A 57,671-nucleotide genomic window follows, 5' to 3' on the forward strand; every position below is an offset into this window, starting at 1 on the left:
CATTTCTCCGAGAGTTCCTTTCACTTTTTTACTTGTATATCCATTTCGGTAGTTATCTTTTTCTTCTGTTCTATCGTATTTTTCGTATCCTAGTTCTTCATCTAATTCAGCTTCTAACATTTCTTCTAATATCGTTCCTGATATCTCTTTTAGAAATCTGGTTACATCTGGTATTGTTTTTAATCCTTCTTTTTTGATCAATTCTTTGAAAAATGCTCTTTTTTCTCTTCTTTTCCTTGTTTCTTCTTTCATTTTAAAAAACACCTCCTTTGGTTTTATTTTACTACCAAATTCGGTGTTTTTTTATTTTACACAAAATTTCTTATACTCTCGAAATGCAGTGGTTTTTCCACTGCATTTTTTCTTTTTATTATTCGCTGATATCTATTTTATGTTTTTGATTCATTTCTTCGTGAAGACCTTTTAAATATTTTTCAATTCTTTCGTGTTTTTCTTCAGCTAACTCTTTTCCTTTTTTTGTATGCATTCCATCTTTCAACTTGAGTAATTTATCATAGAAATGCTGTATTTTACCCTGTATATCTCCTCTTTCATCTGCAAAGACTCTCATTATTCCAACATATCCTATGGCATCTAATCTGTCAGCATCCTGTAATATTTTTGCCTCAATAGTTTCTGGTATAACTCCTTTAGAAAAGTTATGGACAGAAATTGCATAGCTAACCTCTTTAGCTTTTGGATAATTTAAACTTTTAAGGAATTCATAAGCTATTTTAGCCCCTGTGTTGGCATGATGGCCTTTTTTAATGTTATATTTATTAAGCATTTTTTTTGATCTTCCTATATCGTGTAATAAAGCAGATATAATTACAACTTCTTTATCACATTCAACGGTATCGGCAATAAGTTTTGCATTATAAACTACTCTCAAAATATGCTCTAAATCATGATTTCCATCTAAATCAGCGTTTGTTAAAAGTTCTTCTGATTTATTAATTATATTTTCATTCATTTTACCACCTCATTTCTATTATAACATTGTAAAATTCACTAAAATCAAACATTCTTTTGTAAACAATTTTTTATGGTTTTTTTGAACTATTTGACAATAGTCCGCTCTATAAGATATAATATTTTTAATGTATATTTAAGATTAGGAGGTGTTTTTATTGGAAATATATCTTGTATTAGGCGAGATTACTGCCTTTTTACTTATACTAAATATTTGTTATTATTTGGTTAAGTTATACTATAAAAGACATAAATTTAGCTCTAAAGAAGCCAAACAAAAATTTATTCAAAGAATGAAAAAGATATCTATTTTTCATAGGTATAATGGAATTATCATTGTAATCTTGGCAATAATTCATGGAACTTTAGCTCTTGGAACTATTTTTACCCTTCATACTGGTACTATTTTGTTGTCTGCAATTATTATAAATTTACTTATTTATGTTTTGGGAAGATTAAAATTGTTAAAAAAATGGTTGTTAATTCATAGATACATGGCTTTTTTGATATTTATTTTTTTAATAATTCATTTAACAGTTCCATCGTTATTCGGATAATATAAAGGAGTTATAATTATGAAATTAAAGGAAATCTTAGTGTTGTTTTTAATGGTTATTATTTCTACATTTGTTTTTGGTGATAATCATAGCAATCAAGTGAATAGCAAAATGGTAGAAGGATTGACCTATACAAATTATATAGAAACCGAATTAGGAATGGATATTTATTGGGAATTTTCAGAAAATCAAGAATTATTCATGATGTTAAAAGCTCCCGTATCTGGTTGGATATCAATAGGATTTGAACCAAGTAAAAAGATGAAAGGTGCAAAAATAATAATTGTGGGATTTAAGGATGAAGAAGTTATTCTCGAAGAATATTATGGTAATACACAAATAAGCCATAGGAAAATAAAAGAAAAATATATAACGGAATTCTATGGAGAAAGAACAGAAGAATATTCTTTGGCTGAATTTGTAATTCCGTTAGATAATGAATCAAGATATAATAGCTTACAACCAGGTAGTATAATCAAGACTATAATTGCATACCATAATAGTTCGGATAGTTTTTCAAGAAGGCACTCTAAAAGAGATACAATAGATATTAACTTTTAAAAATAAATGCAACCATTTTAATGGCTGCATTTATTTTTATACGATGTTGTCAAAGAACTCTTGTGAAATGTATTGTGGTTCATATGATTCGTTATATTTATTGAGTTGTCTTATAAAAGCTCTCATGTGATTTTCTGATCCTTTTTTTAAATTATTTAAAACTCTATCTACTTCATCATCATAGTTTTTAGAAAGCATTTCATCCAGATCAAAAATATCCAAATCTTCTATAGTCGCCCCAACTTCAATGGCATCGATTATTGAACCAGAAGCTTTTTCGATTAAAGTATCATATAAATCCTGTAATTCAGGTAATTGATAAACTCCTCTTTCATCTGAAATATCAATATAATCAAATCCATATTCATTAAGTAGATATTCTACAGCATCCATATGATTTTGCTCACTGTTTGAAATGTTGTCAAAAGTTCTTAACCCATACATATCGTATAATTCAGCGTAGACATCTCTGGCAACTTTTTCTTCTTGATAAAGATACAAAAGATCATTCTCTAATTCTGGAGTAGCAGCAAAACTACTAATAGAAACTAACAACACCATAATAATTAATAATAAACTTATAATACTTTTCTTCATTTAACTCATCTCCTTTAAATTTAATTTCAATAATATTATAGTTTTAAACTATTAAATAAACCTATAATTTTAATGTGTAAATAACTAAAAATTGTGTGAAATTATGTGATATAAAAAATACGGATTATAAGCAAATAAATGTATTTATTTGACAATATCTTTTTATTTTGCTATAATAATAAAAAATTAAAGGGAGAGGCCTTTTATGAAAAATAATAAAATAATTCAAAAAATAAATATTAACTTATTCAATATGATGATGCCATGGTGTAACCGATTCTTTAGCCATGGTTGTTTTGTTATGTAAAATAATCAAGGATAATCAAAGGACGGTTACTTTTAAAAAGTAACCGTCCTTTTTTTATATAAAAACTATGGAGGTGTTATTTATGAGGAAGTTAGTAGGAATTTTGGTGGTTTTAGTATTAGTTGTTGGAGGCGTTTTATATTATTTTAATGCTGGTGAGGATGTTTTAAGAGTTGGTGCTACCCCAGTGCCACACGCGGAAATTTTGGAGGTTGTTAAAGAAGACTTTGAAAAAGAAACTGGAGCTACTTTAGAAATTATTGAATTTAACGATTATGTTCAACCCAATTTAGCTTTGGATGATGGTTCGATTGATGCAAACTTTTTTCAGCATGGGCCTTATTTAGAATCATTTTCGAAAAATCAAGGATTAGAAGATTTGATATCTATAGCTAAAATTCACGTTGAACCTATGGGCTTTTATTTGAAATCTGATGAAGTGCAAGAAGGTGATACAATAGTTATTCCTAACGATAGCACAAATGAAGGAAGAGCATTAATTCTTTTGGAAAATAATGGTCTAATAACTTTAGAAGAAGAAGAAAAACTAACAGCAACAGTGCAGAATATAATAGGCAATCCTTTAAATTTGAAATTTGTCGAATTAGACGCTGCTTATTTACCAAGAACGTATAAAGAAGATGACACAGTTAATGGTGCCGTGATAAACACTAATTATGCCATTCAAGCTGATTTAAATCCATTGACTGATGCTTTGTTTATAGAAGGTTCCGAATCTCCTTATGCAAATATAATAACTGTTAAGGAAGAAAACAAAGATGATGATCTAATCAAAACATTAATTGAACTTTTGCAATCTCAAAAAGTAAAAGATTTTATAAATGAAAAATACAAGGGTGCTGTAGTTCCAGTATTCTAATTGGAGGAGTTAAAGTGTTGGAAGTAAAAGATTTAAATCTAATATATAATCAGAAGTTACATGTTTTGAAAAATATAAACTTTGAAGTAAAAAAAGGAGAAGTTGCAGGTATAATAGGTCTTTCTGGAGCAGGGAAGACCTCTATACTTAGATCTTTGGTTTTGCTTGAAAAACCAACAAGTGGAGAAATTAAGCTTAACGGTAAAGATTTGTCAAAATTGAAAGAGAGAGATTTGATGATAGAAAGGAAAAAGATAAGCGTAGTTTTTCAAAATTATAACCTCTTAAGTACAAGAACTGTGTATGAGAATATAGCACTTCCTCTGGAAATTAATAAAGAAAAAAATATAAAAGATAGAGTTCTAAAATTAGCTGAAGAAGTGGGGTTAAAAGACAGGTTAGACCATTACCCTTCTTCTCTATCTGGAGGGGAAAAACAAAGAACCGCGATAGCAAGGGGTATGATAAACAATCCAGAGATATTATTGCTGGATGAACCAACTTCGGCTCTTGATCCAAATACCACTGATAGGATTTTAAAATTAGTTCTTGATCTAAATAAAAAACATGATTTATCTACAATAATTGTTACCCATGAAATGGATGTAATAAAAAGAGCTTGTGACAGAGTTGTTTATTTGAAAAATGGTGAAGTAAACTTTTTTGGGCCTGTATATAAATTTTTTATTGAAAAAGAAAAAGAGATATATGAAGAATTCTATAAAGAAATAAATATTGATTGGAAAGCCACACGGAAGAAAAGTGGCAAAGAAAATCAAAAGTTAATTAAAGTTACTTTTTATGGGGACTCTACTCATGAACCTATTTTAGATGAAATATCGAAAAAATATGATGTTAAATTGAACTATATATATGGAAAAATTGAACATCTAAAATTAAAACCATATGGAACTTTGATCATTGTTGTTGAATACGAAGATAGAGATATTGAAGGTTTTATGAAAGAATTGGAATCAAAGGTTTATAAATTGGAGGAATTGTTATGATAGATGAATTTATAAGAGCCACTTTGGAAACAATATATATGACATTTGTATCGGGCGGTATTTCTATCATTTTTGGTATTCCTTTGGGAATTTTATTGTTTTTTCTATCAAGATCAAAAAAATCTTTGAATAGAAGAATTTACTATTTTGTAGATTTCTTTGTTAACGTTTTTAGATCAATACCTTTTATTATTCTAATAATACTCTTAATACCTTTGACAAAGATAATAATAGGAACAATAATCGGGCCAAATTCGGCAATAGTAGCACTTTCTATAGCGGCAATTCCTTTTATGGGTAGATTAGCTGAAAACTCTTTTAACAACTTATCCCAAGGTCTTATAGATACTGCGACGGTATTGGGGATGAATAAAAGACAATTTGTTTTCAAAATTTTAATTCCAGAATCGCTTGCAGATATTATTTCTGGTATAACTCTTTTGCTGATCAATTTGATAACTTTTACAGCGATCGCTGGGGCAGTTGGGGCTGGAGGCCTTGGAGCTATGGCTATAAATTATGGTTATCAAAGGTTTAGATGGGATATACTGTGGTTAGATGTAATAATCTTAATATTCATAACGCAATTAATTCAGTATTATGGGAACAAATTATCAAAATCATTAAGAAAATAAATAAACATTTTATAAAAAACTTAATAAAAACATAATTATTGAAAATATTTACGGCGTCTTATGCAATAAAAAGCATTCAATAAGTTACTAAAATTTGTTAAAAATGGTAGAATATAGATAAGAAAGAAAAAAGGAAGTGAATAATTGCAAACAAAAACATTAATGCTAATTTTATTGTTTACAATTCCTTTTTTGTATAATTATGAAGATGGAGTATATTCTCATAGAGAATTAGCTTATTCTGATAGTAAATTTATGCGAATAGATGGTTTTGATGTTCATTATAAAGAATACGGTGAACAAAATGAAAAAACCATTATTTTGTTACATGGTTTTGGCTCTCATACATACACATGGGATAAAGTTATCAAACAGTTAGGAGAAAAATATCATGTCATTGCTTTTGATCGTTCATCTTTTGGGCTAACAGAGAGGGTTTTTGATATTGAAGAAAATATTTATTCTACTGATTATCAGATAGATTTAATAAAAAAAATAATGAACAAAAAAAATATTGAAAAAGCTATTTTAATAGGCAATTCAGCAGGAGGCACAATTTCTTTAAACTTTTATTTTAGATATCCAGAATTAGTGGAAAGACTAATTCTGGTGGATGCTGCTGTTTATGTCGGTGGTGGTTTTCCAGATTTTGTCAAATTATTACTATTTTTACCACAGGTTAATTATTTAGGTCCTGAAATAACTTCTATTTTGTTGAATAATAACAGTGATGAATTTATTAAGTCTGCCTTTTATGATGATTTAAAGGTAACAGATGAAGTTTTGGCTGAATATAAAAGACCAACTTTGGTTAAAGGATATAAAAAGGCTTTTTGGGAATTTATTAAAGGAACTCAAAATTACGAAATAATTGAAAAACTTGATGAAATTGAAGTTCCTACGCTTGTTATTACTGGAGATAATGATGTTATAGTACCAACTGAACAAAGTATAAAATTATCTAAAGATATTAAAAATTCAAAATTAGTTATTCTGGAAAATACGGGACATTTACCTCAAGAAGAAAATCCAGTTGAATTTATACAAGTTGTTGAAAAATTTTTAAAAACAGAACAATGAAGAAGATGTTCGTTTTTTATTAATCCTAAATTATGGGTGATTCTATATGAAAAATACTGTAATTCTAATAATTATTTTAATATTTAGTGTAACTATATTCTCAAAGGGGATAATAATTGGAGAAGATCTCTTTATCTTAAAAACCTTTAGAGATGGTAAAAATGAAGATATACTAAACATAGTCAATAACATAGATGAACACTTTGATGAAGTTATTATACATATGGGTAGGGCGAATGTTTCTGAGAGAGGAAACTTCTTCTTTTATAGAACATCAAAAGAAAATCTAAAATATTTTTCTGATCTTTTAGAAGATAGAGGAATAAAGTTGTTCTTATGGTTTTTTGATAGTTTTGGGTCAGAAGATTTTTTGTCATTATACAATGATAGATTTAGTTTGATCACATCAAACAAAAAATTTATAGATGATTTGGGTCTTAATTATGCAGGTGTAGTCGTAGATTTTGAATGGATTAACCTTGGAGAAGGTGAAAATACAGAAAAATACATGACGTTTTTAAAAGACATAAAAACTGTTTTTACAGGTAAAGAGTTATTGGCTTTCACCAATACTATAGATTCAGAAATTGAAAATACGAAAAGAGGATATGATCTTAAAAAGATGGCAGAGGTCATAGATGGAATGATCCCCATGTTATATGTAGTGGATTTTGGGTTGTACTATGAAAATGATGAAATAAAGATGAATTTTTCAGATGATAGAATAGAGAATTTGTTAAACTTTTATTCGAATTATGAAAAAATTTACCCGGCCTTTTCTGTGACATCTGGGCTACTTTTGGTTAGGAATGGAAAAGTATTTTATATAAAAGATATTTCTCATGCATCAATTCCAGATGGATTAGAAATTGTTGGGAAACAAGAATCTCAATACCACAACATATTTAAGTTAAATGTAAAAAAAGATATTGAAATTACAAGAAATGATGGTGTTTTAGAAACTATTAAAAAAGGCGAAGAACTTTTTATTTTAGAAGTGAAAGAACTAATTTATGAAATTTCAGATTACATTTGGAATTATACTTTTTATTTTTAAGGGATGATTTTATGACGAGTAACAACTCACCAAGAGAGATAGCTAATTCTGTTTATTGGTTGAGCCCCAATATTCAACCTGGAAGTTTAAGAGTGAATCAATATTTAATCGTTAATGATAACGATATTATTCTTATAGATCCGGGTCCAATTATTTTGTTTGAACAATTAAAAGATACAGTAAATGAGATAATAAATTTTGAACAGATAAATAATATTTTGGTAACGTCAGCTGACATAGAAAAAGTTTCATCTTTACAAAAGGTTATTGATTCACTTCCAAAAAAACCAAAAATAATAACTTCTTGGAATATAAAGTTGTCTCTTGAAACTTTGGGAATGGATTGTGAATATTTAATTGTAGATTACAAAGATTCAATAGACTTCGTGGATGGGAATAATCTAAAGGTTATACCAATTCCGTATTTAAAGTCTCCTGGAACTTTTATAATCTACGATGAAAAAAGAAAAGTTCTATTTTCCGGGAATTTATTTGGAGCAATAGCAAATAATTTACGAAAATATGCTGATATAGACTATTTTGATTACATAGTGGCTTACCATGAGTACAACTTTGCCAGCTCAGAGTTACTGGATCCAATTATCGATTATATTGATAATATGGAAATAGATTTAATAGCACCTTTTTATGGTTCCATGATAAACAAGAATATTGATGAAGCCATCAATAAAATAAGAAACATAAATGCTGGGGTGTATTCTAAACACATAGCTAAAAAAATGTTATCAATGGTTAATTACAAAAATTTAATAAAAGATATCACAAAAAAATTACCAGGAAAAAACGATAGAATAAAAGAACAAATGCTTTCATACACCAGACAAAACCAAAACGAGGAGCCAGAAAAAGTTCTTAACGAAATTAGCTCTTTAATTTATTATCATAAAGGGTTAGAATCATTGGTTTTAGTAAAGAATATAATAGATGATTTTTGTATAAAATACAATATAAAAACTCCATCAATAATAAAAGAGGTGTTGAATGAAACTGTTGGTGAGATAAACAACTTGAAGCAAAAATTAAACAATTTAGAAGTCGATAACAAGATATTGAAAAAAACTTTGGACGATACAAAAGTAAATTTGTATAAAAATGACCTTACAAATCTAAAAAATGGGAAATCTTTTATTGAAACACTTTCATTTGATCTTCCAAAAGCTCTCGATGAAAAGAGAGATAATAAAATTATATTTATAAATGTGAACAATTTATCTGAGATCAACTCCTCGTATGGGGATACTATGGGTGATGAAACCCTAAGAAATGTTTCCATACTCCTTCGAGAGAACAAAGAAGAAAAACACGAACTTTACAAATTAAAAGGTTCATTGTTTGCATATTATATTAAAGATGGAAATGATCCATACCCATATGCAGAAAGAATCATAAACTTAATAAAAGATAGTGACATATTTATTGAAAAACCAAAGATATCGCTATCCATAGTTAGCTTTGGTGAATACTTTAATGAAAAAAAACACTACGATAAAATAATAGATGATATTTTTGATATGGGGCAATTAAGATTGAAAATAGCAAAAGGCATTGGAGATAACATCCTATTTGAAGACCACATGTTAAAAGAATATTCTGAAGAATCAGAAGTTGTTTTAATAGTAGATGAAGATCAGTATACTACAAATATTCTAAAGAATTATTTGATTGATTTAGGTTATAGGATTTTAACTGCCAGAAATGGAGAAAAGGCTTTAAAAATCATAAATGAAAGTAAAATTGACTTGGTCATTTCATCTATCTCGTTGCCAAAGTTAGATGGTTTTTCATTAAAACAAAAAATGAATGAAAAATCAAATACGAGAAAGATAAAGTTTATATTGATTGATTTCAAAAAATCTCCTTCAAATACAAAAAGAGCGTATTCTTTGGGAATAAATTATTTTATAAAAAAACCTTTTTTGATAGAAGAAGTCGTTGGAATAGTAAACAACATAATTTTGGGTGATTACAGTGCTTAGTCTTGATCTGCTATTCAAAATCATGTGGTTTTTATTATTTGTTGATATATATTTTTTTGCTCGTTTATTGCTCAGAAAATTTAATATGAGAAAATTTAGACAAAAAGAGGCTTATTATATTGAAAAAGTTGGAAAAAACTTCAAAGATATAGATATAGATTTGATAATAGAAAACAGAGTTCACTTAAATCAGCTCATAGAGCACATTAAAATCGTTGATATGAGTGATGAAGAAAAAGAAAAATATACTCAAATATTTATCAACAACAATGTACATAAAAAATATATAAAAAGGCTATCTTCTTTATCCAAAATTAGAAGAAAAGAAGCAGCAGTAATCTTGGGTTACATAAAAACATACGATGTTCTCCGAGAATTAGAAATAGCATTAATAAGAGAGAAAAAAGAGGATGTAAAATTTTATATTTTATGGGCTATTGTAAAGCATAAAAATAAGAACTCTATTCCTGTAATTTTAAGGAGTGTTAAAAACTCTACACCTTTTTATTTTAATAAAGTATCATCTTTAATGGTTGATTATGGGAAAGATCTATATTATTATTTGAGTTATAAGATGGATACAGACGAAGAATATTTACAAAAATTGATAATCAATTTTGCTTCTTATTTTCCAAAAGAATCTTTTAGATTTTTTTTAATTGAGAAAGCTACAAAATCCAGCTCTAAAGAAATAAAAGAATTAGCTGTTAATGCTTTATCAGAAAATTATCCAGAAGTTTTAGATGATGAATTCTTTTTAAAAAATGATGACGAAGAAATAAGAAAAAAGGCTATAGAAGCAATTGCCTATAAGAACAATTTTTCAACAATTATAAAGGTTTCTGAATTTCTTGCAGATGAAAAAGTTTATCAAACTGCTATTTCAACTATATCTTCAATACTAAGATCCAGACCAGGACTTATAGAAAAAGTTGTAGAACTATTTAAAAAAGAGAAAAATAGTGAAAAAAAGAAGGCTTATGCAAGAATTCTATCCTTAAGAATTGAGTATTTTATGTACAAATTAATGTCTAGAGATAAAGAATACGCAAAAGAAATAATAAAAGAAATCATGTTTTCTCATAAAACCAGTGAAATAATAGACTTTGTGAACAAGAACAAAATAGAAGAAATTGAAATTGAGATGATTTCTGTCTTAAACTCAGTAAAATCAGATGATTATGTAAAACGGGAATTATCATATTACTTAAATGGCGATCTTTTAGAAAAGTTAAGTTTAGAAAGAGAAGAACCTGAGTCATTACCTCATTTTGTCACTAATGAAAAAGGTAAGATAAAATTTCAATGGTTTTTCTTGTTAATAACGTTTTTAATACCTATAGCAATATTTTATTTCACAAAATATGATTTTATACAAAATAATGAACAAACTGAAATTTTAAAGGAGTTTGTTGTTGATTTTAATATATATTTAGGATTTTATGTAATCTCATTAAACTTAATATATTTGATTATCTTAGTGTTTTCATATTTAGAAAAATACAGACAAGAGACTCTTTGGAATTTGAAAAATATGGAGATGCTTACAAAAGAAGGTATATTACCCTCAATTAGTGTAATAGCACCTGCATATAATGAAGAAAAAAACATCGTGGAAAGTGTTAATTCGCTTTTAAGTTTGGACTATCCCGAATATGAACTTATAGTTGTGAACGATGGTTCAAAAGATTCTACATTAGAAAAATTAAAATCTTATTTTTACCTTGAAAAAATAGACTATGTAGTAAATGAAAAACTTATGACTCGGCCTATTAGAGGTATTTATTTTAATAAAAACATTCCAAACCTTATAGTTATAGATAAGGAAAATGGAGGTAAAGCTGATTCTTTAAATGTAGGCATTAATGTCGCTTCAAAAGAATATATATGTGGAATTGACGCGGACTCTATACTTGAAAGTGATAGTTTGTATAAATTGGTTTCTGTTACTATTGATGAACCAAATGGAATATCAGCTGTTGGTGGTAATATTATTCCTGTAAATGGTAGTAAAACAGATAGAGGATTTTTTGAAGAAGTGAAAATTCCAAAGAATCCATTGGCACTTTTTCAAACAATTGAATATATTAGAGCTTTTTTGGCAGGTCGATTAGGTTGGTCCAGTATAAACAGTTTACTTATAATATCAGGAGCTTTTGGATTGTTTAACAGAGAGGACACGATTCAAGCAGGAGGATATATGACCGAATCAGAAAGATATGGTAAAAATACTCTGGGGGAGGACATGGAACTTGTAGTCAGAGTTTTATCAGGTATTAAAGAGAGAAAAAGCAAGCGTAAAATTAGCTTTGTTTACAACGCCAATGCTTGGACTGAAGTTCCAGAAAAGTTTTGGAGCCTTTTTGTTCAGAGAGATAGGTGGCAAAAAGGTTTAATTGACATACTTCATTTTCACAGAAGAAAAATTTTCAACAAAAATTATGGAACTATGGGATTAATAGGGTTACCTTATCATTTTATCTTTGAAGCACTTGGACCAATTTTTGAGTTTTCAGGCATAGTAGTTTTTTTGATAGGCCTGTATTTAGGCATAGTCAGTTTTGAAATATTTATATTTCTTTTTATTGCAGTAGTAATGCTTGGGACAGTTGTTTCAATATCATCTTTTATAATAGCTGAAGATGAGGTTAACTATTTTTCATTTAAAGAAACAATAGTTCTTTTAATATTTTCTATTTTAGAAAACTTTGGATACAGACAATTTCAAAATTTTGTAAGATTATTTTCTTATTTCAATTCAATGAGAAGCAGGCAATCATGGGGTAAAAGTAAAAGGAAAGGTTTTAATAAATAAACTCAAAACCTACTCCAATTAATAAAAGATTAGAAATAAAATCATAATCCCCAATAAATTTTATATTAAACGTATCATATATTAATTTATATGATGCGTTTAAATTATTTATATCAGTATGATTGAAAAAATAATTAAGGTCAATATTATACAAATTAAGTCTTGGATTTAAATAGTAGCTGAAGATATTTTTTGTGCTTGAATCATAAAATTCCAAAGTATCTATTAAATTAACGCTTAAATTTAAGTAACCATTATCAAAAAACATTGAATAACCTATCGTTCCATGATTTAAAAGAGAATAGTTTAAATTTATATCTTGATTACCTTTGTATAGAGAATTTCTATATCCAAAATTAAAATTATCAAGATAAATTTTTCCACCTAAAAAATAAAATTGATTATGAGATAATCCAGCGAAAATATTGTAAAAGTCTTTGGAAAAATCTAACTGCAAAGAATATTTATCATAAGAATAGTTCAATAGAGTTAAATCGCCTGAAACATCAATACTATATATCTCTCTATTGTTATATTGATAACCTCCAGACACAACACTTGTTATTTCTGTACCTATTAATTCGGTTTTATAATCAACGAAAATTCTGTTAAATTTGAAATCATAATAAGAATCAATTAAATTTTTTACTTCATCAGTAAAATTATAGTTTTCAGCTTGCAATTTTTTTATAACTTCTAAAGCTTTTTCATAATCTTTTTTCCAAAAAAGAATCTTAGCTTTATTTTCTAAAACTGCAGGTGAATCTATACCAGTATTTTCAATTATTTTAATTGCCTCATCAAACTTTCCTTGCCAGGCTAAAACGTTTGAATAGGCTATTATAAGCTCTTCTGTTTTAAAGTCTTCCATCAATTTTGAATAAAGCTCTTCTGCTTTATCATACTGCCCATCCCATGCATATTGTTGAGCATCTCTGAGCAATTCATCATATCCAAAAGAAAATGTTATAGCGGTTATTAAAAGAAAAATAATGAATAAACTTATTTGTTTCAAAATAATCACCCCTTGATATAAACTCTTTTTATCAATTATAACAAGTCAACATCATTTTTACGAATCAAAATGGCTTTTTAGTAAAAAACAAATTCCAAGGTTGGATTTGAGATATGTTATTGAGAAGTTTAAAACCATTTTTTGATTTTAAAAATGATTAGCATTATAACTACCATTGTAGCCATTATTCCAAGAGCATAAAAATAACCAAAATCCCAATTTAATTCGGGCATATAAGAAAAGTTCATCCCATATAGTCCAGCAACAAAAGATAAAGGAATAAAAATAGTCGAAATTATGGTTAAAACTTTCATTATTTCGTTCGTTTTGTTACCAATTAACGATAAGTATATTTCAGTTATATTAGTCGTTGTATCTTTCAATAAATCTAAATTATCTGATATTTGTAAAATGTGGTCGGTTAAATCTCTAAAATAGATCAAATTTTCTTTAAGCACATATTCGTTGTCTTCTTTGTTGAAAAACATGGCCAGATCTCTAAAAGATATTAAATTCTTTTTTAAAATTATTAACGACTGTTTGATTTCTTTTAGGTCTAAAAGTTGTGATTGTTCTGGATTTATTGTAACTTCTTCATCGATATCTTCTAACTCTTCAGCTGTATGATTTAAGATAATAAAATATTCATCTATTATTATGTCAAGCAAAGAATACAAAAGATAATCTACTGATTTGCTTCGTATTATCCCTTTGTTCTTTTCTAATCTTTCAATAATTTCGTGAATAAAAGAGAATTCTTTTTCTGTAAAAACTATTAGGTTATTACCAATTAAAACTATACTTATTTGATAGAAATTCAAATTATTTTCTTTTAGTTCAGGCAATTTGACTACTATATAAACATAATTTTCATAAGTTTCAAATTTTGTCCTTTGATTTATGTTGGAGATATCTTCAAGTGTGAGTTTGTGGATACCAACATGATTCCCAAAATTTTTGAGAGTTTCTGTATCTGAAATCCCCTGAAAATAGATTAAATTGTTTCTCTTGTCGATATTCTTTATTTCTGGAATAGAATTCATATCTTTTTTTAGTTTTTCGTTATCATAAGCTATGTTTATTATAGATGCTTTTCTTTCTTCATTTTCTTCGTCTCCAGTATAGGTTATTTCACCAGGAAGTTTTTTGGATTTTTTTAAAATATTTTTAACTGATAGTTTCACTTATATCCCTCCCTTATGATAATTATACATTAAATTAACATTATTTTGTTAAACAAGCATGAGTTATAATAAATATGGAGGTGGAAATTATGAAAGTAAAATCATTTTGGCAAAACCAGCTGGACAAAACATTTTATTATAAAGAAGAAAATAAAAATGATATAAAACGTTTGAAGAAAAATTTCCAACTCTTTTTTGAGAAAAAAGACTTAGATAAAATGAGAAGAATTTTCTATAAACTTAAGATAAATAAAAACTATATCGTGAAAGTTGAAGATAGCTGGAAAGAAGTATTTGGCTTTCAAGTTGTGATGACAGAATTCAATTCAAAAGTCAATTATTATAAATACAAGAAAATTATAGATACGATGAAATCTGAAGGGATAAAAACATACGGTACTTCAACTATGAACATTTTCCCATATGAAATAGTTGAAGATTTTTCAGAGAAAAGATCATGGTTTTTAGACATAGAGGTTATTGAAAATAGAAATCAAAAAATTTTCACCGGGGAGATTATATCTATAACCTTTTACGATTCTCAAGATAAAAAATATTATTCTATAATAACAAAACCCTTTAATGCCAATATAGAAGAATATGATGATAACTATATTTTTGTGGAGAATGAATATGATTTGATGAAAAAATTTGAAGAGTTTTTGAAACTCAAAAAGCCCGATGTTATATCTGGTTGGTATTCTGAGGGGTATGATATACCTTATATAATTAACCGGGCAAAGAATTATAATATAGAGTTATCTGTAATACCAGGTTTATATTCGAATTCTAAAACAATGGACATAGGCGGTAGAAAAATAACAAAAAATTACATACCTGGCGTTGATCTGGTGGATTATTTGGAATTATATAAAAAATATATTTTTGATCAACCCACTTCTTTTAAGCTATCTACTGTAGCAAAATTTCACGATTTAAAAGGGAAAACTGAAGAAAAAGGATTTTTCAACTACAAAAAAGATTTTAAAAAATTTGTCGATTATGCTATAAGAGATGTTGAAATACTTGTAGAACTAGAGCAAAAACTAAATCTTCTGAATTTATTGTATGGGCTGCAGGCAGTGATAAAAATACCTGTTAATTTTTTAATGGCTAATTCTATAGCCATAGAACATTTTCTAAACCAATTTTTATATGAAGAAAATACGACCGTTCAGGACACAGCAGAAATAAAAGATGATCAAATAGAAGTTGAGGGGGCAATAGTTTTGCAACCAGAAGACGAAACATATAACAACGTTATTGTGTTGGATTACGCTTCTTTGTACCCTAATATCATAGTTACTTACAATATTTCTCCAGAAACTCTTATAGAAGAAGATAACGAAGATATCAAACAAGTTGATTTGACTGATATGTATAAAGAAGAGGACAAGAGTGATTCCGTTAAATTTTCTTTAGAAAAAGAAGGAATTTTTCCAAGGATGATCAACTTCTTGCTGGGTGAGAGACTGAAGTATAAAAAAATGGCAAAAGAAGCCAAACCCAACAGTTCAGAAAAGGTAAAATACGATATAAAACAGTTAAATTATAAAATACTTTTAAATTCCATGTATGGAGTGATTGGTACATCTCGTTTTCCTCTGCACGATAAAAGATGTTCTTCTGCTATAACAACGGCTTCAAGAAATGCTCTAAGATATCTCAACAAAAAATTGCATAAAAAAGAATTTGAGATGGAGTATGAAGAGAGAAAAATACAATTTAAAACACTTGTAATTTATTCAGATACTGATAGTTCTTTTGATCATATAACCCTAAAGAATGTAGAAAAAGCAGATAAAAATCTAATATTGGCTATAGCAAGCTATTTGGCAAAATATATAAACAATATCATTGCAAAAGAACTGCCAACCAAATATTCAAATACAAAAGAAATAGTCGATAGAACAACGTTGACAGTTGATGTAGACAAACTATTTAAAAAAGTGAAATTCTTTGGTGTTAAAAAAAGATATTTTGGTATAGATTTTGAGGATAAAATAATAACTCACGGCGTTGAAGTTGTAAGGAAAGATACTCCAGCTGCAATAAAAAAAATGTTATCCCAACTTTTTATATTAGCTTTAAAGGGAGAAATAGAAGAAGCACATCTTCTAAAATCATTTGAGGTCTTGAAAGAACTGGATTTGGAAGATATTGCAATTTTCAAAAATATAACAAAAAGAAATTTCGATAAATATAAAACTATTCCCAATCAGGTTAGAGCTATTATAGTAATGCAAAAGTTATTTGGATTGAAATACAGCTTAAACGACTCAGTCCTTTATTACCCTGTAATTTTTAAATCTCCAAGCACATTTAAAATTGTTTCAGAGGTTTTTAACTTAACTCCAAAAAATAATTTTGAGTTAAAAGCTTCATTGGCGATTGAATACGAACATGTGGAAAAACTAAAACAATTAATAAAAGAAAATATAATAGAGATAGACTATTTAACAATTTTTGAGAAAAATATCTTGACACGCTTAGAACAATTTTCTGAAACTGTCAAGATTATTCAAAAAGTGAGATATGATTTGGGAATAATAACAAAAAATAAAAATTTAAAGCTTTTTTAAAAAAAATAATCAGCCCATATTTTTGGGCTGATTATCAGTATTTTTTAATATTGTTAATTATTTCTATTTCTTCTTCTTGGTAAATATCACTTCTAATTTTTTGAACAAGCATTTAAATCACCTCTTTTGATTTAAAATACCCTCATATCTAAAACTAATTTAGAGTGTTTGCTGTATAGTTCTTCTTGTGCACTTTTGTAATTTAATGCTTTTCTCATTTTTTTATTTCTCAATCTTTTAAACATATCAATACCTCCTAAATTTACGATTTTTTTATTTCAATAAAATCGGTATAAAAGAACATTTATCATTATCAATGTTATTATAAATCTTCAAGTCCACCTGATGTCAACAGCATAAACCTCCTTTTTTATGTAAATATTTCATTAAAGATTGGGTGCACTCCACTACGTTTCTTGTAACCATTTTCACTATATTTTTATAATCATCTTTAGTCTACTTTTAAATTATTTGATTATTATTCAGAATTATAAAAAAATATCAAAAAAAGAGACCTTTTAAAAAGGCCTCTTAGTAAATAATCTGTTTTTTCAATAATCTCTATTATTTTTTACACTCATATAAAAAACCCTTGTTCTACTTTTTGTATCTCATTTCAATATAGGCTTCTTTAAACCCCATTTTTTTATAAACCTTTCTTGCTCTTTTATTGTCAAAGTCTACATGAAGAGCAATGTCTCCTTCACTTTTGTTAATCATAAGATCAAGTAGTTTTTTCCCTAATCCTTTTTTTCTATATTTTTTATCTAAAGCAATGTAAACAAGAATATTTTCTGGGATATATCCTTCCATATTTGTATTGTTTATTACTGCAACACCAACAAGAGCATTATTTTCATTGAGAATAATACCGATAATACCGCTTAAAAACTTCTCTTTTCCTAACACGTATTCAAGAGCTTTTAAAATGTATTCTTTATCATCATTGTATTTTCCCAAATGTAAAAATAAAAAATCAACTATTTCTGTTTTGGAAACATTTATTTTTTCAAGGTCTTTCTCAGTGTCTACAAGAAAAAATCTGTAGTCTTTTTCTTCGTGGGTATGTTTAGTTTTGAACTTCATTTTAAACCCCCCTTAAATTTTTGTGACATATAATTATAACACGAAAAAATGTAAAATCTTTTTTAGATGGAGGATCGAGGTTGGAAGATAGTGAGAATTTGTTTTACAAATTCTTGGTTGTTTGTTGATAGTTGTTAAGATTTTTCTTTTAGAAAAATCGTTGTTGGTAAAAACAGAAACAGAAGCACAACTATGTCATGTCGACTAAACGAAGTGCATGGAGACAACTCATAAGTCAATTTTGCTTTGTAAAATTTTAATCTCCTCTGAATGTTTCAGAGAAGGGGAGCGCTTTATTGGAGAGGAGTTTAGACACTTGATTTTAGAACAATTTCGAAATATAAAAACTCAAAGTAGGTCGTTTTTTAACCTTCGTTCAACAATAAAATTGATGTACAGCTCATATTATCCATCCGTGGATAAATTCGCATGAAAAACATCCGTGTTTTTCAACATCAATTTTTATATTGTTTCACTCAGTAAAACTCCAATACTTTTCATTTTTATATTTCTTCATTATTTAATTCATTGTTGAAGACTTTTGCATATGTCATGTCGACTAAACGAAGTGCATGGAGACAACTCATAAGTCAATTTTGCTTTGTAAAATTTTAATCTCCTCTGAATGTTTCAGAGGAGTCCCTGTGAAGCAGGGGAGGAGTTTAGGTTTTTAAACAATTTTGAAATTTTTTAAAATCTTTTAAAATAATAAATAGAGCCCTTCACAAAATCAAATTATTGAAAAAATAGTATCTTCAATCACTTGAAAATGCTAAAAATTGCAAACTCTCAAAAATCAGCTCAGACATGCAATTTTTTAATTAAGGGTACCCCATTAAGGGGCACCCTTAATTAAAAGGGAGTTATTTAGGTGTATAAATCAACATGCTGAACGGTTCCAGCACCACCATGGTCTTTAAGAAAAATTCCGGTACTTTTTATGACACCTAGTGCATCGTCAATAGATCTCTTGATAGAAAATTCAGAGTCAACATTACCTAAATATATAGCACCTATGTCTTTATCTTTTAAAGAAAACAAAACGTCAGACCCATCAGAAGTTTTTGTCCATAATTTCAAATCATCAAATACGCTATCATTTTCATCAATCCAGCCATTCCCATCTTCATCGTAGTTAGATAATTCTTCAAAACCATTTCCAGTTTGAGGTCCAAATAGTTCATTACCGTCATTTATTTTACCATCAGAATTTTTGTCTAAGACTAAAAAGCCACTACCTTCATCAGCAAAAGAAATTAAATCTTTTGTCCCATCTGAATCAAGGTCAAATTCAAACTTAGTGTCTGTTAATTCTGCAGCAGTTCCATCAAAATTAACTACCAATGGATCGATTGCGTCCCCCATTCTTACGCTAAGAGTTTCTTTTTCAAACATAGCCCTTTCCATAAAAAGAGAAACATCGATGTTGATCTCTTTCCCATCAGAAGTTTTTACAATGCCTTTTGCAGAAAATTCCATTTTTTCATACTCCGACCTTTCTGTTACAGAATCGTATTCAAGTCCCCAACCATATCTTCTTGACTGTTCTTTATTTTTGGGTAGATTTTTTTGAATTTCTCCAGTTTTTTCCTTTATTTCTGCAATCTTCTTTTTCAACTCTTCCATATCTTCTATGGTTGAAAAATTGATTTTTTTACCAGTTAATTTTTCAAGCATTTGTTGTAATAGTTCAAGTTCCATCTTTTCTTTTGAATCAATCTCCATCTCCTCTAAGTCTAATTCTTCTATGTTGGCTATATCTGTCGTTTTTAAAGTTTCTCTAAGATTTTTTACTAAAGATTTTAAATCATCTCTAAGTTTTTTAAGCAAGTCATTCTTATTTTCTGTTTCTTTGGGTCTTTTCCCTTTCCAAAAAAGAAGTCTTTCTTTTTTTGATTGTTTTGACATAAAAATTCGATTCGAGTTCAATTGCATATTTGAGCTTTCTATTTTCACCGTAAACACCTCCCTACTAAAATTATATCGACTAAAACAAACTACATTATTAATTTAATAGTAAAGTTTGTTATTATAACAAGTAATAAATAGAGCCCTTCACAAAATCAAATTATTGAAAAAATTGCAACGAGAGATTTTAAAATGTATAATAGTATATATAGGTATTAGTGAAAGAGGTGTAGCTATGAAAAATGTAAAAGTTTTTCCATTGAATCAACATCATTTTGAGGAAGTTGCAAATTTAATAATCCCTGAATATGAAAAAGATCCATTCAATTTTTTGTTTATTGGACCTTCTGGTTTTTATGTAAAACAAGTTGCTGATTTGGTAGCTAAAAAATTAGATAAAACAATTAATAGAGATGCTTTCAGAGTCATCAACCAGTATATAACAGAACTCTTAAAAAATAGCGAACCAGATTCAGTTGTTTTAGAAAGGGATTTTTTGAAAGTATACATAAAAAAAGAAATAGAGGATTTAATAGAAAAAGAAAAAGGTGATTCTGAATTTTCAGAATATTTAAAGATAATTTCTAAATCACAAAAGTCTACTGATTATATTTTGGATATATTTGAAAAAGAATGGGAAATAACCAGACTACAGAATACTGAATCTTTGAAGTATTCTGAAAATTTTGAAGAATTTCACAATTCTTTTGACGAAGAATCTAACTTGTATAAACTATATAAAAATTTGCAAGGATCTTTGGAAGATATCTTGAATAGTAAGTTTGATGGTTCGATTACCACAGAAAAAAACTACGACCCAACGAGTGTATATAAATGGTTTGTGGAAGATTATAATATTGAGAAAAAAGACAAAAAATTAATCATATCCGGTTTTTTTGATTTAACTCCTCTAACTTCTAATGTTTTGAACAAATTATTTGAAATGTTTGAAACTGTAGATTTTTTCGTTTTTCAAAAATTAAACGATAGGTCATTTTTCTCACTAAATGGTGTATATAATTACCTTTTAGATAATGGTTTTGAAATTTCTACAAAATCAGAAAAATTAAAAACTTCTTTTCAAAATAAGAAGTTCAGAATAATAAAGATGTCAGATAATATAGATGAGATACAAAAGATCGCTGGTATGATAAAAAAACATTTGATAAACAATGATTATAAACCTGAGGAAATAGGAATAGTAATTCCAGACGATTCCTATGGCTCCATATTTTCAGATTACTTTGAAGAAATAGGGATTCCTTATAGATTCAAACAAGACATCCCTTTGTCAGAAAGCCAAATTGTGAACATATTGCTTCAACCTCTTAAAACTGTTGTAAGAGGATATGAAGTTGAAGATTTGTTGGCAATGATTGAAACAGGTTTTGGCGGAGATTCCCCGTTAACTATGGAACAAATTGAAAGCTATTTAAGGCACTTAAATCTTATTTATTCTTCTGGAAAAAGTTCTCTCAACGCCAGGAAAAAAGAGTGGATAGAAAAAATAGAAATTTTTGAAAAAGAATTAAAAGTTAATTTAAATAAATCGGACGAAAAAGAAAGAATTGAAAAACAAATAGATGAGACAGAAAAATTAAAAGAACTGTTTTTAAACCTCTTTGATATATTAAAAGAAGTTTTGAAAAACAGAAAGAGTTTTACAGTTAGTTCTTACAGAAAATTACTTGAAAAATGGTTTAAAAATGATATTTTGAAAATAAAAAGGCTTGAAGATTATTTGGATGATATGTACGAAAACAAAATGATACATTCTGAAATAAATGCATTAAAAGCGTTTGAATCTCTTTTACTAAAAACCGAAAAATCTTTAGAAAAACTTTTGAAAAAAGAAAAGAACATCAAAATTGAAAAATTCTATAAAATTATATCAGAGCTAACCCAAATAGAAAGCTTTAGAGATTCTGAAAACTATTCCAATACAGTTGAAATAATGAATTTATCAGATTCAAGATTTGTATATAAAAAGAAAAAGTTCTATACAGGCTTTACTGAAGATAGTTATCCAATGATAGCAAACAATCCGTTCTTAAATTCTATAACTAACGAAACTGGGAATATGATGAGACTAGCAGAAAAAGGATTTAGAAGGAACCTAATCATATCCATGATTTTTTCTGATGAAATTATATTTACAAACCCTGTTGCCACATTATCGGGTCAGCAAATTCTATCTTCTCCATATGAAAAGGAGTTTATAAATCTATTTAATATAAAGCCAGAAAAAATGTATAAAAACAGAAGAGAGATAATAAAACAGAATCCGGATGAAATTTTTTCTTACAATGAAGCAATTCTTTATTACATATTAAATGGAATTGAAATTTCAGATGAAACTTTCAAAAAGGCCAAGATGGATATAGAAAAGCTATCAAATTACAAAGTAAACAACGAATGGATATCACCTAAAAAAACATCTGTGAACAATTTATCACACAATAGGACATCAACCTACGTTGATTGCCCTTTTAAATACTACCTTTCAAATGTGGCTAAAATATCTGGCGAAAAAGATTTTAGCGTTTTTGCAGAAGGAAATTTAAAACATAAAATAATGGAAAAACTGTTTATAAAATATCCAGATTATACCCAAATTAAAGAGATGGAAATTGACACTGAAAAGCTAAAAAATGAAATAAAAAAGATAGCTTTTGAAGTGTGGGATCAAACAGTGTATGATGAGATATCAAGGTATGAAGCAGTCAAAACTGTTGAAATAGAAAAAATAGCTGAAGATTTGTTATTGTCTATACAAAATCACCTTGAAGAATACATAAAAATAAGAAAAAACATGGAATTGAACTATTCTCAAGTTGTTAAGACAGAAGAAGTTCTACAAGAGAAGCTTGATTTCATAAAACATAAAGGGGTTAACTTCAATACACGTATAGATAGAATAGATCTTTTAAATGGTAATTACGAGTACAGGTTGGATGAATTTGATGATATGATGTCTGGTAGTGCTTATTCAATAATTGATTATAAAAACAAATACAACATACAGAGTGAACAACTGTTTTTGTACTACATGACTTTAAAACAAAGTCAAGAATGGAAGAATAAATTAGAAAATAGCAGTGTTTATCTAAAATTCGTACCTTTATCAGAAGTAAAGCTAAAAGTTGGGGATAAATTTATAAAAATCCAAGATGATACGGTAATTTTGAAAAAACCAGGTAATTCAAAGGAATACGTGAATTTTCATATTTCTGAATTCTATAAATGGATGGATAAATTATTGGATTACATAGAAAACTCATATTTTGTCCCAATAGCGAAAGAACCAAGAAAGATAGAAAGATTCATAATAGAAATGAAGAATAAATATGAATGTAGAGATACAGGAGACAAATATTATGAATGTGATTTTTGTGAATTTAGAAATCTCTGTACTTCTTTAGAGTATTTAGACAATTTCAAGGTAAAACCAAAATCTTTTTATAGGTGATTAATATGGATTTATTAAATGAAATACAAAAAAACCCAAATAGAAATTTTTTCATATCTGCTTCAGCTGGAACGGGAAAAACTTATACCCTTACAAAATATTATATAAGTATTTTGGAAAATAACTATCCAGACTATGACATAGTGGATAGAATAGTTGCAGTAACCTTCACCAACAAGGCTGCGGGTGAAATGAGAGAAAGAATTATGGAAGCTGTTTACGAAAAATTAGAAGAAAACCCGCCTAAAGGCACTGTTTATGAAGAGTGGTACAACTATTGGAACAACATAAAAATAAATTTATCCAGAGCTTGGATAAAAACAATCGACAGTTTTTGTTCCAGAATATTGAGGGATAACAATATACAAATTGGGATAGACCCTAACTTTGGAATGGTATCAGAATTTAAAAAAGATAGAGAAATAGACAAAGCTATTTATTATAGCTTAAAGATTATATTGGAATTATATGAAGATAGAGAAATAGAATGGTTGAGAAGTCTTTCGGATAAAAGAAAAAACAATATAAAAAACAACATAGAATTACTAAAAAAAGAAAAGGATAAGTTTAAAAAAACCCTATTAGTAATTTTGAATGAGCTTAAACTGGATAACTTCAAAGACCTCATTAAAGAAGTTATTCAAAAATGGAGACTTGAAATGGTTAGGGTAAAAGTATTTGAAGAGCTTGAACTTGCTGATACTGATTTATCCAATAAATACACGGATATTTTATGGTTGTTCAAAATAATTGCGAATATATCAAAAGAATATTTTGAAAGCCTAACTTTAGACAACTTTCAGTTTGATTTCAAAGGAATATTGGAAAAAACTGTTGAAGCCCTTGATAACAAATCAATAAGGGAAAAATATAAAAATAGGTTTAAATATATAATAGTCGACGAATTTCAAGACACAAATTACTTACAAAAAGAGATATTTGAAAAATTACACCATGAAGATAATTATTTATTCTATGTTGGGGATAGAAAACAATCTATATATAGATTCAGAGGGGCAGATGTATCTGTATTTACAACAGCAAAAAATGAATTCCAGTCTAAGAACTATTTTTACTCCTCTTTAAATACAAACAGGAGATCTGAAAAAGAGATTGTAGATTTTGCAAACGAACTATCCTCACAGGTTCTTTTTAACACAAAGAATCTCAACCAGGAAAACATAGATTACAAAATACTTGAAGATGCAGACTTTCAAAAAGACGATTTCTCATATTCAGAAGATTCCAAAGATCAAATAATAACCCCCAATATAACTGGAGAAGACGATAAAAGAATAAAGTATATTAATATAACCCCAGAAGCTAATAACAATTCTGAAAGAAAAAAATCAGAAATACAAGCCATGGTGAAAACTGTTAAAAACCTTGTTGGTAAAGAGATGACTTTCAGAAAAAGAGTAAATGGAAAAATAGTTAGAGAAATAAGAAATATTCAACCAGGAGATATAGCGATACTACTGAAACAAATGTCTGGGTATGAAGAAGAAATAAAACAAGAGTTTAACAAAAACAAAATCCCTTTCTACATAATAGGGGGTAAATCTTTTTACTATAAATCTGAGATCCAGGCTCTTTTTTCAGCTTTATCTGCAGTTCAAAACCCATTTAACGATTTTGAATTTTCAAGATATATGATGTCTTTAATAGGTGGAATGACTTTTATAGAATACGACAAATTAACAAAATTGAGAAAAGACAAAAATAGTTTATTCGAAACATTTGAAGAGAATTTAGATGTTTTTGAAAATTCCAATAATATTTTAATAGCCTACAAGGTTTTGAAAAAGTATAAAGATTTAAAATATTTTTTAAAGCCAACTTCTATATTGAAAGGTATAGTAAATGAAACAGAATATCTTTTGAAACTATCTGTGTTGGATGATTCGGAATCGGCAATATCCAACGTAAAAAAACTGTTGTCCGATGCAGAAAAGTATAACAATATTGCAAGTTCTTTTTCAGAACTTGTGAGACTTTTAAAAAAATCTACGGATATAGACGAAGAAGAAGCCGTGTTGGAAGACGAAACATCTAACAGTGTAAAAATAATGACCATACATAAATCAAAAGGGTTAGAATTTCCCATAGTCATTATGGGAGGGTTGTACAAGAGCCAGAAAAAGAATAAATCTTCTGAAGTGGAATTTTCTTTGCCCAATTCGGAGGGAGAAAATTACTATATTATAAACAGTATTTTTGAAGATATATTGAAGGAAACAGATGACCCATTTTTGAAGTGGTTTAAAAACAACGATTTTTTAGATCAAACGGAAAACCACAGATTGATGTACGTTGGTGTAACCAGGGCAAAAGAGATGTTTTTACCTTTGTTGGTTGATACGAAAAATGCTACCTACAACGATTTTTTTACCAAACTCAATTACAATGGAATAGACCAAATAAACGAAGAAGATTTACAAGAAATAGACATGGAAATAAAAGATAAAACAGACAGAAAAACAGTTATGGTGCAAGAAAGCAATTTAAAGAAGTTCGAACATTTGGCTTATAAACAATATATAGCACCAACTTATCTTATAAACGAAACAAAGCCTTCAGAATCAGAATACGCAGAAGAACAAGGACAAAAAGTAGACAAAGTGAAATTGGATAGCCTTTTTTCTGATCAAGAACTTTTGTTTAGAGGGTCTGATTTACACGCAAAACTCCAGAGTTCTTATGAGTTTCACCATTTAGAAAATTTAGTGGAGAGGGAATTACTTCCAAAAAAATTGATCAAAAATGATATGATTAAATACGCTTTCAGCCCTGAAAATAAAGTTGTTAAAAATGAGTGGAGAATAGTAAAAAACATTGAAATAAACAATAGAGACTACATGCTTTTTGGAATCCCAGATAAAGTGATAATTGACAATGGAAAAATAACTATTTTAGACTACAAATATTCTGGATTATACGATGAGGAAAAGATAAAAGATTACAAATTCCAAATATCGTTTTACTTGTATTTGTTGAAAGACTTTGGAATTCCGAAAGAAGGTTACATAGTAAGCATAAAAAATGGAAAAACTGTTAAATTTGAATACGATCAAAATATAGAAAGCAAAATATTTAATAAAATCAAAGAGTTAAATTAACAAAGATTCATGGGAGAATTGCAAAGGTTTAAAACTTAATGATAAATTATAACCCGGGGTTAAACCCGGGTTTTATATTTCTATCCATTTATTGTTATTGTTTGAGCTTTCAACAGCTGCTTCTATGAATTTTACTCCTTGTATCCCAGTATCTATTTCCGGATAATAACCGGCAGAAATTTCAGCTCCATAATCCTTTCTCAAAATAGCGTGCATAAAATTTTTGTAAGTTCTGGCGAATGCTTCTATATAACCTTCGGGGTGTCCACCTTCAGTCAAAAAATCTTTTTTGATTTCTGGATAAATTAGAGAACTGTTTCTGGAGATTATCTGAGATGGTCCATTTAACTTTGAAAATTCTATATAATTAGCCCTATTTTGTTGCCATTTTATAGAACCTTTTGTCCCCACTATCTCAATTCCAAGATCATTGTCATGTCCTATAGCAATTTGAGATATCCAGTAATGGCCTTTTGCTCCATTATCATATTCAACCATCATAGTTACATTGTTATCCAGTTTAATATTATCTCCAAACTTATCTAATCTTGCAGATAATTTTTTGATTTTCAAATCAGTTGTAAAACTAACAAGATTTTCCAAATGAGTTCCAATATCCCCGGTTGAATTTGTTGGCCCGGAAATTTTTGGGTTTAACCTCCAATTGGCATGCTTGTTATTTAAAATATTCTCAGTATCTGCCATCCAATCCTGGATATATCTACCTGATATATATCTCACCTCTCCAATATTGCCATTTAAAACCATCTTTTTTATCTGGTGAACCATTGAATATCCTGTATAAGCATAGGTAACTCCAAAAAGGAGGTTGTTTTTCATTGCCAAATCTCTTAGTTCAACTGCTTCATCAGAATTAATAGTAACTGGTTTATCACAGATAACATGAAACATATTTTTTAAGGCTTTTTTGGCTATTTCATAATGAAAAGCATTTGGTGTAGCTATTATTATAAAATCTGGTTTATCAGATCGTTTAGATTCTTTTTCTATCAGCTCTTCATAATCATTGTAAACCCTATCTTCATCAATTCCATAATCTAGTGCAAGAGATAGATTTTTTTCATAATCTCTTGAAAAAACTGAACATACTGGTTTAGACAATCCGTGGTAAGAAGCAGCTTTTCTGTGAACTTCACCAATTAAAGAACCTGGTCCTCCTCCTATCATTCCATATCTTAACTTTCTCATATGTTTCACCCCCTAAAATATATTGTATCACCAAAAAACTCCCATAAAAAGTATATGGGAGTTTTACATTATATAAGTTTATTTGATTTTTTATACGTTTTTAAAAATAAACAGCTTAAATTTTGAATTCAATTCCCTCATTATTTTGTTTTTTCGAAGGTCCCATATCAAAATTTTTTCCCAAGGCTATCACGGTTCCAAGTTCCGCAGGTAACCCAACTTTATTTATCTTTTCTATGGTTGTTTTTATATCATAATTAACCTTGACAAATTCGTGGGATACTACACCTTTTTCTATATTCAGTATTAAATAAACCGCTTTTGGGTTTCCTTCTTTTGTCCTTCCAACGCTTCCTGCGTTATAAATTGTTTTACCTTTTACATATTTGTGCATAGATAAATGCGTGTGTCCATTAATAACTATATCTTCTTCAAATGAATTTGCTACTTCTTCCAATCTTTTTGCTTCAGTAGTAGGTTTTATGTATTCAAGAAGGTAATTAAGAGGACTACCATGTACCAATAAGATGCTCACACCTTCTATTTCAAAGCTCATTTTTTTTGGGAGATTTTTCAAAAACTCCTTGTTTTCTTTATTTGTGTTTTTTATTGTCCAGTTTATCGAGTCGTCTCCAACTTCTGTTTCCCTTCCTGGATTGTAGGCACAACCACAGCTCTCTTTTTCGTTTCCTATGGCGTCATCGTAATTACCCATAATGGTTTTTATTCCAAGATCCCTTATTTTTTCAACAACATAATCTGGGTCTGGCCCATATCCAACCAAATCACCTGTACAATATATTTCTGATATTTCTCTTTTTTCAATATTATTTAAAACCGCGTCAAGGGCTTCTTTGTTACTGTGTATGTCTGAAATAATAGCTATTTTCATATTTTCACCTCACAACAAAAAATTCTTTTTTTCCCACTCAGGATTTCCATCGTTTTCAACAAATTCTTTAACCTTATTCTCTATTTCATCTCTTACTTCTCTAAATTTATTTAACTTTTCTTCTTCTGTACCATTCACATCATCTGGGTCATCAAAAGGCCAAAACATTCTTATGCTTATTCCAGGAAAAACCGGGCAATTTTCTTCAGCTTTTGAACAAACAGTGATTAAGAACCCAAATCTTTTATTATCAAAATCTTCAAAACCTTTTGAATATTGATCACTTATGTCAATACCTTTTTCTTTCATAACTTTTATTGTTAAAGGATTTATTTTTGAAGGGGTCAAACCTGCTGAATATACTTCATATTTATCATCTGCATAATATTTCAGAAACCCTTCTGCCATCTGACTTCTTGCGGAATTTCTTGTACATAAAAAAAGTACTTTTGGCTTTGACACTTTATTTCGCCTCCTTAAATTTATGTTTTGTTTTGTTGGCTATTTTTACGAGGGTCAACATAACTGGTACCTCTACCAAAACTCCCACAACAGTTGCAAGAGCTGCCCCAGATTTTAAACCAAATAACGAAATTGCAGTTGCAACCGCAAGCTCAAAAAAGTTGCTGGCTCCAATCAAAGAAGCTGGTGCTGCTATTTCGTGTTTTAAATTCCATTTATATGACCAAAAATAAGCGATTCCAAATATTAAAAATGTTTGTATGATTAAAGGAATTGCAATTAATCCAATGTGCAAAGGGTTGTTTAAAATAATGTCACCCTGAAATGAAAATAAAAGTATGAGAGTCAATAATAGCCCAATCATAGTAACAGAGTTGAACTTAGGGATGAATTTTGTATTCAAATACTTTTCTCCTCGGTTTTTAATGATAATAACTCTTGAAATATAAGCTATTGCCAATGGGATAACTATAAAAATAAAAACCGAAAAAAATATTGTTGAAAAAGGTACTAAAATATCGCTTATCTTCAATAAAAACCCAACAATTGGAGCAAAAGCTACCAATAAAATAAGATCATTAACCGCTACCTGTACCAAGGTATAAGCTGCATCTCCATCTGTTAGGTAACTCCAAACAAAAACCATAGCTGTACATGGGGCAGCCCCAAGTAAAACTGCTCCAGCAAGATATTCAGAGGCAAGATCGTCTGGAATAATGCCGTTAAAAATAACTTTGAAAAATAACCAGGCAAAAAAATACATGCTAAAAGGTTTTATCAACCAATTCACGGTTAATGTTACAACCAAACCTTTTGGCTTTTTACCAGCATTAACAATACTTGTAAAATCTATTTTTAACATCATTGGGTAAATCATCAACCAAATTAAAATCGCTATTGGAATTGATACGTTAAAATATTCAAACCTACTTAAAAAATCGGGAATTTCTGGTAAAAATTGTCCAACACCAATTCCCACTAAAATACTAATAGCTACCCAAATGGTTAGGTATTTTTCAAAAAACTTCATCCTTTTTTTCAAAACAAACACCGCCTTATTATATATGACAAGATTTAGGAGAATCCAAATATTTCTTTAGTTTTTTTAAATCATTTTGAAAAAGTTCTTCTTTTCTTATGTCTCTTAAAATTGATTCAACAAAATCGTATTTTTCAAAAATCTCATTGTTCAAACTGTAATATATCCAGTAACTCTGTTTTCTTTTTTTAAGAATGTTTAAATCACTCATCTTTTTAATATGCTTAGAAATATTTGGTTGAGTCATTTCTAAGACAGCTTCTAAATCACAAACACAATGTTCTGAATCATACAAAATATTCAAAATTCTCAACCTGGTTTGATCTGAAAATAGTTTTATAATTTCAACTATGTTGTTCATAATGCACCACCTTTTATATAACTGTTTGGTTATATAAATTGTAGCTAATAAAACCACTTAAGTCAATAGCTTTAACAATTCTTTATTTTTCTTAATAATTCTTAAACTTGACAAATAGTAGGTTATAAAATATAATTATATTAGAATATTCTAATATACTAAAATTAAGGAGGTTCAAAAATGAATAAGATAAAAGAAAATAAAAGAATAAGAATAATAAAAGCATTAGCTCATGAAGAAAGATTTAGAATTTTAGAGTTAATTTCAAAAAATCCTATGTGTGTATGTGAATTAAATGAAATGTCAGAATATTCTCAATCAAATATTTCTCAACATTTAAAAATTCTTAGAGACGCCGATTTAATATATCCAGAAAAAGATGGGAATAAAGTTAATTATTATTTAGCAGACAAAAAAATTATTGATTTAATCAAAACGATAAACAATCTTGTATAGGAGGCAATTAGATGTTTCAATGGGCTCATGATTTAGCAACGATCGTTGTAGAATGGTTAGGTCTCAATCCAGAATTAAGCTGGGGAGCTTCTCTTCATTTTTTTATATATGACACTATAAAAATATTGATATTGTTATTCATTATGATCTTCATAGTTTCATACATCAGAAGTTATTTTCCACCAGAAAAAACCAAGAAAATATTGGAAAAATTCCCTGGGATTACAGGAAACATAATGGCTTCATTATTAGGAGTTGTTACCCCTTTTTGTTCTTGTTCATCTGTTCCTATATTTATTGGGTTTATAGAGACGGGAGTACCATTGGGGGTAACTTTTTCATTTTTGATTACATCACCAATAGTTAATGAGGCAGCTTTTGGAATGCTTTTAGCATCATTTGGTTGGCAGGTCGCTACTATATATGTAATTTCAGGAATAGTTATTGGTGTAGTTGGTGGAGTTATTATAGGTAAATTTAAAATGGAAAACCAAGTAGAAGAATATGTTTACAACATTCAAATGGGAGAATCTCAAATAGAGAAAACAACACAAAATGAAAGATTTTCTTTTGCATATGAGAATGTGAAAGATGTAATTAAAAGAGTTTGGCTTTTTGTCATAATAGGTATTGGAATTGGTGGTTTAATACATGGAAAGATTCCAGCGGAATTTATAACAACATATTTAGGTAATAACCTCTTTACAGTACCTTTGGCAACAGTTATAGCTGTTCCACTATATTCAAATGCTCTAGGAACTATTCCAATTGCAGAGGCTTTAATTGGAAAAGGTCTTGGCCTGGGAACTGCTTTAGCCTTTATGATGGCGACAACAGCTCTTTCTCTTCCAGAAGGGATATTATTAAGGAAAGTTATAAAACCTAAATTGATATTCACTTTTTTTGCAATAACTGCTTTAGCGATAATGTTTACAGGATATCTTTTTAACATAATACTTTAGAAATTGTTATAAAACTTATGTTGGAAGATAGTGAGAATTTGTTTTACAAATTCTCGGTTGTTTGTTGATAGTTGTTAAGATTTTTCTTTTAGAAAAATCATTGTTGGTAAAATCAGAAACAGAAGCGCAACTATGTCATTTCGGCTAATCGAAGTGCATGGATACAACACATCAGTTAATTTTGCTTGCAAAATTTGAATCTCCTCTAAATGTTTTAGAGGAGTACCTGTGAAACAGGGGAGGAGTTTAGGTATTTGATTTAAAAACAATTCCGGAATATAAAAAAGAAGAGTATTGAAGTTTTACTGAACGAAATATTATTTTGTTGGTAATTAAATGATAGAGCTTGATGGTTTTTGTCTATTCTAAATGTTTATTAATGTTTTTTTCCAACTTCCAACTATCAACTTCCAACAAAAAGGGTGAAACAATTTTTATTTTTAGGAGGTGGTTATAATGGACGTTAAAATTCTCGGTGGGGGTTGTGCAAAATGTAATAAATTAGAAAAAAATACTATTGAAGCATTAAATGAAATAGGAAAAGAGTATGAAATTGAGCATGTTACTGATTTTGCAGAAATAGCTAAGTATGGTGTTATGTCAACTCCAGCTTTGGTAGTTGATGGAAAAGTAGTTGTTTCAGGAAAAGTTTTGAATTCTTCAAAATTAAAAGAATTATTATAGTATTTGCTGGAAAAATGTTACTAAAAGTGGTAAAACAAAAGTTTTACCACTTTTTTACTTGAATTTTTTTGTAAAAAAGTTAAAATTAAATTAAGAAAAGATTTTAAATAGAAACAAAGTAAATGATACTAATTCTTATTTAAATAGATATATTGGGAAAAAATATGGAAAACATAAATTTGAAGTTATGGGAGGACAAAAATCTTTAGAAGGTGCAACTGTTATGTTTGTTGTGTCTTTTGTTGTAGCATTTATTATAGCTCAATTAGCAGGAGGTTCTTCTCTGCTTCTTCCTTTGAGCCTTGCTATGATAGCAACACTTGTGGAATTATTTTCTCCATATGGAACAGATAATTTGACTGTTCCTTTCATCACATCACTTTCTTATTATTTTTTATGGTTTAATTTTTAGAAAAAATTATAAAAATTGATTTCATATTTTAACAATAAAATAATAGAATTCAATTAAGATAAACAAATTTACATAGAGGTGTTATAATATGAATTTGATAATTGGATTGGTATTCGGATTGATAATAGCTTATGTTGCTTATAAAAAAAATGCTTTGAGTAAGAGTGGAACTATAGCCGCCACTTTATTGGGAGTTTCTCTTTACTATTTTGGAGGGTTATATTTTTTTTTAATTATGATTTCGTTTTTTGTGTCCTCTACGCTTTTGACGAAATATAAGTATTCAAAGAAAATAAATATAGAAAAAATGCATGAAAAAACAGGAAAAAGAGATTATACTCAAGTGCTTGCAAATTCATTACCAGCCCTAATTTATGCTTTATTTTATTATTATACAAGTATGAACGTTTTCTTGCTTGGATTTGCAACAACATTTTCAGCAACAAATTCAGATACATGGGCCTCTGAATTGGGTGTGTTGAGTAAAACGAACCCTTCTTGCATTTTAACTGGGAAAAAAGTTCAAAAAGGAATGTCAGGTGGTATTACTAGTTTTGGGACTTTTGCTTCTTTTTTAGGCGCGTTATTTTTATCTTTTGTATTTATGATTGGATATATATTCAAATTTCAAAACAATATAAATATAAAAGATTTAATTATTCTTTCTGTACTAACTTTAATAGGAGGATTTTTAGGTTCTATAATTGATAGTATTCTTGGTGCATCTTTACAAGGTATATATAAACATGTAGAAACAGGCGAAATTACTGAAAAAAGATTTCATCAAAAAAAAGAAAACAAACTCATAAGAGGTTTTAAATTTATAAACAACAATGCGGTAAATTTATTATCCTCTTTATTGGCGAGTTTACTGATGATGCTTATATATATTTTCATATAAAAACAAACCCAGCTTTTTAGCTGGGTTTTTTCTTACTTTTCTATAATTTAAATAACGATAATATAAGGTGTGAGATATGACTATAAAAAGTTTTTAAACTCATTTCAAAAGTAAAGAACAAGGTGAATATCTTCTGGTTCTCTTTTAAATAGTCTGGAGTTTGGGTCTTCTGCAAGCTTCGCACCCTTTTTAAAATAAAAATTCACAGTATGTTTTGAAGGAGTTGCAGAAATGTACAAGCCCTTTGCCCCTTTGGACTTTGCAAATTCTTTTGCCTTTTTTAAAAGTTTAGAACCAATTCTTTTTCCTCGAATGTTGCTGGTTACATAAAGAGCATCAAGGCTCATTAAATCTGGATGGTCTTTTAAAAATCTATTTTCTACAGCTGTAATTCCTACCAGCTTTCTATTTTTGAAAGCACCATATACCAGTCCATCGTTATCAAATATTTTTTTAATTCTTGGAATAATGTGAGGGACTTCTTCTTTTTGCCACCATTCATTTGTTGCACCGTAGTCATCTTTTTTCAAAACTATTTTGCCATTTTCATAGTAATATACATTTTTAACTTTTTCGTCTCTGTTTATTTCGGTTATTTTTTCAATCTCATTTTTTTTGAGAGTTCTAAACTCCATGGTTCACCTCTTTTAATATATAAAATAAAAATGTTATAATTTTATTACAAATAGGGGGATGCGGAAAATGTATGAAAACAAATTTGAAAGTAAAGATAAATTTCAAAAGGCAAAGGAAATGAAAATCAATTTGAATGGCTCTGATCTTAGGATAAAGCAAGGAGATAGTAACCAATATTGCCATACTTATGAAACCAACTCTGAAAAGATCCCTTCAACTAAATTATACAACGAGAATGAGATTTTTGAATACGAAGAAATGAAAGATGTCAGTTTAAGGGGTAAAGGATTATTGGAAATAACAGTTGAAGATGTTCCAGAAACCATCACGATAATGAGTGAATCGGGAGATGTTTATATTGACGAAATGACTTTGGGAGCAGTTGAAACAGATTTAAAATCTGGGGATATAACGGGGAAAAATCTCAAAATTAACTATGTGGATTTCAAGGCCTTCTCGGGAGATGTGAAAATACAAGGTTATCTTGATTCCGGTGTAAAAATAAATATTCAAACAAAATCAGGCGACATAAAAGTAGATAAAATAGGTTCTCCAACGATCAATTGCCAAACGAAGTCTGGTGATATAAAACTTATTGAATGTAATTCAACCGATGTTATAAACATAAGTTCTAAATCAGGTGATTTAAATTTCGATAACTTCATCGAAGGTAAAAACATAACTTTAAAATCAATTAGTGGAGACATAAAAACATCTAAAATAAAATGCGATATAGCAGAAATATCTACCAATTCTGGTGATATAAAAATATCGGAATTAGAATCCGAAAATTCTGATTTCCAAAACTTTTCGGGAGATGTGAGATTCAAAAAAGTGAATTCAGATGAATTGAGAGTAAAAACAGAATCTGGAAGTATAAAAGTAGAAGAATACAACGTTGAAATGGGAACTTTTTTGACTTTCTCCGGAAGTATTAAGATTTTAACTACTGATGAAGATTACAAAATCATAGCTGAGAGCATCACAGGAGAAATAAAAGTTTTTGATAAAAATTATTATAAAAACGCAATATTTGGTGAATCTGACAGAGAGATAAAACTAAGAACAGAATCTGGAAGCATAAAAATAGAAACAAAATAAAAAAGTGGCCTTTAAAAGGCCACTTTCAATTATATTTACCAGTCTAACCAAGCAGGTACTTCCCATGTTCCTGTTTTGTATTCAAGAGGCCATACAGCTCTCCATTCACCGTCAGATTGCCATTGGTAGATGATACCTTGTGCGCCATTTCCACCGTAAACCAAGTCGTGATTTTCTGTGAACATAACTGGTGATACACCTTTTTCTCCACCTAATGGGAATTCTACTTTTTCTATTGCAGCGATAACTTTATCTTTGTTATCCCAATCGGATTTATCTATGCTTTCTAAAGCTTCTTCTAAAACATATAAAGCATTATAAGCTGGAAAAGCAATAAAACCTGGGGATGTTCCAAATCTTTCTTTGAATTCAGCAAACCAATCTAATGTATTTTCTGTTAATGGAGCAGGTCCACCATTAGGATAAGCTGAAGTTTCATATGTAGCTTTACCGTTTGTTTGTTCTAAAAATTCTGGTTTTAATGCAGCAGCAATAGCACCAACAATAGCTGCATCAACTTTAAGATCTTGCCATTGCTTTGTAAATTGAATTCCATCTGCTGTAACGATAGCATCGATTATAACTTGTGCACCGGCTTGCTCAGCTTTACTGAATGAAGCAGAAAAGTCAGTGTGTCCAACGGGAAAATAATCTTCGTAAACTATTTCTACTCCAGCTTCTTCAGCTAATCTTACGGCTTCTTCAGCAATTTGTTTTGAATAAACTAAGTCAAGAGATATAACAGCAGCTTTATCGATTCCATATTCTGGAACAAGATAATTTGCAATGAACTCACCAATTGATTTTCCTTGTGAATAAGAATCCAAAGTACCTACTCTGAAGTAGTATTTATATTTGTTGAAGTTTTCTGCTACTTTCTTTGTTGTATCTGGAGAAGCAGCACCTGTTCCCAACCAGATTAATTCATATCTAGCCATTGTATCCAAAGATGCCAATACAGCACCACTGCCTACTCCACCTATTAAATAATCAACTTGATCCCTTGTAACAAGTCTTGTAATGCCCGAAATCATTTTTGAGGCAGTATCTTCATCGTCAACAAAAAATAATTCAATTTTTTCTCCGTCAATTCCACCATTTGCATTTATTTCTTCTGCAGCCATGGTAACTGCTTGTTTAACCCATTCCCCATTTTCTGTTTGGAGTGGAGCTGTTACACCGACTTTGATAACTGCAAATAAAGATAATGATGCTAAAATAGCTAAAACTACCAATAAACTCTTTTTCACAATAAATCCCTCCTATAATCCTAAGTATGCACTCTTAATAGAGTCATTATTTTTTAATTCATTTGAAGTTCCCTCAAAAATTATGTGACCATGTTCAAAAATAGATATTTTATCTGCAATAGGCATAACCATCGTTGAATCTTGTTCAACTATTAAAATAGTTTTACCTGTTTCTTTGATCTTTTTTATCCCATTGAATATTTGTTCTTTGATTATTTGTGCCAGACCCATTGAAGGTTCGTCTAATAACAATATTTTTGGATCCATCATAAGAGCTCTACCGACAGCGAGCATTTGTTGTTCTCCACCACTCATGGTTCCAGCTTTTTGGGAAACTCTTTCTTTTAATCTTGGAAAAATTTCGTAAACAAAATTCAAGTTTTCCTTACTTTTTGTTTCGTCGGTAAAAATAGTTGCAATTGTTAAATTCTCATGTACAGTTAAATCAGAGAAAAGTCTCCTGTTTTCAGGAGAGAGAGAAACTCCTTTTCTTGCTATTTTGTGTGTACTCATACCATTAATTTTTTCACCCAAAAATTGAATTTCTCCAGCGGTTGGTACAACTGTACCTGTTATAGTTTTTAAAAGGGTAGATTTTCCAGCACCATTTGGCCCCAATACAGCGTGACATTCTCCTTCTTTCACTTCTAAACTCATGTTTTCCAAAACTACAGCCTTACCATAACCAGCTGTTATTTCTTTTAAACTAAGAATTGACAATGTCACCACCACCTTTACCAAGATAAGATTCTATAACTTTAGCGTTGTTCACTATTTCGTTTGGAGTTCCTTCTGCGATCACTTCTCCATAATCAATAGCTATTATTCTGTTTACCAAAGCCATGAACTCTTTCAATCTATGTTCTATAAGAACAATAGTTGTCTCTCTCTCTTCGTTGGCTTTAATAATAACCTTGGATATAGGGTCTATTTCTGAAACTGTTAACCCTGCAAATGGCTCATCTAAAAGTAAGACTTTTGGGTTCACTGAGAGTGCCTTAGCAACTTCAAGTTTCTTTAAATATCCTTGTGGTAACATTTCTGAATCGGTGTTTAAGACTTCTTTTAACTCACAAATATCTGCTATATATTCAATCCATTTTCTTCTCTCTGGTTCTGATTTAATTTCCTCTTTCATTTTTGGAGTTAAAGTAGTTACTTTTAAATTTTCATATACCGTTAATTCCTTAAAAGGTTTAACGATTTGAAAAGTTCTTACAAGACCTTTGTTTGCAATTTTTTCTGGTGAAAGCCCAATTATATTTTCACCATTGAAAATGATAGATCCTTCATCTGGCTTTATGAATCCAGATATTTGGTTGAACAATGTTGTTTTACCAGCACCATTTGGCCCTAAAATTCCAAATCTTTCGCCTTCAACAACGTTAAAAGTTATGTTGTCTGTAGCTTTTAACCCCCCAAATCTTTTTATAAGATTTTTAACTTCAAGAATATTACTCATTTTCCTCACCTCTTAATTTAGGGGTTTTATTTTTTTTGTTTTTTGGTTTTAAAAATTCTCCCAAAGTTTTAAATGCGCCTTTAGGAAGGAACAAAATTGAAAGCATCAAAATTACTGTGTAAATAAGATTATTCCATTGTCCCAAACCTCTTAGTAATTCTGTAAGTAGTGAAATAAAAAAACCACCAAGTGCAGCGGGAATTATTCCACCTATGCCACCTACTACTGCCATAATCAACGTGTTAAGAGATAAAGGGTACACAATGTCTGGTCCTACATATCCATAAAAATGGCCCATTACAGCACCGGCCATACCAGCAAACATAGCAGATAAGGCAAAAGCTGTGACTTTGTACTTAGTAGTTTTAATACCAACTGCTTTAGCGGCATCTTCATCAGATTTTATTGATTTTAAAATCAAACCAAAGTTAGATTTTCCAGCAATAAACAAAATTAATATTGAAATGAAGGAAAAAATCAACATAAAATAATAATCACTTGTTGGGCCAGGAGTTAAGAAAGGAATTCCAAAAATCCCTTCTTCCCCACCTGTGAACTCAGAATAAGAAATAGTTAGATTTTCAAAAATCGAAGCAACAGCTAAAGAAGCTAAAGCAAAATAAGGCCCTTTAAGCCTGAGTGTTGGAACACCAATTGCAATTCCAAATAGAGCAGAAGCTACAGCAGCCATAGGTATAGAAAGCCATGGCTGTATCGAATAAACCGCAGAAACAAAACCCAACAAATAAGCTCCAATTGCAATAAATGCAGCATGTCCCATGTTTTCTTTTCCTGTAAACCCAGACAAAATATCCCAACTACCAGCGTAAACAGCATAGATAAATGCTATAGATAAAATATTTATCAAATAAAAGTCTGAAGATAAAACAGGAAAAATAAAAAGAAAAACTAATCCAATAAAAATTAAAATAAATCTAATATCTTTTAATCTATTCATAAAACCACCCTTTTATATAGTTTTCTTTCCCATGATTCCAGTCGGTTTAAAAATTAAGAAAATAAATACAAGAACTAAGAAAGACACTTCAGCCATGGAAGATGACCAAGCATAGGATATAAAGCCTTCTAAATATCCCATAATGAAGGCAGCAACGATACTTCCACCTATACTTCCTAAACCACCTAAAATAACAATTGAGAAAGCTTTTAATAGAGTTGAAAGCCACATATCTACAGATATAGACAAAAATGGCGAAATCGCTATACCACCAATCCCAGCCAATACTGCAGAAATTGCAGCAACAGCAACAAATACTCTTGAAGTGTTTATTCCGACTAACTCCGCAGCATAAGTATCTTGAGATGTGGCTAAAATTTGTTTACCAAAAGTAGTTTTATTAATAAAAAGCATTAAAACAATAATAGTAATAATTGAAATTAAAAAAGCAAATGACCTTGAACCAGGTATGGTTTCGCCCAATAATTCAATTGATGTATCAAAAAATGGTTCTATCGAATATCTTCTGGCTCCGAAGATCAATGTCAAAAGATATTGAGTAAAATAAGAAGCGCCTAAAGTAAAAATAAGAATATAAATACTCTCTCCTCTTTTTCTCAAGTACAAGATGGGTCCTTTCATCATTGCACTACCCAAAATCGCTACAAAAAGTAATGACAATAAAGCAGCCAAAATAGGAGAAACCCCTATACTAACAAACCAGTACATCATATATGCGGCGACCATATAATATGCACCATGATAAAGGTTAACAACTCCCGCTACCCCAAAGGTTAATGAAAAACCTAATGCGATTAGTGCGTAAATAGAACCATTTATAGTTCCGTTTATGAACACATTAGCAAACAAAACACACACCCCTTTCATCTATTAAACTAAAATATTATGGCTGAATCATATCTCACAGTTGTAAAAAAACATAATCACCAAAAAAATTATGCAAGTTTAATTAGGTTTGGTGATGTTTAATTATTATTTTTTAAAGAAATAAATCTTATATTATAAATAAAGTTAAGGGTGAATCATATCTCAAATCTCTCAAATTTAATTTTATTACTTTTTACAAAATTATCAAAATATAGTAATGTTTGCTTAGGACTGATTGTTAGCAAATGGAATCATATATATGCAAGGAAGAGAGATTTTCTAACAAATGAAAATGGTTTAAATTTTGTACTATTTTTTAATGATTTAAAGTGAAAATAATAACAATAAATTTACGTAAATTAATCAATTGGTAGATTAATGGTAAAAATTTACTAAGTTAGTTTAACTAATGATATTGTTATCATAGCAAAATAATTCATGAAAAAAAATTCGTGAAAAAACGAGTAAAACGGATTATAACAAAGAATTATAATGATAGTTAATGATATTTGACTTTAATCATCTTATGTAATATAATAACACCAATATTGCGGAGTATATTTAAGGAGGGAGATATTATGAAGAGACAGAGGTGGGGTACTCGTTTTGCGTTTGTTCTTGCTGCAATAGGATCAGCTGCAGGGTTGGGGAATGCTTGGAGATTTCCTTATAAAGCTTATGAAAATGGAGGTGGAGCATTTTTCATTCCCTATTTTATAGCTTTATTTATTGTAGGCATACCTTTATTGATTGCTGAGTTTGCTATTGGGCAAGGATTCCAGTCAAGTGCACCCAAATCAATGGCAAAAATATCAAAAAAATTTGAATTTGCTGGTTGGTGGGCTGTGCTTTCTGCAGCTATAATCACATTTTATTACAGTGTAATTATGGGTTGGATTTTTAATTATTTATTATTTTCTTTAAATGTTTCTTGGGGGAACAATACTGGAGACTTTTTTGTTTCTTTTTTAAACAGATCTTCTGGCCCAGAAAATGTTGGGGGTATAGTTTTACCAATAGCAATAGGACTGGCTTTAAGTTGGTTGTGGGTTTATTTTATCTTGAGAAAAGGGACATCGAGTGTTGGTAAAACAGTTGCCTGGACAGTTCCTTTACCAACAATATTGTTGGTGATACTTGGGATAAGAGGGATGACATTAGAAGGATCGGCATCGGGATTGGAATATTTATTTTCACCAAATTTTTCACAGTTAACTTCAGCTACAACATGGGTTGAAGCTGTTGGCCAAATTTTCTTTTCTCTCAGTTTAGGATTTGGAATCATGATAGCATATGGAAGTTATAATACAAAAAAATCTGATATAAACAACAACTCTATGATAGTGGCTTTTGGTAACTCAGCAACATCTTTTTTAGCTGCCATAGCTGTATTTTCAATTCTTGGTTATATGGCGAATATACAGGGGGTTCAAGTACCGGATGTTGTTAACGGAGGGATAGGACTTGCTTTTATCACATATCCTCAAGCTATTTCTTTGTTACCAGGAGGAGTTATAGTTCAGACAATATTTGGATTATTATTTTTTGTAATGCTTTTAACTTTGGGGATTGATTCAGTTTTTTCCCTTGTGGAAGCAGTAGAATCGGCCTTTTCAGATAAATTTTTAATTACAAAAAAGAAATTTTTAATTACTTTTATCACTATTGGATTTTTGTTGGGATTATTCTTTTCAACTCAGGGAGGAATTTTCTGGTTAGATATTTTTGATCATTTTGTTGGTACATATTCTTTGCTGGTAGTGGGTATATTAGAAACCATAATATTTGGTTGGTATGTTGGTGCTGATAACATTAGGGAATATGTAAATAGTGTTTCAGAAATAAAAATTGGTAAATGGTTTGAGTACGCTTTAAAATATGTTATACCTATTTTATTGATTTTTGTTTTTGTTAGAGGAGCTATAGAAGAATTTAAAACACCTTACGAAGGATATGAGCCATGGGCTCTTATTACTGGAGTATCAATAGTATTGCTCAGTTTTGTTGTTGGAATAGTATTTACTATACTAAAACCAAAAGATAAAAAAGATTATACTAAAAAAGAATTTTTAACTAACTTGGAATCAGAGGAATAAATAAGGAGGGGGTTATCATGTCTTTAGGAGCTTGGATAGTTATGATTGGTTCTGGATTAATATTATTTGGAGGATTATTTTACTTTTTAGGTATAGCCTTTAAAAAATCAAATAAAAAATAAAATACAGGTGGATTTTTTTCCACCTGTAACTATTTATTTTACTATTTTAGTTCCTGTTTTTCCTTCTAAAGCTTCAGTTAATTTTTGCATATCAGTTATCAAAGCGGGTTTTCCACTTTCTTTAACAAAAGAAAGACAAGCTTCAATCTTTGGAAGCATACTCCCTTTTGCAAAATGGCCTTCAGACATATATTTTTCAGCTTCTTCAACTGTTAATTCATCCAAGTCTTTTTGGTTTTCTTTTCCAAAGTTAAGAGCCACTTTTTCAACAGCAGTCAAAATAATGAATTCATCTGCATTTAAATCTTTGGCTATCAATGCAGAAGCTCTGTCTTTGTCTATGACTGCTTCAACACCAATTATTTTTCCATCTTTTTTAATGACAGGTATTCCGCCACCGCCACCAGCAACTACTAAGAAATCTTCATCAACCAATTTTTGGATTATTTTTTTCTCAATTACTTCTAACGGTATAGGAGATGGTACTACTCTTCTCCAACCTCTTCCTGAATCTTCTTTGAAATCCCAGCTTTTTTCTTCTTGCAACTGCTTTCCTTCTTTTTCTGTATAAAAAGGCCCAACTGGTTTAGAAGGGTTTTTAAATCCTTCGTCTTTTTCGTCTACCACAATTTGAGTTACAACTGAAGCAATTTCTTTTTCTATGCCTCTTTCAACTAAAATATTTTTCAAAGATTTTATTATCATATATCCAAGATATCCTTGTGTCATAGCCCCGTTCACATCCATTGGGAAAGGAGGAACTTTATCTTTTGCTATATCTTGTTGAATCAATATATTTCCCACTTGTGGCCCATTGCCGTGTGTTATAACTATGTCATAATCTTTTTCTATCATGTCAGCTAAATAACTTGCAGTTTCAGATATATTTTTTAACATATTTTCTGCATTAGGAACTTCACCAGGTCTGTTAACTGCGTTACCACCAATTGCAATAACTGCTAATTTTTTTGCCATTATATCAACTCCTTTTTTCATTATTAGAAATGAAAGACGGGATTTCTCCCGTCTATATATATTAAAAACAAAAAATTAACCGTGAATAGTTGCAACCATAACAGCTTTAATAGTATGCATTCTATTTTCAGCTTCATCAAAAACTTTAGAATATTTACTTTCGAACACTTCATCGGTAACTTCCATTTCTGATATACCAAATTTTTCGTAAATTTCAGCACTTACAATAGTATCTGTGTTATGGAAAGAAGGCAAACAATGTAAGAAAATAACATCTGGATTGTTAGTTTTTTTGATCATATCCATATTAACTTGATATGGTTTTAACAATTTGATTCTTTCTTCAAATTGGTCTTCTTCTCCCATGGATACCCAAACATCAGTGTAGATAACGTCAGCATTCTCAACAGCGTTTACATCGTCTGTAATTGTGATTGAACCTCCTGATTCTTTAGCTACTTCTCTCATTTCTTTCACCAAATCTTCTTTTGGGAACAGTTCTTTTGGAGAAATGGTAACAAAATCCATTCCCATTTTTGCAGCACCTATCATTAATGCGTTACCCATGTTGTTTCTTCCATCTCCCACATAAACAAATTTAACTTTGTTTAATGGTTTATTTACGTTTTCCATAACTGTTAAGAAATCAGCCAATATTTGTGTTGGGTGGTCTAAATCTGTTAAACCATTCCAAACTGGAACTCCAGCGTTTTCTGCCAATTCTTCAACTGTTTCTTGTTTGAACCCTCTAAATTCTATTCCATCGTAATATCTACCAAGTACTCTTGCTGTATCTTTTATGCTTTCCTTTTTACCCATTTGTGAGTTAGATAAGAAAGTAACGTGTGCTCCTTCGTCTAATGCAGCAACTTCAAAAGCAGCTCTAGTCCTTGTTGAAGTTTTTTCAAATAATAAAACTATGTTTTTACCTTCAAGCATATTTCCTTTAATACCCATTCTTTTCTTTTGTTTCAAGTCTTTAGAAAGATCCAGCATATATTGGATTTCTTCTTTTGTGAAGTCTTTCAAAGTTAAAAAGTTTCTTCCTCTTAAATTTACAGGCATAAAATCCCTCCTATGTTATTTGATGTTGTATTATTCTCTGTATAATGGCATACTCATGCATCTTGGCCCGCCTCGGCCTCTTGAAAGTTCACTGGATTCTATTTCTAAAACTTCTACTCCATGATCTTTTAACAATTTATTTGTGATAATATTACGGTCATAAGCAATTATTTTCCCTGGTTCTATGGCAAGAACATTTGAACCATCGTTCCATTGTTCTCTTGCAGCTGCTATTTCGTCTCCATCTCCACATTTAATAAGGGTTATTTTGTCTTTATCTAAATGTTTTTCGAGTATTTTGTTTAGGGAACCAGTTTCTTCTTCAATAACGTAATCTGATTCATCATTTTTCCTCAATACAAAAATTTTCATTGCTTCTTCGAGTTCAGAATGTACTACAAATTTATCATAATCAATCATGGTAAAAACTGTATCAAGATGCATATAAGCTCTTTTGGCTGGTATCAAAAATCCAAGAATTGTATCAAAAGAATCATTATACTCTTTAAAAATTTTATCCGCAAGAGTTTCTAATGCTTCTGGGTCAGTTCTTTCAGATATACCCACGGCTATAGTTTTTTCATCTAATATTAAAATATCCCCACCTTCAACTGCATATGGGAAAGACTTTTTATAATAGAGAGGAGTATCCTTAAAATCTTGGTGATATTTTAAAACGTATTCCATAAGCATAGATTCTCTTCTTCTTGCTGGTGTTCTCATCCTGTTTATGCTGGCTCCTTTACCAATCATAGCAACAGGGTCTCTTTGAAAATAAAGGTTTGGCATAGGGTTTAGAAAAAATGGAATATCCATATTTGATTTTCTAACCTTTACCGAAAAAATCTCTTTTTTAAGTTCCAGTTCATTTGTTCTAACTCCAGCGATCATTTTTGCAACCATAGATTTTGTATCCATAGATAACAAATAATCTTCTAAAGAAGATTTAATGATCTGGTTATTAATTTCTGACATTTCCAAAAATTCATCTAAAAAAATCTTTTTTATATTTTCATTTTCAAGAGTTTCTTCTAAAAGATTTGAAATATAGTATACTTTTGAACCATTTTCTTCTAAAACTTTTGCAAAATTATCGTGTTCTTCCTGGGCTTTTTTTAAAAAAGGAATATCATCAAAAAGCAAATCAGATAAGTAATTAGGAGCTAAATTTTCAAGCTCTGCTCCAGGTCTGTGAAGTAATACGCTTCTAAGTTTTCCTATTTCAGAATAAACTCTTATAGCCACCAAATCTCCCCCTTTGTATCGTTTCATATAATTATAATATGATATTGTTATTTAATTAAATCTTATATGAGCTGGTTATTGAGAATGAGAACGAATGTTATGAAATATTTTTCATTAATCTTTTTAATACTTAAATTATATATTTTTAAAAAGTAATCTAAATATTCTTACATAAGCACAAAAACGTTAATTGAAAAAAATATCAGAGATAAAAATAATCATATATATTATATAAGAAATAACAAAAAAATAAAAACTTTTTTTAAAAGGGTAATTAATAGTATAATGAAAATGAAATGATTTTTTAAAAGGAGGCAAAAATATGGCTATGGTTTATGATGATGTATCTTGGGTAGATTTTGACAAATTGGAAAATTTCATGACAGATGTTTTTAAAAGTGTTGGTGTACCAGAAGAAGATGCGAAAATATGTGCCAATGTTTTAATTGCCGCAGATAAAAGAGGAATAGATACTCACGGAATAGGCAGGTTAAAACCTATTTACATAGATAGAATAAACGATGGAATACAAAAACCAGTAACAAATTTTGAAATTGTTAGAGAAACTCCAACAACAGCTGTGGTAGACGGACACGATGGGATGGGTCATGTAATAGGTTACAAATCCATGAAAATGGCTATAGAAAAAGCAAAGAAATATGGAATGGGCATGGTTGTGGTAAGAAACTCCACTCATTATGGAATCGCAGGATATTACGGACTTATGGCATCAGAACAAGACATGATTGGAATAACAGGAACAAATGCCAGACCTTCTGTGGCTCCAACTTGGGGAGTAGAACCTATGCTTGGAACAAACCCTTTGACTTTTGTTATGCCTACAGACGAAGAATTTCCTTTCTTCGCTGACTTTGCAACACCAGTATCTCAAAGAGGAAAAATTGAAATGTATGATAGAGCTGGTAAAGAAGTACCGGAAGGCTGGGTAGTTGGGAAAGACGGAAAAAGCAAAACAGACCCAAAAGAAATATTAAAATTGATCCTTGCAGGAGAAGCTTCATTAGTTCCTCTTGGAGGAATAGGTGAAGAAAACGGTGGCTATAAAGGATATGATTATGCAACGGTTGTAGAAATCCTTTCAGCTGCTTTACAACAAGGGGCATTTTTAAAAGCTCTTTCAGGTTTTGATAAAGACGGAAACAAAAGGCCATATAGATTGGGACACTTTTTTATAGCAATTGGTATAAACGCATTTACAGAACCAGAAAAATTCAAAAAAACAACAGGTCAAATATTGAGAGAATTGAGAAATTCAGAAAAGATGCCAGGAGCAGAAAGAATATGGACTGCAGGAGAAAAAGAATACGAAACATGGCTCGAAAGAAAAGACAAAGGAGCACCATTAAACAAAAAGCTTAGAGAACAGATAATAGAGTTAAGAGATAAATACAATTTGAATTACAAATTTGATTTTGAAAAGGGATGATGTAAATGGATATGAGAGAAAAGGCTTTAAAAGAACACGAATTATGGAGAGGAAAGCTCGAAATAAAATCGAAAGTAAAGGTTAACACATCAGAAGATTTAGCCATAGCATACACCCCAGGAGTTGCTGAACCTTGTAAAGAAATAGAAAAAGATATAGAAAATGTTTATAAATATACCATGAAATCAAATACTATTGCTGTAGTTACAGATGGTTCTGCAGTTCTTGGCCTTGGTGATATAGGCCCAGAAGCAGCACTCCCGGTTATGGAAGGGAAATGTGTTCTTTTCAAAGAATTTGCAGATATAGATGCTTTCCCAATATGTTTGGACACAAACGATGTAGACGAAATAGTAAATACAATAAAAATAATATCTCCCGGACTCGGTGGGGTAAACCTCGAAGACATATCCGCTCCAAGATGCTTTGAAATAGAAAGACGACTAAAACAAGATTTAAAAATCCCTGTTTTTCACGATGATCAACATGGTACTGCGATAATAGTTCTTGCAGGTATAATGAACTCTTTAAAAATAATAAAAAAGCAAAAAGAAAATTTAAAGGTAGTTATAAGTGGTGCTGGTTCAGCAGGAATAGCAATAGCAAAAATATTGTTGAACTTTGGGATAAAAAATATAATACTTACAGACAGAAAAGGAATACTAACTCAAATGGAAGATAATTGGGCAAAAAGAGAAATAGCAGATATGACAAATCCAGAAAAAATACAAGGTGATCTTTCTGAAGCTTTGATAAACAGCGATATTTTCATTGGTGTTTCTGCACCTGGAATAGTGACAAAAGAAATGATAGAAACAATGAATAAAGATGCAATAGTCTTTGCAATGGCAAACCCTGTACCAGAAATAATGCCAGAAGAAGCCAAAGCAGGTGGGGCGAGAATAATTGGTACAGGTAGATCAGATTTTCCAAATCAGGTAAACAATGTACTCGCTTTTCCAGGGATACTAAAAGGTGCTCTAAAAGCCAGAACACAAATTACTGAAGAAATGAAAATAGCAGCTGCAAAGGCAATAGCAGAAATGATTCCAGAAGAAGAATTAAACGAAGAAAATATATTGCCAAAAGCTTTTAAACCAGGAATTGCAGAAAACGTTGCAAATGCCGTAATAAATGCAGCTGAAAAATAAATAATAATTAAAACAAACCCTTACAAAATTTTGTAAGGGTTGGTTATTTTAAATAATTGCAATGATACTTTTATAAAAAGATTAAGAAAGCTAACTTTTTTGATTTTCTTTGACATTGATTTATATATCGTTTATTATTAAAGTGGTAGTTAAAAAATCATTTTATAAGGAGAATAAATTATGCCGGCAGGAAACAAATCTGACAGACTCGGACAAGAAAAAATAAGTAAATTATTGATAAAACTATCTCTTCCTGCAATAGCAGGAATGATAATTCAGTCTTTATACAACATAATAGACAGTATTTATATTGGAAACCTTGGAACAGAATACCTTTCTGCACTATCCCTTGCTTTCCCCGTCCAATTAATAATAATAGCTTTAGGCGTTGGTACTGGGATAGGAGCCAGTTCTTTAATATCCAGACTTCTGGGAGAAGGAAGAAAGAAAAGAGCGAGTAATGCGGCGGAACATGTTTTTATACTGGCTATAGTATATGGTGCAGTAATAGGAACAATAGGTTTTTTCTTATCAGATGAAATAATGTCTATATTTACAAACGATCCCGTACTAATTGACTTATCTCAAAGATACATAAGGATAATCATGACTGGTTCATTGGCAATTTTTGCTCCAGCTACATTTAACTACATTCTGAGAGGTGAAGGAAACACTTTTCTTCCCATGGTTACTATGTTTATTGGGGCCATAACGAATATAATATTAGATCCATTATTGATATATGGAATATGGATATTTCCAGAAATGGGGGTAGAAGGAGCTGCAACTGCTACTATAATTGCAAGAACTCTTGGAGGAATATTCATAACATTTGTTCTATTTAGCGATAAAAACGAAATTAAATTCAATTTTAAGCTTTTCAAGTTTGATTTTCAAATAATAAAAGATATTTTTAAAGTAGGAATACCAGCAATGGTAAACAGACTGATGTTTAGTTTTGCCATAACTATAATAAATGGAATACTTGGTATGTACAACACCACTGCAATAGGTGTTATGGGTGTAGTATTTAGACTTCAATCCTTTTATCTAATGGCAGTGTTTGGATTGAATCAAGGTTATCTACCGTTGCTCGGGTACAATTACGGATACAAAAAACCCGAAAGAATGAAAAGAACAGTTCTTATTGGATGGCTAACCGCTTTAACCTTTGGAGCCATAGGCTTTACAGTATTCCAGGTTTTCACAGAACCTCTTCTGAGAATGTTTAATTCAAATCCAGAATTTATAGAAATTGGTATACCAGCTTTTAGAAAAGTAAGCATATCTTACATGTTTATGGCTTTAAATGTCATAGGAGCTGGAACATTCCAGGCACTTGGAAAAGGTGTACCGAGTTTAGTAATAACATTTTTAAGACAGGCATTGATACTTTTGCCATCAATGTATATTTTAGCAAGGATAGGAGGGCTTGACTCGGCATGGTTTGCCTTTCCAATAGCAGAATCAATTGCTTTCATAGTAAACATAATTTGGGTAGTTCTGTTACTAAGAAAAAATATGAAAGAAATGAAAAATGAAAATATGCAAAAAGAATATGTAAAACAAGAATAGACTCCATAGATACGGTTGAAAAAATCAGTAACTAAAGCTTTTAAAAAACAGCAAAAATTAAATAAATAATCAACGCACCAGAAAAATAAAAGTCAGCATTTTGAATGATACTCACAAAAAGTAAACACAAAAATTAATTATTAAATGATGGTATAATAAAAAAATAACAACTATAGTTTCTATATTTAAATTGTTGTATTTAAATTGCAGGTAATTTAAAAAATTCAAACAATAACACTATGTGTGTAAACTCCCTTTTAAAGGGAGTTTTTTTATCATTTGACAATAAGTAATAAAAAGGTATACAATATAAATACAACATGAAATAAAATATATTGATATATTTTATCTTTATATTAAAATATGAATAAAATAAACGATATTAAAGTGAAATAAAAAGATTTGATGATGATATAATAAAAATATAATGTAAAACGATTAATAAAAGGAGGTATAAAATGAAATATTATGAGTTGTTAACCACTGTATTTTCGAAAAAAGATATAGATTATCAAGAGATAAACTGGCGTATTGGGGAATTGATAAATCAAAGTATGTATTTTTCTGAGGAGCTAAAAAAGTTTCATAAAGAAAATAAAATAAAGTACTATGTTTTTAGCGGATTATCTCCAATTGAAAAAGATAAAGTTTACAAAAGGGGGAGAGTGTATTTTTTTAGATTAAAATCATTGAATAAATCATTTATTGAAGAAATCAAAAATAATTACAATAAAATCAACAATGATTTTTTTCATATAGTTTCATCTGAAATAAATGTTTACCAACAGCAATTTATAACAAGTCTTTATACTTTAAATGCTTCAATCAGTACATTAGATGGAAATAAAGGTTATTGGAAAAAAGAAGATGGGTTAGAGTTAATAAAAGAAAGAATAAAAAACAATCTTTTAAAAAAGTATGAAAACTATTTTGAAGAAGAATTAGATTTGAAAGATGAATTTATTGAGTATATAGAAGTGATAAATAAAAAGCCTATAGTTTACAAATACAAAGATTTTAAAGTTTTAGGGAATAAATTCAATATTAAAGTAGGTACATCGGTGGAATCTCAAAAATTAGCGAAATTAGCAAATGCTGTAGGAATTTTAGAAAAAAATAGTAGCCTCGGTGGAGGATACGTTATTGGAAAATAAAAGGAGGTGTTTGAAATTTTATTAGAATTGTTAAATATTTTTAGTAGAGAGTTTGAAAAAGACCCAAATATAATTTTAGATAACTATAGTTTAAAAGATGGAGTATATATCAAATTAGATGAAACTGGTGAAATAATAGATCATTTATTTGTAAAAAACAAAAAAGATGATGATGAACTTTTTCATAGTGAAAAATATGAATGGTTTAAAGAGAGAGATTATTTTAGTTCAATTTTAGATACCAACAAATGTATTGATACAAAAAATAGAAAAATACATTCTAACAATTTTTTCACAATGTTTTTAAAGATGGAAAATTATAAAGAAAAAAACAATTATATCAAATTATTAAATTCACATTTTGAAAAACTAAAAAATCCTAGATCATATGGAAGCAATGATAAAAATACTCAAAAAATATTTGACACGCTTTCTGAAACATTACCAGTAGATGATATGGATAATTATAATATAGAAGAATATAAAAAAATTTTAATCGATAAATACGGAGATATAAAGAATCTATTAGAAGAAATTAAAGAAAAAAATAATGAAAAAGATTCTAAATTCAAGAGTTATTATTTAAAAGTATTTTTTGATAAAGATTTAGATAAATATAAAAAATTTTACGAATTATACACAAAACCGAGGATTTTTGCAAGTAATAGTTATAACAGAGAAGGTAGAGAAGGAGAAATTTACGGATTACCGATTCCAAATATTTCTTTAAATTCAAAAAAACCATTCAATCAGTTAAAAAGCACAAAATTTGAAGCCCCATTTAGAGTATCTCCTGAACAAGCAATGGATTTATATAATTTCTTTGAATTTCTTTCTAATTTAAAAAACAGGTATTTCTATATAACTGGAAATTGTAAGTTTAAAGGAGATTACAACCAAGAAAATGTCGATAAAGAAAACTGTCATTTTATTTATAAAGAAAATGAAAATGGGAAAGCCATTATTAAAGACTATGATTATCTCATAGATTTTGATAACAATATAAATTTTGACTATAAAAAAATAATCGAACCATCTAAAAAATTAAAAATGAAAGAAGAATATAGGCCAATATCACGATTATATGAATTAGAGAGTAAGGTAGATTATTATTTTTTTAATCAAAAATTAAAAAATAATTATTTTGAAGAAAGGATACGCGACCAATCAATCAGCTCATATTTAAAAGAAATATTGATGATAACAAGAGATAGTTTTTATAATTATTTTAAGAAAAATAAAGTAAGAGATATAAAACATATTTTAACTAAATATGGAGTAGAAATAATAAAAGAGAATTTTAAAAAATCAGGAGATTATGTAATACCAGCATTTAATTTGTATATTTCAATGAAAATTTATTTTGAATTAGGAGGAGTAGAAATGAAAGATAAAATAAGAAGTAATTTAGAGTATTTCAAAAAAAATGGAGAAGATATAACTCAATTACAAAATATTGAAGAATACTCTTTTTTAGCAGGTCAAATAGTAAAATATTTGATAGGTAAAAGTAAAAAAAGTAAAAAAACTCATGAATTAGTTTCACCATTTTTAAATTGTTCAACAGTTGAAGATATGAAACATGAAATAGCAGGATACTTTGAAAAATATAAACATGAATTGATGCTAAATCAATTTAGAGACAACCTTATATCAATTTTATTTAATTTTGAGAATGAAAAAGAAAAGATAGACTTTGACATGTTTTTTGCTGGTTATTTAACAAGAGAAAATATATTTTATTCAAATAAAGAAGATAGAGAAAATTTAAAAAAAGGAGATGAAATAATATGAAATTTAAAAAAAGAGTATACGGGGCAGTGTCGATAAAATCAAAGATGGCTAATTTTAATGCAGATTTTACAGGTAGACCAAAATCAATTTCAAGAGGAGAATATTTTGCAAGTGATAAAGCAGTAAAATTCCCTATGAAATATATGTGGGATAAAGATGGAGAAAAGGTAATGTATATTAGATCTTATACTGAAACAGAGAACAAAAAGAAAGAAAAGAAGATAGTTCCAAGAACACTATCTGAGAGATACGAGTATTTATTTGAAACAGAAATAAATAAAAAGGATTCAAATGAAGTGATGGGGAACCTCTTTTCATGTATAGACGTTTTAAATTTTGGAGCAACATTTGCAGAAGGTGGACAAAATTTATCTATAACAGGAGCAGTTCAATTTAATCAAGGAATGAACAAATACTCTGAAACAAAAGTAATAACACAAGATATATTATCTCCTTTTAAAGATGCAACTTCTGAAGATGCGCAGATGACATCTATAGGTAAAAAAATTGTGACAGATGAGGCCCATTATATTTATGGCTTTTCTGTAAACCCAAAATCATATGAAGAATATGAAAATATTGTAGAAGGATTTGAAGGTTATTCGGAAGAAGCATACGAAAAATTTAAAGAAGCCGCACTAATAAGCACAACAGCATTAAATACTAATTCAAAATTTGGTTGTGAAAACGAATTAGGTATATTTGTTGAGACAAAAGAAGATTCAAAAATGTATTTACCAGATATCTCTAATTTTATAGAATTTTCAAAAAGTGAAAAAGATGTATTTGATCTTAATAAACTTGAATTTTTAAATGATTATATAGAAGAAATAGAAAAAATAGAAATATATTATAATGAATTTTTAACAGAAATAAAAATGGAAAAATTAAATAAATTACCTATAAAATTGATGAACATATATACAAAAAAAGAGGTTGAGTAAAAAATGAAAGCTCTGAAATTCAATTTGAGTGGAAAAACGGCTTTTTTTAAAAAACCAGATGTAAATCAATATGCCTATTATACTTACAACAATATACATAAAATAGCATTATTAGGAGTATTTGGAGCTATTATAGGGTTAAAAGGATATAATCAACAAAAAAAAGAAAAATATCCAGAATTTTATGAAAAATTAAAAGATTTTAAAATATCAATAGTACCAAAGAAAAAGTATTTTGACAAAAAAATACAAATATTTAATAATACAGTCGGTTATGCTTCTCAAGAAGCTAATAACATCTTAAATGTAAGAGAACAATGGTTAGAAGAACCAGAATGGGATATATATATATTAGAAAACCAAAGTCAGGAATATGAGAAAATAGAAAACTTCCTTTTAAATAAAAAAACCGAATATATCCCTTATTTAGGTAAAAATGATCATTCAGCAGATATAAAAGATGTAGAAAAAGTGAACCTATCAAAAGAAGAAAAAATAAACCATATAGATTCAATATTTTTAGAAAAAATATGTGAATTAGGGATTTATCCATATGATGATGAAAATGAATATATTCTAAAAGAAAAGCAACCAATTAAATTAAACGAAATGTATAATTTCTATGAATTTGAAAATACAATATACACAAATTTAGAAATTGAAAAATTGAAAAATGGCAGCGATGTATATACTGATGGAGAAAAAATCTTGTACTTCTTCTAAAGGAGAAAAAAATGTATATAGACATGGGGAATTTATTAAATGAAAAAACAGTTTATGCTCATTTAAGTGAAGATAAAAAAGAAACACTAATAGAGCATACTGAATTAACAAAAAAATATTTAAATAAAATTCTTGAAGATAAAAAAATAAAAAAAATAATAGATGATCTAATAATTAATTTAGAAATTAAGGAAAATATAAAAAGCCTTATAAATGAAATGTTTTATAACGCAATAATATTACATGATATAGGGAAAATAAATCCACTTTTCCAGATAGAAAAAATGTCAAATAAAGGCTTAAACAAAGAAAAATATAAAAATATAAATTCTACAGATCATTCCATAATATCCTCAATAATATATTCAATATATTATATAGAAAAAATATTAAAGAATTACCGATCCAATGATGAAAAATATCCATTAATATATTTCAATTTGCTATTCTCATATAACATCTCAAGACACCATTCAAACTTAGAAAATATGGATGAATTTATAGATAAAATGAGTAATTATTATAATAAAATATTGAATAACAAAGAGTTCTTAGATTTATTATCTGAAGATATTAAAAATACAATTGTTTCAAATGAACATGGTTATTTTTCTCAAAAATCTTATTATAAAATTGAAAGAAATTCTGAAAAAATTATAAAAGAAAATTATATAGAAAATATATTGCTAACAAAGCTAAATTATTCTTTGATAGTATCTTCGGATTATTATGCAACCTATGAGTTCTTCAATGGAGAAATAACAGATATTGGTTTGATTGATAAAAAAGAACAGATAATAGAAAACTATCAAAGTACAGAAATTTATAAAAATATAGAGAAATACAAAAATAATGAAATGAACTTTGAAAAAATGCCAATAAATAAATTAAGAACAGAAATGTTTTTAGAAAGTGAAAATGAGTTAAAACAAAATATTGAAAAAGATATATTTTACCTGGAAGCTCCAACAGGCAGCGGAAAAACAAATACATCAATAAATTTAGCTTTAAACTTATTAGAAGTAAACAAAATGGATAAAATAATATACGTTTTCCCTTTTAACACATTAGTTGAACAAACATATGAAATTTTAAAAGAAATATTTGGACAAGAGTTGGATCCAGTAGTAATAAATTCATTAACAGGATATTATGATAAAAAAAATGAAAAAGAATCTGAAATTGAATATTCTAAAAGTGATTATGATCAAATATTATTAGATAGAATATTTTGGCATTATCCTTTTATAATAACAACACATGTAAATTTATTTCAAGCTTTTTTTGGTAATTCAAGAAATGCACATTACTCTTTACTGCATCTAACAAACTCTATAATAATAATTGATGAAATACAAAGTTATAAAAATTCTTTGTGGGAAGATATAATAAATTATTTTGATAAATTTGCAAAATATTTAAATATAAAATTTATAATAATGTCTGCCACTCTTCCAAAACTAGATAAAATGCTAGAAAATAAAAAAAGTCATTTTGTTGATTTAATAAAAAAACCAGATAAATATTTTAAAAATCCTTTATTTAAAAACAGAGTAAATTTAAATTTTGAACTATTAAGAAAAGAGGGAACATCTTTCGAAACTTTAAAAAATCATATATTAGAAAACACAAAAGGAAAAGACAAAATATTAATTGAATTTATAGAAAAAAAAGAAGCTTTTAATTTCTATAAATATCTAAAAAAAGAAATAAAAAGAGATATTGAATTAATAACCTCGGATGACAATCCTATAGAAAGACAAAGAATAATATCAAAAGCTAAAAATAAAGAAGGATTCATATTAATTTCAACGCAGGTAATAGAAGCGGGAGTAGATATAGATATGGATATTGGTTATAAAAATATAGGATATTTAGATAATGAAGAGCAATTTCTTGGGAGAATTAACAGATCTTCAAAAAAGAAAGATGCTATTGTTTATTTTTTCAAAATAACAGACCCAAAAAAAATATATAAAAATGATGCCAGAACATTATTCAATATATTAGAATATCCAGAAAATATAGAAAATTTAAAAAACAAAAACTTTAATGACTATTACAAAAATGTATTTCAAAAAATAAAAACTACCAATCAAAAGCATAATGAAAATAGCATTGAAAGTCGTAAAAATAAAATTAAAATTTTAGATTTTAGAGGAATATCAAACGATATGAAGCTAATAGATGATGAAAAAATTCAAATATTCTTAAATTTCGATGAAACAATTAATGGTGAAATTATATCTGGGAAAGAAGTTTGGGAAGAATTTAAAAAAATATTAGAAGAAAAAACAGAATATTCTGAAAAGAAATACAAATTATCCAAAATATATCAAAAAATGAATTATTTCTTGAAGCAAGTAAATAAATTCATAAAAAAAGAAAGCTATAGCGAAAAAATAGGAGAAATATATTATTACCCTAACGGTGAAATATTTTTTGAGGATGGAAAGTTCAGTATTGAAAAATTTAAAGATTTTGAAAAAGGAGATTTTATCCCAGAGAATGACATTCTATAATCAACGTAACCTTCATTAAAAATAGAAAACATAAAATCAACGGTTTTTAAGAAAATTACTGGGAAAAAACTTCTGAAAATATAATAAAAAGGGAAATATTTAAAATATTCATCTTTAAAAAACTTGAATTGATGACTATCTAACATCAATAATGATTATATTTAAATAATTCTTTTTTTGCTTGTTTCATGTCTGTTAAGATTATCTAACATCAATAATGATTATATTTAAATAATTGTCAATACATGGATTAATCACATAAAGAATAGATCTAACATCAATAATGATTATATTTAAATCGTTGTTTTTGAAAAATGGATAATATCTGATAACGTATCTAACATCAATAATGATTAT

48 protein-coding genes, 1 pseudogene and 1 CRISPR repeat array (1 of these 50 running past the window's edge) are annotated in these 57,671 nt (G+C 28.9%); of the genes and pseudogenes, 28 read left to right on the top strand and 21 right to left on the bottom strand.

What is annotated here, in order from left to right; all coding sequences use genetic code 11:
• The coding region (locus tag BLS00_RS10810) for a transposase (RefSeq protein ID WP_176759792.1) at positions 1-252 on the bottom strand (252 nt) is incomplete at its 3' end.
• 118 nt (positions 253-370) lie between these two features.
• On the bottom strand, positions 371-973 hold the full coding sequence (locus BLS00_RS00010; protein ID WP_091401592.1) for an HD domain-containing protein: 603 nt from the start codon (positions 971-973) through the stop codon (positions 371-373).
• A 157-nt stretch (positions 974-1,130) separates the two neighbouring features.
• On the opposite strand from BLS00_RS00010, the gene BLS00_RS00015 reads away from it, so the two are divergent.
• Positions 1,131-1,529 (top strand): hypothetical protein, encoded by a 399-nt coding sequence (locus tag BLS00_RS00015; protein ID WP_091401596.1) that lies wholly within the window; start codon positions 1,131-1,133, stop codon positions 1,527-1,529.
• Positions 1,530-1,547: 18 nt separating this feature from the next.
• Positions 1,548-2,090, top strand: a complete 543-nt coding sequence (locus BLS00_RS00020; RefSeq protein WP_091401599.1) for a DOMON domain-containing protein — start codon at positions 1,548-1,550, stop codon at positions 2,088-2,090.
• 36 nt (positions 2,091-2,126) lie between these two features.
• Here the strand turns inward: BLS00_RS00020 and BLS00_RS00025 are convergent, their stop codons facing one another.
• Entirely contained in the window at positions 2,127-2,687 is a 561-nt protein-coding gene (locus tag BLS00_RS00025) for a DUF2202 domain-containing protein (protein ID WP_091401602.1), read from the bottom strand.
• A gap of 389 nt (positions 2,688-3,076) precedes the next feature.
• Between BLS00_RS00025 and BLS00_RS00030 the strand changes: the two genes are divergently transcribed.
• The 7 genes from BLS00_RS00030 to BLS00_RS00060 all read left to right on the top strand — a co-directional run bounded on the left by BLS00_RS00030 (position 3,077) and on the right by BLS00_RS00060 (position 12,465).
• Positions 3,077-3,874, top strand: coding sequence for a MetQ/NlpA family ABC transporter substrate-binding protein (locus tag BLS00_RS00030; protein WP_091401606.1), 798 nt, complete (start codon positions 3,077-3,079; stop codon positions 3,872-3,874).
• 14 nt (positions 3,875-3,888) lie between these two features.
• Positions 3,889-4,881 carry a methionine ABC transporter ATP-binding protein gene (locus BLS00_RS00035; RefSeq protein ID WP_091401609.1) on the top strand — a complete coding sequence of 331 codons (993 nt, stop codon included), beginning with the start codon at positions 3,889-3,891 and terminating at the stop codon, positions 4,879-4,881.
• Positions 4,878-5,516, top strand: coding sequence for a methionine ABC transporter permease (locus BLS00_RS00040; protein ID WP_091401613.1), 639 nt, complete (start codon positions 4,878-4,880; stop codon positions 5,514-5,516). The genes BLS00_RS00035 and BLS00_RS00040 overlap by 4 nt, the downstream gene beginning before the upstream one ends.
• A gap of 162 nt (positions 5,517-5,678) precedes the next feature.
• Positions 5,679-6,596 carry an alpha/beta fold hydrolase gene (locus BLS00_RS00045; RefSeq protein WP_176759793.1) on the top strand — a complete coding sequence of 306 codons (918 nt, stop codon included), beginning with the start codon at positions 5,679-5,681 and terminating at the stop codon, positions 6,594-6,596.
• A gap of 46 nt (positions 6,597-6,642) precedes the next feature.
• A complete protein-coding gene (locus BLS00_RS00050) occupies positions 6,643-7,653 on the top strand; it encodes a glycoside hydrolase family 18 protein (RefSeq protein ID WP_091401622.1) in 1,011 nt (336 codons plus the stop codon).
• 11 nt (positions 7,654-7,664) lie between these two features.
• The gene (locus tag BLS00_RS00055; RefSeq protein WP_091401625.1) at positions 7,665-9,650 is read left to right on the top strand and encodes an oxygen-binding di-iron domain-containing protein; all 1,986 of its coding nucleotides are present in this window, start codon (positions 7,665-7,667) and stop codon (positions 9,648-9,650) included.
• A gap of 85 nt (positions 9,651-9,735) precedes the next feature.
• Positions 9,736-12,465: a glycosyltransferase family 2 protein gene (locus BLS00_RS00060; protein WP_176759794.1), complete on the top strand. Its 2,730-nt coding sequence runs from the start codon at positions 9,736-9,738 to the stop codon at positions 12,463-12,465.
• Here the strand turns inward: BLS00_RS00060 and BLS00_RS00065 are convergent.
• Positions 12,455-13,480 (bottom strand): tetratricopeptide repeat protein, encoded by a 1,026-nt coding sequence (locus BLS00_RS00065; protein ID WP_091401629.1) that lies wholly within the window; start codon positions 13,478-13,480, stop codon positions 12,455-12,457. The genes BLS00_RS00060 and BLS00_RS00065 overlap by 11 nt on opposite strands.
• 128 nt (positions 13,481-13,608) lie before the next feature.
• The gene (gene corA, locus BLS00_RS00070) at positions 13,609-14,664 is read right to left on the bottom strand and encodes a magnesium/cobalt transporter CorA (protein WP_091401631.1); all 1,056 of its coding nucleotides are present in this window, start codon (positions 14,662-14,664) and stop codon (positions 13,609-13,611) included.
• An 89-nt stretch (positions 14,665-14,753) separates the two neighbouring features.
• Here corA and BLS00_RS00075 point away from each other — a divergent pair, with 89 nt between their 5' ends.
• Positions 14,754-17,246 carry a DNA polymerase domain-containing protein gene (locus BLS00_RS00075; RefSeq protein WP_176759795.1) on the top strand — a complete coding sequence of 831 codons (2,493 nt, stop codon included), beginning with the start codon at positions 14,754-14,756 and terminating at the stop codon, positions 17,244-17,246.
• A gap of 597 nt (positions 17,247-17,843) precedes the next feature.
• Here the strand turns inward: BLS00_RS00075 and BLS00_RS00080 are convergent.
• Positions 17,844-18,332 carry a GNAT family N-acetyltransferase gene (locus tag BLS00_RS00080; RefSeq protein WP_091401634.1) on the bottom strand — a complete coding sequence of 163 codons (489 nt, stop codon included), beginning with the start codon at positions 18,330-18,332 and terminating at the stop codon, positions 17,844-17,846.
• 867 nt (positions 18,333-19,199) lie between these two features.
• The gene (locus BLS00_RS00085; protein WP_091401636.1) at positions 19,200-20,288 is read right to left on the bottom strand and encodes a hypothetical protein; all 1,089 of its coding nucleotides are present in this window, start codon (positions 20,286-20,288) and stop codon (positions 19,200-19,202) included.
• 187 nt (positions 20,289-20,475) lie between these two features.
• On the opposite strand from BLS00_RS00085, the gene BLS00_RS00090 reads away from it, so the two are divergent.
• Both BLS00_RS00090 and BLS00_RS00095 read left to right on the top strand, forming a co-directional pair.
• Positions 20,476-23,709, top strand: coding sequence for a PD-(D/E)XK nuclease family protein (locus BLS00_RS00090; protein ID WP_091401638.1), 3,234 nt, complete (start codon positions 20,476-20,478; stop codon positions 23,707-23,709).
• A 5-nt stretch (positions 23,710-23,714) separates the two neighbouring features.
• Positions 23,715-26,828: a UvrD-helicase domain-containing protein gene (locus tag BLS00_RS00095; RefSeq protein ID WP_091401640.1), complete on the top strand. Its 3,114-nt coding sequence runs from the start codon at positions 23,715-23,717 to the stop codon at positions 26,826-26,828.
• Between the two features lie 72 nt (positions 26,829-26,900).
• Here the strand turns inward: BLS00_RS00095 and BLS00_RS00100 are convergent, their stop codons facing one another.
• The 5 genes from BLS00_RS00100 to BLS00_RS00120 all read right to left on the bottom strand — a co-directional run bounded on the left by BLS00_RS00100 (position 26,901) and on the right by BLS00_RS00120 (position 30,791).
• On the bottom strand, positions 26,901-28,037 hold the full coding sequence (locus BLS00_RS00100; RefSeq protein WP_091401643.1) for a Gfo/Idh/MocA family protein: 1,137 nt from the start codon (positions 28,035-28,037) through the stop codon (positions 26,901-26,903).
• Between the two features lie 115 nt (positions 28,038-28,152).
• Positions 28,153-28,929, bottom strand: coding sequence for a metallophosphoesterase family protein (locus tag BLS00_RS00105; RefSeq protein ID WP_091401645.1), 777 nt, complete (start codon positions 28,927-28,929; stop codon positions 28,153-28,155).
• Positions 28,930-28,938: 9 nt separating this feature from the next.
• On the bottom strand, positions 28,939-29,391 hold the full coding sequence (locus BLS00_RS00110) for an arsenate reductase ArsC (protein WP_091401647.1): 453 nt from the start codon (positions 29,389-29,391) through the stop codon (positions 28,939-28,941).
• Between the two features lies 1 nt (position 29,392).
• Positions 29,393-30,421, bottom strand: a complete 1,029-nt coding sequence (gene arsB, locus BLS00_RS00115) for an ACR3 family arsenite efflux transporter (protein ID WP_091402469.1) — start codon at positions 30,419-30,421, stop codon at positions 29,393-29,395.
• A 28-nt stretch (positions 30,422-30,449) separates the two neighbouring features.
• Positions 30,450-30,791, bottom strand: coding sequence for an ArsR/SmtB family transcription factor (locus BLS00_RS00120; protein WP_091401648.1), 342 nt, complete (start codon positions 30,789-30,791; stop codon positions 30,450-30,452).
• Positions 30,792-30,971: 180 nt separating this feature from the next.
• Between BLS00_RS00120 and BLS00_RS00125 the strand changes: the two genes are divergently transcribed.
• The 5 genes and pseudogenes from BLS00_RS00125 (at position 30,972) to BLS00_RS00145 (ending at position 34,206) form a co-directional block, all read left to right on the top strand.
• Positions 30,972-31,247, top strand: a complete 276-nt coding sequence (locus tag BLS00_RS00125) for an ArsR/SmtB family transcription factor (protein ID WP_091401651.1) — start codon at positions 30,972-30,974, stop codon at positions 31,245-31,247.
• 11 nt (positions 31,248-31,258) lie between these two features.
• Positions 31,259-32,209: a permease gene (locus tag BLS00_RS00130; RefSeq protein ID WP_091401652.1), complete on the top strand. Its 951-nt coding sequence runs from the start codon at positions 31,259-31,261 to the stop codon at positions 32,207-32,209.
• Between the two features lie 462 nt (positions 32,210-32,671).
• Positions 32,672-32,893, top strand: a pseudogene (locus BLS00_RS00135) (thioredoxin family protein); the annotation flags it as partial.
• 187 nt (positions 32,894-33,080) lie between these two features.
• The gene (locus BLS00_RS00140; protein WP_091401657.1) at positions 33,081-33,305 is read left to right on the top strand and encodes a diacylglycerol/polyprenol kinase family protein; all 225 of its coding nucleotides are present in this window, start codon (positions 33,081-33,083) and stop codon (positions 33,303-33,305) included.
• An 88-nt stretch (positions 33,306-33,393) separates the two neighbouring features.
• Entirely contained in the window at positions 33,394-34,206 is an 813-nt protein-coding gene (locus tag BLS00_RS00145) for a DUF92 domain-containing protein (protein WP_091401659.1), read from the top strand.
• Positions 34,207-34,310: 104 nt separating this feature from the next.
• Here BLS00_RS00145 and BLS00_RS00150 read toward each other — a convergent pair whose 3' ends face one another.
• Entirely contained in the window at positions 34,311-34,841 is a 531-nt protein-coding gene (locus BLS00_RS00150) for a GNAT family N-acetyltransferase (protein WP_091401661.1), read from the bottom strand.
• Positions 34,842-34,908: 67 nt separating this feature from the next.
• Here BLS00_RS00150 and BLS00_RS00155 point away from each other — a divergent pair, with 67 nt between their 5' ends.
• Complete coding sequence (locus BLS00_RS00155) at positions 34,909-35,943, top strand: DUF4097 family beta strand repeat-containing protein (RefSeq protein WP_135402499.1); 1,035 nt, start codon at positions 34,909-34,911, stop codon at positions 35,941-35,943.
• 35 nt (positions 35,944-35,978) lie between these two features.
• Here BLS00_RS00155 and BLS00_RS00160 read toward each other — a convergent pair whose 3' ends face one another.
• The 5 genes from BLS00_RS00160 to BLS00_RS00180 are packed head-to-tail and all read right to left on the bottom strand — an operon-like array spanning position 35,979 to position 40,483.
• Entirely contained in the window at positions 35,979-37,193 is a 1,215-nt protein-coding gene (locus BLS00_RS00160; RefSeq protein WP_167848928.1) for an ABC transporter substrate-binding protein, read from the bottom strand.
• A gap of 12 nt (positions 37,194-37,205) precedes the next feature.
• A complete protein-coding gene (locus BLS00_RS00165; protein WP_375338207.1) occupies positions 37,206-37,919 on the bottom strand; it encodes an ABC transporter ATP-binding protein in 714 nt (237 codons plus the stop codon).
• The gene (locus BLS00_RS00170; protein ID WP_091401670.1) at positions 37,900-38,655 is read right to left on the bottom strand and encodes an ABC transporter ATP-binding protein; all 756 of its coding nucleotides are present in this window, start codon (positions 38,653-38,655) and stop codon (positions 37,900-37,902) included. Before BLS00_RS00170 ends, BLS00_RS00165 begins: the two co-directional genes overlap by 20 nt.
• Positions 38,648-39,613 carry a branched-chain amino acid ABC transporter permease gene (locus BLS00_RS00175; RefSeq protein WP_091401672.1) on the bottom strand — a complete coding sequence of 322 codons (966 nt, stop codon included), beginning with the start codon at positions 39,611-39,613 and terminating at the stop codon, positions 38,648-38,650. Before BLS00_RS00175 ends, BLS00_RS00170 begins: the two co-directional genes overlap by 8 nt.
• Before the next feature lie 12 nt (positions 39,614-39,625).
• A complete protein-coding gene (locus tag BLS00_RS00180) occupies positions 39,626-40,483 on the bottom strand; it encodes a branched-chain amino acid ABC transporter permease (RefSeq protein WP_167848929.1) in 858 nt (285 codons plus the stop codon).
• A 596-nt stretch (positions 40,484-41,079) separates the two neighbouring features.
• On the opposite strand from BLS00_RS00180, the gene BLS00_RS00185 reads away from it, so the two are divergent.
• The gene (locus BLS00_RS00185; protein WP_091401676.1) at positions 41,080-42,597 is read left to right on the top strand and encodes a sodium-dependent transporter; all 1,518 of its coding nucleotides are present in this window, start codon (positions 41,080-41,082) and stop codon (positions 42,595-42,597) included.
• A gap of 17 nt (positions 42,598-42,614) precedes the next feature.
• Entirely contained in the window at positions 42,615-42,719 is a 105-nt protein-coding gene (locus tag BLS00_RS10875) for a MetS family NSS transporter small subunit (RefSeq protein ID WP_425307155.1), read from the top strand.
• A 33-nt stretch (positions 42,720-42,752) separates the two neighbouring features.
• On the opposite strand, the gene arcC is transcribed toward BLS00_RS10875, so the two are convergent.
• From arcC to arcA, 3 genes are read right to left on the bottom strand one after another with little or no spacing between them, the layout of a single operon-like run.
• On the bottom strand, positions 42,753-43,715 hold the full coding sequence (gene arcC / locus BLS00_RS00190; RefSeq protein WP_244885719.1) for a carbamate kinase: 963 nt from the start codon (positions 43,713-43,715) through the stop codon (positions 42,753-42,755).
• A 54-nt stretch (positions 43,716-43,769) separates the two neighbouring features.
• Positions 43,770-44,759: an ornithine carbamoyltransferase gene (argF, locus tag BLS00_RS00195; RefSeq protein WP_091401681.1), complete on the bottom strand. Its 990-nt coding sequence runs from the start codon at positions 44,757-44,759 to the stop codon at positions 43,770-43,772.
• A 30-nt stretch (positions 44,760-44,789) separates the two neighbouring features.
• The gene (arcA, locus tag BLS00_RS00200; RefSeq protein WP_176759796.1) at positions 44,790-46,031 is read right to left on the bottom strand and encodes an arginine deiminase; all 1,242 of its coding nucleotides are present in this window, start codon (positions 46,029-46,031) and stop codon (positions 44,790-44,792) included.
• 295 nt (positions 46,032-46,326) lie between these two features.
• Here arcA and BLS00_RS00205 point away from each other — a divergent pair, with 295 nt between their 5' ends.
• From BLS00_RS00205 to BLS00_RS00240, 8 genes are all read left to right on the top strand, one after another.
• Positions 46,327-47,451 carry an Ldh family oxidoreductase gene (locus BLS00_RS00205; RefSeq protein WP_091401686.1) on the top strand — a complete coding sequence of 375 codons (1,125 nt, stop codon included), beginning with the start codon at positions 46,327-46,329 and terminating at the stop codon, positions 47,449-47,451.
• A 5-nt stretch (positions 47,452-47,456) separates the two neighbouring features.
• On the top strand, positions 47,457-48,602 hold the full coding sequence (locus BLS00_RS00210; RefSeq protein ID WP_091401690.1) for an NAD(P)-dependent malic enzyme: 1,146 nt from the start codon (positions 47,457-47,459) through the stop codon (positions 48,600-48,602).
• Between the two features lie 180 nt (positions 48,603-48,782).
• Positions 48,783-50,177, top strand: a complete 1,395-nt coding sequence (locus BLS00_RS00215) for an MATE family efflux transporter (RefSeq protein WP_091401692.1) — start codon at positions 48,783-48,785, stop codon at positions 50,175-50,177.
• A gap of 458 nt (positions 50,178-50,635) precedes the next feature.
• Positions 50,636-51,331, top strand: a complete 696-nt coding sequence (locus BLS00_RS00220; protein WP_091401695.1) for a CRISPR-associated endoribonuclease Cas6 — start codon at positions 50,636-50,638, stop codon at positions 51,329-51,331.
• A 27-nt stretch (positions 51,332-51,358) separates the two neighbouring features.
• Positions 51,359-53,125, top strand: coding sequence for a hypothetical protein (locus BLS00_RS00225; RefSeq protein ID WP_176759797.1), 1,767 nt, complete (start codon positions 51,359-51,361; stop codon positions 53,123-53,125).
• Positions 53,122-54,069: a type I CRISPR-associated protein Cas7 gene (locus tag BLS00_RS00230; protein WP_091401699.1), complete on the top strand. Its 948-nt coding sequence runs from the start codon at positions 53,122-53,124 to the stop codon at positions 54,067-54,069. Before BLS00_RS00225 ends, BLS00_RS00230 begins: the two co-directional genes overlap by 4 nt.
• Before the next feature lie 3 nt (positions 54,070-54,072).
• On the top strand, positions 54,073-54,792 hold the full coding sequence (gene cas5b, locus BLS00_RS00235) for a type I-B CRISPR-associated protein Cas5b (RefSeq protein ID WP_091401701.1): 720 nt from the start codon (positions 54,073-54,075) through the stop codon (positions 54,790-54,792).
• Between the two features lie 11 nt (positions 54,793-54,803).
• On the top strand, positions 54,804-57,314 hold the full coding sequence (locus BLS00_RS00240; protein ID WP_091401704.1) for a CRISPR-associated helicase/endonuclease Cas3: 2,511 nt from the start codon (positions 54,804-54,806) through the stop codon (positions 57,312-57,314).
• A gap of 137 nt (positions 57,315-57,451) precedes the next feature.
• Positions 57,452-57,671: direct repeats of the CRISPR family, unit length 30 nt; unit sequence ATCTAACATCAATAATGATTATATTTAAAT (it continues 1,727 nt past the right edge of the window).

The sequence above is a fragment of the Geotoga petraea genome (assembly GCF_900102615.1).
GTDB lineage: Bacteria > Thermotogota > Thermotogae > Petrotogales > Petrotogaceae > Geotoga > Geotoga petraea.

Excerpts from the sequence above, each read along its gene's own strand:
- argF (WP_091401681.1), bottom strand. The coding sequence starts at position 44,759 with ATGCCTGTAAATTTAAGAGGAAGAAACTTTTTAACTTTGAAAGACTTC.
- BLS00_RS00040 (WP_091401613.1), top strand. The coding sequence starts at position 4,878 with ATGATAGATGAATTTATAAGAGCCACTTTGGAAACAATATATATGACA.
- BLS00_RS00125 (WP_091401651.1), top strand. The coding sequence starts at position 30,972 with ATGAATAAGATAAAAGAAAATAAAAGAATAAGAATAATAAAAGCATTA.
- cas5b (WP_091401701.1), top strand. The coding sequence starts at position 54,073 with ATGAAAGCTCTGAAATTCAATTTGAGTGGAAAAACGGCTTTTTTTAAA.
- BLS00_RS00120 (WP_091401648.1), bottom strand. The coding sequence starts at position 30,791 with ATGAACAACATAGTTGAAATTATAAAACTATTTTCAGATCAAACCAGG.
- BLS00_RS00020 (WP_091401599.1), top strand. The coding sequence starts at position 1,548 with ATGAAATTAAAGGAAATCTTAGTGTTGTTTTTAATGGTTATTATTTCT.
- BLS00_RS00045 (WP_176759793.1), top strand. The coding sequence starts at position 5,679 with ATGCTAATTTTATTGTTTACAATTCCTTTTTTGTATAATTATGAAGAT.
- BLS00_RS00185 (WP_091401676.1), top strand. The coding sequence starts at position 41,080 with ATGAAGAGACAGAGGTGGGGTACTCGTTTTGCGTTTGTTCTTGCTGCA.
- BLS00_RS00210 (WP_091401690.1), top strand. The coding sequence starts at position 47,457 with ATGGATATGAGAGAAAAGGCTTTAAAAGAACACGAATTATGGAGAGGA.
- arcC (WP_244885719.1), bottom strand. The coding sequence starts at position 43,715 with ATGAAAAAAGGAGTTGATATAATGGCAAAAAAATTAGCAGTTATTGCA.
- BLS00_RS00060 (WP_176759794.1), top strand. The coding sequence starts at position 9,736 with ATGAGAAAATTTAGACAAAAAGAGGCTTATTATATTGAAAAAGTTGGA.
- BLS00_RS00240 (WP_091401704.1), top strand. The coding sequence starts at position 54,804 with ATGTATATAGACATGGGGAATTTATTAAATGAAAAAACAGTTTATGCT.
- BLS00_RS10875 (WP_425307155.1), top strand. The coding sequence starts at position 42,615 with ATGTCTTTAGGAGCTTGGATAGTTATGATTGGTTCTGGATTAATATTA.
- BLS00_RS00090 (WP_091401638.1), top strand. The coding sequence starts at position 20,476 with ATGAAAAATGTAAAAGTTTTTCCATTGAATCAACATCATTTTGAGGAA.
- arcA (WP_176759796.1), bottom strand. The coding sequence starts at position 46,031 with ATGAAACGATACAAAGGGGGAGATTTGGTGGCTATAAGAGTTTATTCT.
- BLS00_RS00215 (WP_091401692.1), top strand. The coding sequence starts at position 48,783 with ATGCCGGCAGGAAACAAATCTGACAGACTCGGACAAGAAAAAATAAGT.
- BLS00_RS00050 (WP_091401622.1), top strand. The coding sequence starts at position 6,643 with ATGAAAAATACTGTAATTCTAATAATTATTTTAATATTTAGTGTAACT.
- BLS00_RS00010 (WP_091401592.1), bottom strand. The coding sequence starts at position 973 with ATGAATGAAAATATAATTAATAAATCAGAAGAACTTTTAACAAACGCT.
- BLS00_RS00230 (WP_091401699.1), top strand. The coding sequence starts at position 53,122 with ATGAAATTTAAAAAAAGAGTATACGGGGCAGTGTCGATAAAATCAAAG.
- BLS00_RS00170 (WP_091401670.1), bottom strand. The coding sequence starts at position 38,655 with ATGAGTAATATTCTTGAAGTTAAAAATCTTATAAAAAGATTTGGGGGG.
- BLS00_RS00130 (WP_091401652.1), top strand. The coding sequence starts at position 31,259 with ATGTTTCAATGGGCTCATGATTTAGCAACGATCGTTGTAGAATGGTTA.
- BLS00_RS00145 (WP_091401659.1), top strand. The coding sequence starts at position 33,394 with ATGAATTTGATAATTGGATTGGTATTCGGATTGATAATAGCTTATGTT.
- BLS00_RS00205 (WP_091401686.1), top strand. The coding sequence starts at position 46,327 with ATGGCTATGGTTTATGATGATGTATCTTGGGTAGATTTTGACAAATTG.
- BLS00_RS00030 (WP_091401606.1), top strand. The coding sequence starts at position 3,077 with ATGAGGAAGTTAGTAGGAATTTTGGTGGTTTTAGTATTAGTTGTTGGA.
- BLS00_RS00155 (WP_135402499.1), top strand. The coding sequence starts at position 34,909 with ATGTATGAAAACAAATTTGAAAGTAAAGATAAATTTCAAAAGGCAAAG.
- BLS00_RS00055 (WP_091401625.1), top strand. The coding sequence starts at position 7,665 with ATGACGAGTAACAACTCACCAAGAGAGATAGCTAATTCTGTTTATTGG.
- arsB (WP_091402469.1), bottom strand. The coding sequence starts at position 30,421 with ATGAAGTTTTTTGAAAAATACCTAACCATTTGGGTAGCTATTAGTATT.
- BLS00_RS00075 (WP_176759795.1), top strand. The coding sequence starts at position 14,754 with ATGAAAGTAAAATCATTTTGGCAAAACCAGCTGGACAAAACATTTTAT.
- BLS00_RS00105 (WP_091401645.1), bottom strand. The coding sequence starts at position 28,929 with ATGAAAATAGCTATTATTTCAGACATACACAGTAACAAAGAAGCCCTT.
- BLS00_RS00150 (WP_091401661.1), bottom strand. The coding sequence starts at position 34,841 with ATGGAGTTTAGAACTCTCAAAAAAAATGAGATTGAAAAAATAACCGAA.
- BLS00_RS00100 (WP_091401643.1), bottom strand. The coding sequence starts at position 28,037 with ATGAGAAAGTTAAGATATGGAATGATAGGAGGAGGACCAGGTTCTTTA.
- BLS00_RS00175 (WP_091401672.1), bottom strand. The coding sequence starts at position 39,613 with ATGAATAGATTAAAAGATATTAGATTTATTTTAATTTTTATTGGATTA.
- BLS00_RS00080 (WP_091401634.1), bottom strand. The coding sequence starts at position 18,332 with ATGAAGTTCAAAACTAAACATACCCACGAAGAAAAAGACTACAGATTT.
- BLS00_RS00140 (WP_091401657.1), top strand. The coding sequence starts at position 33,081 with ATGGGAGGACAAAAATCTTTAGAAGGTGCAACTGTTATGTTTGTTGTG.
- BLS00_RS00095 (WP_091401640.1), top strand. The coding sequence starts at position 23,715 with ATGGATTTATTAAATGAAATACAAAAAAACCCAAATAGAAATTTTTTC.
- BLS00_RS00220 (WP_091401695.1), top strand. The coding sequence starts at position 50,636 with ATGAAATATTATGAGTTGTTAACCACTGTATTTTCGAAAAAAGATATA.
- BLS00_RS00025 (WP_091401602.1), bottom strand. The coding sequence starts at position 2,687 with ATGAAGAAAAGTATTATAAGTTTATTATTAATTATTATGGTGTTGTTA.